This window comes from Variovorax terrae (assembly GCF_022809125.1).
Taxonomy (GTDB): domain Bacteria; phylum Pseudomonadota; class Gammaproteobacteria; order Burkholderiales; family Burkholderiaceae_C; genus Variovorax_A; species Variovorax_A terrae.
Window position 1 is genome coordinate 133,685 of the sequence record NZ_JALGBI010000002.1, and the last position, 56,207, is coordinate 189,891.

The 56,207-nt window shown below is 69.3% G+C and carries 49 protein-coding genes; 21 read left to right on the forward strand and 28 right to left on the reverse strand.

The features are described 5' to 3' along the window. The first annotated feature begins 137 nt into the window (after positions 1 to 137). From MMF98_RS16005 to MMF98_RS16020, 4 genes are all read left to right on the forward strand, one after another. Positions 138 to 3,344: a CARDB domain-containing protein gene (locus MMF98_RS16005; RefSeq protein WP_243307640.1), complete on the forward strand. Its 3,207-nt coding sequence runs from the start codon at positions 138 to 140 to the stop codon at positions 3,342 to 3,344. Continuing rightward, the gene (locus tag MMF98_RS16010) at positions 3,341 to 6,601 is read left to right on the forward strand and encodes a hypothetical protein (RefSeq protein WP_243307642.1); all 3,261 of its coding nucleotides are present in this window, start codon (positions 3,341 to 3,343) and stop codon (positions 6,599 to 6,601) included. The genes MMF98_RS16005 and MMF98_RS16010 overlap by 4 nt, the downstream gene beginning before the upstream one ends. Before the next feature lie 11 nt (positions 6,602 to 6,612). Continuing rightward, complete coding sequence (locus tag MMF98_RS16015; RefSeq protein ID WP_243307644.1) at positions 6,613 to 7,707, forward strand: OmpA family protein; 1,095 nt, start codon at positions 6,613 to 6,615, stop codon at positions 7,705 to 7,707. 118 nt (positions 7,708 to 7,825) lie between these two features. Next, positions 7,826 to 8,521 (forward strand): glutathione S-transferase family protein, encoded by a 696-nt coding sequence (locus tag MMF98_RS16020; RefSeq protein WP_243307645.1) that lies wholly within the window; start codon positions 7,826 to 7,828, stop codon positions 8,519 to 8,521. A gap of 12 nt (positions 8,522 to 8,533) precedes the next feature. Here the strand turns inward: MMF98_RS16020 and MMF98_RS16025 are convergent, their stop codons facing one another. The 6 genes from MMF98_RS16025 to MMF98_RS16050 are packed head-to-tail and all read right to left on the reverse strand — an operon-like array spanning position 8,534 to position 15,504. Beyond that, positions 8,534 to 8,929: a RidA family protein gene (locus tag MMF98_RS16025; RefSeq protein ID WP_243307647.1), complete on the reverse strand. Its 396-nt coding sequence runs from the start codon at positions 8,927 to 8,929 to the stop codon at positions 8,534 to 8,536. Between the two features lie 23 nt (positions 8,930 to 8,952). Further along, complete coding sequence (locus MMF98_RS16030) at positions 8,953 to 10,563, reverse strand: AMP-binding protein (protein WP_243307649.1); 1,611 nt, start codon at positions 10,561 to 10,563, stop codon at positions 8,953 to 8,955. Between the two features lie 4 nt (positions 10,564 to 10,567). Continuing rightward, positions 10,568 to 11,761 (reverse strand): acyl-CoA dehydrogenase family protein, encoded by a 1,194-nt coding sequence (locus tag MMF98_RS16035; RefSeq protein WP_243307651.1) that lies wholly within the window; start codon positions 11,759 to 11,761, stop codon positions 10,568 to 10,570. A 4-nt stretch (positions 11,762 to 11,765) separates the two neighbouring features. Then, positions 11,766 to 12,620: an enoyl-CoA hydratase family protein gene (locus tag MMF98_RS16040; protein WP_243307653.1), complete on the reverse strand. Its 855-nt coding sequence runs from the start codon at positions 12,618 to 12,620 to the stop codon at positions 11,766 to 11,768. Continuing rightward, positions 12,617 to 13,105, reverse strand: a complete 489-nt coding sequence (locus MMF98_RS16045; protein WP_243307654.1) for a MarR family winged helix-turn-helix transcriptional regulator — start codon at positions 13,103 to 13,105, stop codon at positions 12,617 to 12,619. The genes MMF98_RS16040 and MMF98_RS16045 overlap by 4 nt, the downstream gene beginning before the upstream one ends. A 2-nt stretch (positions 13,106 to 13,107) precedes the next feature. Then, on the reverse strand, positions 13,108 to 15,504 hold the full coding sequence (locus MMF98_RS16050; RefSeq protein ID WP_243307656.1) for a bifunctional salicylyl-CoA 5-hydroxylase/oxidoreductase: 2,397 nt from the start codon (positions 15,502 to 15,504) through the stop codon (positions 13,108 to 13,110). Positions 15,505 to 15,607: 103 nt separating this feature from the next. On the opposite strand from MMF98_RS16050, the gene MMF98_RS16055 reads away from it, so the two are divergent. Beyond that, positions 15,608 to 16,867, forward strand: coding sequence for a class I SAM-dependent methyltransferase (locus MMF98_RS16055; protein WP_243307658.1), 1,260 nt, complete (start codon positions 15,608 to 15,610; stop codon positions 16,865 to 16,867). A 5-nt stretch (positions 16,868 to 16,872) separates the two neighbouring features. Beyond that, positions 16,873 to 17,199 (forward strand): DUF1840 domain-containing protein, encoded by a 327-nt coding sequence (locus tag MMF98_RS16060; protein ID WP_243307660.1) that lies wholly within the window; start codon positions 16,873 to 16,875, stop codon positions 17,197 to 17,199. Between the two features lie 8 nt (positions 17,200 to 17,207). Here MMF98_RS16060 and MMF98_RS16065 read toward each other — a convergent pair whose 3' ends face one another. Beyond that, the gene (locus MMF98_RS16065; protein WP_243308642.1) at positions 17,208 to 18,164 is read right to left on the reverse strand and encodes a Bug family tripartite tricarboxylate transporter substrate binding protein; all 957 of its coding nucleotides are present in this window, start codon (positions 18,162 to 18,164) and stop codon (positions 17,208 to 17,210) included. A gap of 237 nt (positions 18,165 to 18,401) precedes the next feature. On the opposite strand from MMF98_RS16065, the gene MMF98_RS16070 reads away from it, so the two are divergent. Then, entirely contained in the window at positions 18,402 to 19,169 is a 768-nt protein-coding gene (locus MMF98_RS16070) for a cupin domain-containing protein (RefSeq protein ID WP_243307661.1), read from the forward strand. 11 nt (positions 19,170 to 19,180) lie between these two features. Here the strand turns inward: MMF98_RS16070 and MMF98_RS16075 are convergent, their stop codons facing one another. From MMF98_RS16075 to MMF98_RS16105, 7 genes are all read right to left on the reverse strand, one after another. Further along, positions 19,181 to 19,633, reverse strand: a complete 453-nt coding sequence (locus tag MMF98_RS16075; protein ID WP_243307662.1) for a MarR family winged helix-turn-helix transcriptional regulator — start codon at positions 19,631 to 19,633, stop codon at positions 19,181 to 19,183. A gap of 53 nt (positions 19,634 to 19,686) precedes the next feature. Continuing rightward, positions 19,687 to 20,715, reverse strand: a complete 1,029-nt coding sequence (gene dctP / locus MMF98_RS16080) for a TRAP transporter substrate-binding protein DctP (protein WP_243307663.1) — start codon at positions 20,713 to 20,715, stop codon at positions 19,687 to 19,689. 21 nt (positions 20,716 to 20,736) lie between these two features. Beyond that, positions 20,737 to 22,035, reverse strand: coding sequence for a TRAP transporter large permease (locus tag MMF98_RS16085; protein WP_243307664.1), 1,299 nt, complete (start codon positions 22,033 to 22,035; stop codon positions 20,737 to 20,739). Further along, positions 22,032 to 22,535 (reverse strand): TRAP transporter small permease, encoded by a 504-nt coding sequence (locus MMF98_RS16090; RefSeq protein WP_243307665.1) that lies wholly within the window; start codon positions 22,533 to 22,535, stop codon positions 22,032 to 22,034. The genes MMF98_RS16085 and MMF98_RS16090 overlap by 4 nt, the downstream gene beginning before the upstream one ends. After that, positions 22,532 to 23,524 (reverse strand): alpha-ketoacid dehydrogenase subunit beta, encoded by a 993-nt coding sequence (locus tag MMF98_RS16095; protein WP_243307666.1) that lies wholly within the window; start codon positions 23,522 to 23,524, stop codon positions 22,532 to 22,534. Before MMF98_RS16095 ends, MMF98_RS16090 begins: the two co-directional genes overlap by 4 nt. After that, complete coding sequence (locus MMF98_RS16100; RefSeq protein ID WP_243308643.1) at positions 23,515 to 24,507, reverse strand: thiamine pyrophosphate-dependent dehydrogenase E1 component subunit alpha; 993 nt, start codon at positions 24,505 to 24,507, stop codon at positions 23,515 to 23,517. The genes MMF98_RS16095 and MMF98_RS16100 overlap by 10 nt, the downstream gene beginning before the upstream one ends. Before the next feature lie 177 nt (positions 24,508 to 24,684). After that, entirely contained in the window at positions 24,685 to 25,659 is a 975-nt protein-coding gene (locus MMF98_RS16105; protein ID WP_243307667.1) for a tripartite tricarboxylate transporter substrate-binding protein, read from the reverse strand. 251 nt (positions 25,660 to 25,910) lie between these two features. Here MMF98_RS16105 and MMF98_RS16110 point away from each other — a divergent pair, with 251 nt between their 5' ends. Beyond that, on the forward strand, positions 25,911 to 26,474 hold the full coding sequence (locus MMF98_RS16110) for a rhodanese-like domain-containing protein (protein WP_243307668.1): 564 nt from the start codon (positions 25,911 to 25,913) through the stop codon (positions 26,472 to 26,474). A gap of 50 nt (positions 26,475 to 26,524) precedes the next feature. On the opposite strand, the gene MMF98_RS16115 is transcribed toward MMF98_RS16110, so the two are convergent. From MMF98_RS16115 to MMF98_RS16145, 7 genes are all read right to left on the reverse strand, one after another. Then, entirely contained in the window at positions 26,525 to 27,781 is a 1,257-nt protein-coding gene (locus tag MMF98_RS16115) for a phenylacetate--CoA ligase family protein (RefSeq protein ID WP_243307670.1), read from the reverse strand. Between the two features lie 171 nt (positions 27,782 to 27,952). Then, positions 27,953 to 28,768 carry an ABC transporter ATP-binding protein gene (locus tag MMF98_RS16120; protein ID WP_243307672.1) on the reverse strand — a complete coding sequence of 272 codons (816 nt, stop codon included), beginning with the start codon at positions 28,766 to 28,768 and terminating at the stop codon, positions 27,953 to 27,955. Positions 28,769 to 28,894: 126 nt separating this feature from the next. Next, positions 28,895 to 30,217: an ABC transporter substrate-binding protein gene (locus MMF98_RS16125; RefSeq protein ID WP_243307673.1), complete on the reverse strand. Its 1,323-nt coding sequence runs from the start codon at positions 30,215 to 30,217 to the stop codon at positions 28,895 to 28,897. A gap of 209 nt (positions 30,218 to 30,426) precedes the next feature. After that, complete coding sequence (locus MMF98_RS16130; RefSeq protein WP_243307674.1) at positions 30,427 to 31,491, reverse strand: branched-chain amino acid ABC transporter permease; 1,065 nt, start codon at positions 31,489 to 31,491, stop codon at positions 30,427 to 30,429. 128 nt (positions 31,492 to 31,619) lie between these two features. Beyond that, a complete protein-coding gene (locus MMF98_RS16135) occupies positions 31,620 to 32,549 on the reverse strand; it encodes a branched-chain amino acid ABC transporter permease (protein WP_243307675.1) in 930 nt (309 codons plus the stop codon). Positions 32,550 to 32,681: 132 nt separating this feature from the next. After that, positions 32,682 to 33,464 (reverse strand): ABC transporter ATP-binding protein, encoded by a 783-nt coding sequence (locus MMF98_RS16140; RefSeq protein ID WP_243307676.1) that lies wholly within the window; start codon positions 33,462 to 33,464, stop codon positions 32,682 to 32,684. Further along, complete coding sequence (locus MMF98_RS16145) at positions 33,461 to 35,407, reverse strand: AMP-dependent synthetase/ligase (RefSeq protein WP_243307677.1); 1,947 nt, start codon at positions 35,405 to 35,407, stop codon at positions 33,461 to 33,463. Before MMF98_RS16145 ends, MMF98_RS16140 begins: the two co-directional genes overlap by 4 nt. A gap of 381 nt (positions 35,408 to 35,788) precedes the next feature. Here MMF98_RS16145 and MMF98_RS16150 point away from each other — a divergent pair, with 381 nt between their 5' ends. The 13 genes from MMF98_RS16150 to MMF98_RS16210 all read left to right on the forward strand — a co-directional run bounded on the left by MMF98_RS16150 (position 35,789) and on the right by MMF98_RS16210 (position 49,752). Further along, positions 35,789 to 36,511, forward strand: a complete 723-nt coding sequence (locus MMF98_RS16150; protein WP_243307678.1) for a Crp/Fnr family transcriptional regulator — start codon at positions 35,789 to 35,791, stop codon at positions 36,509 to 36,511. Between the two features lie 265 nt (positions 36,512 to 36,776). Next, the gene (locus MMF98_RS16155; RefSeq protein WP_243307679.1) at positions 36,777 to 36,875 is read left to right on the forward strand and encodes a potassium-transporting ATPase subunit F; all 99 of its coding nucleotides are present in this window, start codon (positions 36,777 to 36,779) and stop codon (positions 36,873 to 36,875) included. A 1-nt stretch (position 36,876) separates the two neighbouring features. Beyond that, a complete protein-coding gene (kdpA, locus tag MMF98_RS16160) occupies positions 36,877 to 38,676 on the forward strand; it encodes a potassium-transporting ATPase subunit KdpA (protein WP_243307680.1) in 1,800 nt (599 codons plus the stop codon). A 16-nt stretch (positions 38,677 to 38,692) separates the two neighbouring features. Beyond that, entirely contained in the window at positions 38,693 to 40,783 is a 2,091-nt protein-coding gene (kdpB, locus tag MMF98_RS16165; protein WP_243307682.1) for a potassium-transporting ATPase subunit KdpB, read from the forward strand. Between the two features lie 10 nt (positions 40,784 to 40,793). Beyond that, positions 40,794 to 41,366: a potassium-transporting ATPase subunit KdpC gene (gene kdpC, locus MMF98_RS16170; RefSeq protein ID WP_243307683.1), complete on the forward strand. Its 573-nt coding sequence runs from the start codon at positions 40,794 to 40,796 to the stop codon at positions 41,364 to 41,366. A 9-nt stretch (positions 41,367 to 41,375) separates the two neighbouring features. Continuing rightward, entirely contained in the window at positions 41,376 to 41,708 is a 333-nt protein-coding gene (locus tag MMF98_RS16175) for a hypothetical protein (protein ID WP_243307685.1), read from the forward strand. 170 nt (positions 41,709 to 41,878) lie between these two features. Beyond that, positions 41,879 to 42,727 carry a TorF family putative porin gene (locus MMF98_RS16180; protein ID WP_243307688.1) on the forward strand — a complete coding sequence of 283 codons (849 nt, stop codon included), beginning with the start codon at positions 41,879 to 41,881 and terminating at the stop codon, positions 42,725 to 42,727. 60 nt (positions 42,728 to 42,787) lie between these two features. Continuing rightward, positions 42,788 to 45,484 carry a DUF4118 domain-containing protein gene (locus MMF98_RS16185; RefSeq protein WP_243307690.1) on the forward strand — a complete coding sequence of 899 codons (2,697 nt, stop codon included), beginning with the start codon at positions 42,788 to 42,790 and terminating at the stop codon, positions 45,482 to 45,484. Positions 45,485 to 45,487: 3 nt separating this feature from the next. Further along, positions 45,488 to 46,192, forward strand: coding sequence for a two-component system response regulator KdpE (gene kdpE, locus MMF98_RS16190; RefSeq protein WP_243307691.1), 705 nt, complete (start codon positions 45,488 to 45,490; stop codon positions 46,190 to 46,192). An 89-nt stretch (positions 46,193 to 46,281) separates the two neighbouring features. Continuing rightward, on the forward strand, positions 46,282 to 47,052 hold the full coding sequence (locus tag MMF98_RS16195; RefSeq protein ID WP_243307694.1) for a pseudouridine synthase: 771 nt from the start codon (positions 46,282 to 46,284) through the stop codon (positions 47,050 to 47,052). 116 nt (positions 47,053 to 47,168) lie between these two features. Continuing rightward, positions 47,169 to 47,828 carry a response regulator gene (locus tag MMF98_RS16200; protein WP_243307696.1) on the forward strand — a complete coding sequence of 220 codons (660 nt, stop codon included), beginning with the start codon at positions 47,169 to 47,171 and terminating at the stop codon, positions 47,826 to 47,828. After that, positions 47,825 to 49,210, forward strand: coding sequence for a sensor histidine kinase (locus tag MMF98_RS16205; protein WP_243307698.1), 1,386 nt, complete (start codon positions 47,825 to 47,827; stop codon positions 49,208 to 49,210). The genes MMF98_RS16200 and MMF98_RS16205 overlap by 4 nt, the downstream gene beginning before the upstream one ends. Positions 49,211 to 49,398: 188 nt before the next feature. Beyond that, complete coding sequence (locus MMF98_RS16210) at positions 49,399 to 49,752, forward strand: hypothetical protein (protein WP_243307700.1); 354 nt, start codon at positions 49,399 to 49,401, stop codon at positions 49,750 to 49,752. A 32-nt stretch (positions 49,753 to 49,784) separates the two neighbouring features. Here the strand turns inward: MMF98_RS16210 and MMF98_RS16215 are convergent, their stop codons facing one another. The 7 genes from MMF98_RS16215 to MMF98_RS16245 form a co-directional block, all read right to left on the reverse strand. Then, positions 49,785 to 50,699 carry an SDR family NAD(P)-dependent oxidoreductase gene (locus tag MMF98_RS16215; RefSeq protein ID WP_243307701.1) on the reverse strand — a complete coding sequence of 305 codons (915 nt, stop codon included), beginning with the start codon at positions 50,697 to 50,699 and terminating at the stop codon, positions 49,785 to 49,787. 195 nt (positions 50,700 to 50,894) lie between these two features. After that, a complete protein-coding gene (locus MMF98_RS16220) occupies positions 50,895 to 51,902 on the reverse strand; it encodes a 2-hydroxyacid dehydrogenase (protein ID WP_243307702.1) in 1,008 nt (335 codons plus the stop codon). Beyond that, positions 51,899 to 52,891 carry a sugar kinase gene (locus tag MMF98_RS16225; protein WP_279343709.1) on the reverse strand — a complete coding sequence of 331 codons (993 nt, stop codon included), beginning with the start codon at positions 52,889 to 52,891 and terminating at the stop codon, positions 51,899 to 51,901. Before MMF98_RS16225 ends, MMF98_RS16220 begins: the two co-directional genes overlap by 4 nt. Next, positions 52,891 to 53,655 carry an amino acid ABC transporter ATP-binding protein gene (locus MMF98_RS16230; protein ID WP_279343710.1) on the reverse strand — a complete coding sequence of 255 codons (765 nt, stop codon included), beginning with the start codon at positions 53,653 to 53,655 and terminating at the stop codon, positions 52,891 to 52,893. Before MMF98_RS16230 ends, MMF98_RS16225 begins: the two co-directional genes overlap by 1 nt. Before the next feature lie 167 nt (positions 53,656 to 53,822). Continuing rightward, complete coding sequence (locus MMF98_RS16235; protein ID WP_243307703.1) at positions 53,823 to 54,620, reverse strand: transporter substrate-binding domain-containing protein; 798 nt, start codon at positions 54,618 to 54,620, stop codon at positions 53,823 to 53,825. A gap of 44 nt (positions 54,621 to 54,664) precedes the next feature. After that, complete coding sequence (locus MMF98_RS16240) at positions 54,665 to 55,318, reverse strand: amino acid ABC transporter permease (RefSeq protein ID WP_243307704.1); 654 nt, start codon at positions 55,316 to 55,318, stop codon at positions 54,665 to 54,667. 30 nt (positions 55,319 to 55,348) lie between these two features. After that, positions 55,349 to 56,020 carry an amino acid ABC transporter permease gene (locus MMF98_RS16245; protein ID WP_243307705.1) on the reverse strand — a complete coding sequence of 224 codons (672 nt, stop codon included), beginning with the start codon at positions 56,018 to 56,020 and terminating at the stop codon, positions 55,349 to 55,351. Between the last annotated feature and the right edge of the window lie 187 nt (positions 56,021 to 56,207).

The following is a 56,207-nucleotide window of genomic DNA, read 5'->3' on the forward strand; positions in this document are numbered from 1 at the left end:
CCTCGGGCGCGACGCTGACCCTGGTGGTGAACGCGACGGTGACGGCGACGACGGGCAACGTGACGAACACGGCGGCGGGCACCAGCACGACGCCCGACAGCAACCCGAACAACAACACGGCGACGGTGGTCACGGGGGTGAGCGCCAGCGCCGACCTGGTGGTGAGCAAGGTGGCGTCCAGCGCCAACGGCACGGCAGGCGCGACGATCAGCTACACGGTGACGCTGGTGAACCTGGGCCCGAGCGCGGCGCAGAACGTGACCCTGACCGACGTGATGAGCGCGGGCCTGAGCCTGATCAGCGCCAGCAGCACGGGCGGCAACGGCACGGCGACGGTGGGCGGAGCCAGCGCGGCGGCCACGGCCACGACACTGGCCTCGGGCGCGACGCTGACCCTGGTGGTGAACGCGACGGTGACGGCGACGACGGGCAACGTGACGAACACGGCGGCGGGCACCAGCACGACGCCCGACAGCAACCCGAACAACAACACGGCGACGGTGGTCACCAGTGTCGTAGCCGCAGACATGTCCACGACCTTCTCGGGTTTCCCCGCGAGCGCACCGGTGGGCAGCGTGGTGGGCGGAACGGTGAGCTTCGTGAACGTGAGCGCGAACACGGCGGTGAATCCGACGGTGACCCTGCAGCTGACGCCTGGGCTGGGTGCGGGCAAGGTGACGGTGACCAGCGTGGTGCTGGGCGTGGGGACATACAACAATGCGACGGGGGTGGTGACGTTTGCTAACCCTGTACCGTCCAGCCTGGTGGCTGGGGGCACGATCAGCGCTTCGGTGAGCTACCTGCAAACCAGCACGGTGGTGACGGGCACGGGTACCAGCAAAGCGACCAACGACACCAATCCGGCGAACAACACGGCGACCTTCAGCGTGTCGAGCACGGCAGTGGCCGACATACAGGTGACCTTGAGCGTGCCGTCCGCCGCGACGGCGGGTAGCACGGTGACGGGCACCGTGACCTTTGCAAACAACGGACCGAGCGCGGCGAGCAATGTGGGTGGCACGGTGAGCGTGGCCGGAGGCACGGTAACGGCGCTGACCAGTGGTACGGTCAATAACGGGGTCGGCTCCAGTGTGGTCACCAGCAGCTTGGGTGCGGGCAGCAGCGTGAGCTACACCTTCACCTACGTGGTGCCGGCCAGCGGTGTGGTGACGAGCACGGCGGTGGTGACCAGCACCACGCCCGACAGCAACCTGGCGAACAACACCGCCAGCGGAATCACGGCGATCAGCAGCCTGGCGGATGTGAGCGTGACGCTGGTGGTCCCCGCCACATCGGCACCGGGCAGCACGGTCACAGCCACTGTTACCGTTCTCAACCTCGGACCGAGCGCCGCAGCGAATGTCACGGCCACCCTCACATTGCCGGGCGGCTCTCAAACCACTGTATTGACGTTGTCGAGCCTGCCCGCAGGCAGCTCCACCGTGACGGTGGTTGCTTACAGCATCCCCGCGTCGCAGACGGCCAGCTCTTCCCTGACCTGGAAGGCCAACGTCGACACGACGACGCCGGAATCGACGAAGGCCAACAACACGGCCACGGCATCGCTCACGGTGGCCACGGTCAACAATGCTTCCCTGTCGGGCCGCGTCTGGCTCGATGCCAACAGCGACAAGCTGTACACGCCCAAGGTCGATCTCGACTTGGCGGGCTGGCATGTCGAGCTGCTGCTCAACGGGGCGGTTGTCGGAAATGCAATCACGGGTGCCGACGGCTCGTACACGATCATCAACCAGGTCCCCGGCAGCGGCTATGCCGTGCGCTTCAAGAATCCGGCGGGCCAGGTCATCGTGTCCACGCCGTTCAACCAGACGACGACCCTGGCTTCGGGCAACTCTTCCACGGGAACGACCACATCGGTGATCGGCTCTTCGACGGTGGTGATTGGTGGCTCGATCAGCAACGTCACGCTGTACGCCGGGGACAACGTCAAGGAACAAAACCTGCCGATCGATCCGAGCGGCATCGTCTATGACGCCGTGTCGCGCAAACCGGTGGCCGGGGCCGTCGTGACGCTGATCGGCCCCGATGGGAACCCCGTGCCGGGCAACCAGCTGCTGCAGGGCGCTTCATCGATGACGACCGATGCGTCGGGTATCTACCAGTTCGATCTGCTGCCGTCAGCGCCCAACGGAAGCTACAAGCTCGGCATCACGCCGCCGGACGGCTACAGCGCCACGCCTGCCGCCCAAGGGGGGGTTGCCCAGCCGGGAGGCACTTACACGCCGCCCACCAATGTCGCGCTGGTGTCGATCCAGCCGAATGCCACAGCGCCTGCGGCCAATGTCACCGGGGGCGGTGCGGTCGGTGCGGTGGGAACGCAGTATTTCCTGATGTTCAACCTGACAGTTCAGGGGGGTAGCCCGTCGGCGGGCGTGATCCACAACCATATTCCGCTCGATCCACTGGCTTCCGGGGCCATCCTGGTGAACAAGACCGGCAACAAGACCGTGGCCGAAGTGGGCGACTCGGTGCAGTACACCATCCGCATGCGCAACACCACGAGCCGGCCCATCGCGGGTGTGACGCTGGAAGACCTGCTGCCCGCAGGCTTCCGCTACATCCTGGAAACGGCCCGCCTGAACAACGCCGTCCTGGCGAATCCGGCCGGAGGCGTGGGACGCGCATTGACCTTCACCATTGGCACGATCCCGGCCAACACGGTCTATGAGCTGACCTACTTCGTCCGCTTGGGCGTGGGTTCGCAGCAAGGCGATGGCATCAACCGCGCCACCGCCGCCTTCCCCGGGGCCAATGCCGCACCCGTCCGCTCGAACACGGCGCTGTTCAAGGTCACTGTCCAGGGCGGTGTGTTCAGCAACGAGGGCTGCATCGTCGGCAAGGTCTACATGGATTGCGACGGCAACTTCGTCCAGGGCAACGACGGCGGCTCGCGCGAGCTGGGCATCCCCGGCGTGCGCCTGGTCATGCTGGACGGCACCTACATCGTGACGGACAACGAAGGCAAGTACAGCCTGTGCGGCGTGAAGCCGCAGACGCATGTGATCAAGGTCGATCGCACGACCCTGCCTAAGGGCGCGCGCCTGGTGCCCTCCAGCAACCGCAACGCCGGCGTTGGCGACAGCATCTTCGTGGACATGAAGGGTGGCGAAATGCACCGGGCCGACTTCATCGAGGGTTCCTGCAGCCCCGAAGTGATGGACCAGGTGAAGGCGCGGCGCGCCCAAGGCGGCCCCTCGCTGCCCGAACATGAAAAAGGCATGCCCCTGAAACTTGACAATCGCTCTTCGCCAGGGTTGCAGATCCTGCCCGCGGCACGCCAGATGGGCAGCACCCCTGTGGACACGGGAGTGATCCGACCATGAAGCCGATCAAACCCGGAACCCCAGGTGCTTCGCTGCCACACCTGACCCCGGTGGCCCTGGCCATGGCGCTCATGCAGGGGATGGCCATGGCCCAGCCCGCGCAGAACACGACCAGTGCCGATGTTCCCGATGCCACCAGCCTGTTCGAGACGGGCGGGCAGCAGGGAATCGGCCCACGCCCCTTTACCTCGTTCTTCGAGCGGCTGTCGACTCCGGTGGACAAGATCCTCATCAAGGTGGCCGGCAACAACCTGTCCGCCGACGGCGTGACGGGCACCGACGTCAACCTGCAACTGCTCGATGGCAAAGGCATGCCCCTTGCAGTCGATGTGGATGTGACGATCGAAGTGGATGGCGGAGCCCGCATCCTGCTGCCTGGCCGGAAGACCTCGGAGTCGGGGGCGGATCGCGGCGACATCGACCGCATCCAGCCCGGTATCCAGTACACCGTCAAGAACGGCGCGCTGGCGTTCAAGCTGATCGCGCCCTACAAGCCTGACCCCGTGACCCTGAAGGTGTCGGTCAAGGGCGTGGTGGAAAAAGTGATCGTGCGCTACGTGCCCGATCTGCGCGAGATGCTGGCAGTCGGCCTGGTCGAGGGCCGCCTGCGGTCGGACAAGTTCGACCCGCGCGTCATCGTACCCGTGCGCGAGAACGATGGCTTCGACAACGAACTGCGCGGCTTCACCAAGGACTTCAACGGCGGCCGCACCAACCTCGGCGCGCGCGCGGCCATGTACCTCAAGGGCAAGGTCAAGGGTGACTACCTGCTCACGCTGGCCTATGACTCCGACAAGGACACCCGCAAGATCCTGTTCCAGGACGTCGATCCGAACGCGTTCTACCCGGTGTATGGCGACTCCAGCGTGCGCGGGGTGGACGCGCAGAGTTCGGGCAAGCTGTACGTGCGCATCGACAACAAGCTCAGCTACCTGCTGTACGGCGACTTCACCACGATCGACGCCAATCCGGCGCGCTCGCTGAGCCAGTACAGCCGTTCACTGTCGGGCCTGCGCGCCCACTACGAAGAAGGCCGCATCACCGGCAACGCCTTCCTGGCGCAGCAGACGTCGCGCCAGGTGATCGACGAATTCCCCGCTCGCGGCGTGTCCGGGCCGTACTCCGTGTCCAATCCCAATGGGGTCACGGGCTCGGAGAAGGTCGAGATCGTCGTGCGCGACCGCAACCAGACCTCGCTGATTCTCAAGACCACGGCACTGACCCGCAACGCCGACTACGAGTTCGAGCCGTTCAGCGGGCAGATCCTGTTCAAGTCACCGGTGCCGAGCTACGACGACCAGCTCAACCCGGTGTCCATCCGCGTCACCTATGAAGTGGACCAGGGCGGCGAGAAGTTCCTCGTCTACGGCGGCGATGCGCGCCTGAAGCTGTCGGATGTGCTCTCGGTGGGCGTGTCGATGGCCAAGGACCGGAATCCTGCCGCGCCCTACGAGATCACGGGCGCCAACCTCCATCTGAAGCTGAGCCAGCATACCGAGGTCATCGCCGAGGTGGCGCACACCAACAGCGTGGTCAACACCAATGCGAGCGGCTACAACGCCAACACCAGCAGCAACTTCATCAACCGCAGCGGCGAGATGACGGGCAGTGCCGCGCGGGTGGAGGTTCGCCACTCGGACGAGGACATGCGCCTGCGCGGCTATGCGGTGCGCGCCACCGATGGCTTCAACAACACGGCGGGCGGCATCACCGGCGGCCGCAGCGAATATGGCGCCTCGGGTGCTTACAAGGTCAACCGCCGACTCACGCTCAACGGCGAGTACATCCACTCCGAGGATGACATCGCCGATACCCGCCGGGACGCCTCCTCGGTCGGGGCCGACCTCAAGCTCAGCGATCGCCTCACCGTCGGCGGCGGCGTGCGGCGCGTCTCGCAGAATGCCGCGAGCCTGACCTCGCTCACTGGCAACACGTGCTCCAGCGGCACGGGGGGCGGTAGCTCGGGCTACAACAACGGTTACGGCATCAATCAGCAGGGCAACCAGCAGATCGATCCGGCCACCGGCCAGCCCGTGGTCTGCTCGCCGACGACGCTCTCGGCCACCACCACGGCCCCGGTCGGGCTGGACCGCACCTCGCTCTATGGGCGCGCCACGTACCGCCTGACCGACACCGTGATGCTGTCGGGAGAGCTGCAGCGCGAGTTTGGCACCGACAGCACCACCTTGTACCGCCTGGGCGCCGACTGGCAGGTGGCCGAGAAGACGCGGCTGTATTCACGCCTCGAGCATTCCCGAAGCTGGGGCGGCGCCTACGGGCTGGGGGTCGGCGCGGCCTCCGACTCGTTCGCCATGGGCATCGACACGCAGTACATGCAGGACGGCTCGCTGTTCAGCGAGTACCGCCTGCTCGACGGCGACAGCGGCAAGACCGTGCAGGCGGCCCTGGGCCTGCGCAATGGCTGGCGACTGGCCGAGGGCCTGCGCATGCTCACCAGCGTCGAGCGCGTCACCGGCCCCACCGGCAACGCCTCCGCGGCCGGTGTCGGGCTCGAATACACGGCCAGCGAGCTGTGGAAGGGCTCGGGCCGGATGGAGTGGCGCCAGGACGCGAACAACACCAACTGGCTGCTCACGCTGGGCCTGGCCCGCAAGCTGGACAGCGACTGGACCATGCTGGCGCGCGACTATGCCAACCTGGTGCAGCCGCGCACGGCCGCGGGCAGCAACAAGCGCCAGAACCGGTTCCAGGTCGGCTTTGCCTACCGGCCGGTGGACAACAACAAGTTCGATGCGCTGGGCCTGTACGAGCGCAAGGTCGACAACGATCTGTCGGCCGGCACCGACAGCCGCACCGACATCATCAGCCTGCGCACCAACTACCACCCCAGCCGGCCCTGGTGGCTGTCGGGGCGCTATGCCTACAAGCAGGTCAACGAGCTGCTGCTCGGCACGGTCAACGACAGCTACCGGGCGCAGCTGTTCGGTGCTCGGGTCACCTACGACATCACCAACCGCTGGTCGATCGGGGCCCTGTTCAGCGTGCTGCAGGGGCAGGGCGGCGCGCGCCAGTACGCCTACGGCCTGGAGGCGGGCTATGTCCTGATGGACAACCTGCTCGTCACCGTGGGCTACAACTGGCGCGGCTTCAGCGACAAGGACCTGACCGCCAGCGACTACACCAACCGCGGCTGGGTTCTGGGCGTACGCTACAAGTTCGACGAAGACCTGTTCCGCAAGAACGATCCCACCGTGAACAAGACCCTGAATCCCACCGCGGCACCTGCCCAACCCTGACGAGGCCTGCCATGAACAAGCTGTTTTCAATGACTCTGGTGGCGGCGCTGCTCCTGTCCGGGTGTTCCTTTCCCGCCGCCCGCACGGAAGCCCCCGGGCCTTCGGCCGCGGCCACCGGCCTGTACCCGCCGCCGGCCCGCATCACCGATTCGCGCATCCTGGCCGACCGGCAGACGCTGGATCAGGTGCAGCAGCGCCTGCGCAAGCTCAACGAGGCCGGTGTGCCGCAGAACAACTACCCGCTGGCCAAGGCCCAGTGCTGGCTCGATACGGCCAAGACCCAGTACCACGAGAACGACCGCACGGGGTACATCGAGGAATCGCTGACCGAGTCGGTCAAGATCATCCAGGCCCTGGAGGCCGACAAGAACGCCCGGGCCGGCTACGACACGCCGCTGGTGGCGCGCAGCACGAAGCTGCGCGACGATCTGTGGGCCCAGCTCGCGGGCTACAAGGACAAGGAGTCCACGCTGGCCTGCACCGCGCGCACCGTCGCCTGCGCCGAAGTGCGCCTGGTTCGGGCCGGCCATGCCGAGCAGCAGACGGGCTGGCGCCAGGCCACGGTCCATGTGCAGATGGTGGAAGACGCCCTGCGGCGCGCCAGCGCCGAGGCGGCCAGCTGCCCGCAGCCCGCGTCCGCGGCCCCGGCGGTGCGTGCCGCGCCGGCTGCCGCCGCGGCTGTGGCCGCCGCAGCCCAGCCGGCAGGCGGCGTCACGAAGGAAACCTTCATCATTCTGGCCGACACCCTGTTCCGCTTCGACAAGTCGGGGCGTGACGAGATGCTGCCCGGCGGGCTGCAGCGCCTGGCCCTGATCGCGGATCGGCTCAAGGCCTACAAGTCCATCGAGTCGATCGCCATCGTGGGCCACAGCGACCGGCTGGGCAGCGACGAGTACAACGACAAGCTGTCCCAGACCCGCGCCGACACGGTCAAGGCCCAGCTCGAATCCCTGGGCATCAAGGCAGCCAGCGTGAAGGCCAAGGGCGTGGGCAAGCGCGAGCCGGTCACCAAGGACTGCAGCGAGAAGTCGTCGCGCGAAGAGCAGATCCAGTGCCTGCAGCCGGATCGCCGCGTCACGATCGAAGTCTCCGGCGTGGTTCGCTAGGCGGCGCGCTTCGAGGCCAAGGCCCGCCGCCCGCCACGATGTTCTGGCGGGGGCGGCCGGTCCGGCGGGCTGCAGCCCGCGATGCGCCATTCGGGCGCCGGTGGTATGGTCTGTGGCCATGGATGCACTCACCTCCCTTCCGGCGCGCTTCACCCTCTACTCGGGGCCGCTCAGCATGTTCGGCGCCAAGGCGCAGATCGCCGCGCTGGAGAAGGGCCTCGAGTTCAACCTCGTCATGGTGCCGTTCGACTGGGCGCAGGGCTACACGCCCAAGCATCCCGAGGTGCTGCGCATCAACCCCAAGCGCCAGGTACCGGTGCTGGTGCATGGCGATCTCGAAATTTTCGATTCGACGCAGATCTTCGAATACCTGGAAGACCTGCAACCTCATCCCTCGTTGTGGCCGCGCGATCCGCAGGCCCGCGCCCGTGCGCGGTTGCTAGAGCATCGTTCGGACGAGGTGTATTTCCCGCACGTGGTGCGCCTGATGGGTTTGCAGCAGAACCTGCAGGACGAAGCGGCCTTGGCCGCCATTGCCGCGGCCACGCGCTATTACGCCGAGATGGACCTACTGCTTGCGCGCTCGGTTTACCTGGCCGGCGCCGACTACGGTTTTGCCGACATCGCGTTCTACATGGCCGCGCTGTTCGGCGAGCGCCAAAGCGCGCCTGTGACGCCGGCCACACCCCATCTGCTGGCCTGGCGCGAACGCCTGACGCAGCGGCCCGCAGTACGTGCCGTGGCGGGCGCCATGGCAGCCTGGCTCGCGAGCGTGGGGCGCCCGGTGCCGGCCTTTCTGCGCGGGACGTTCTGACGCGGCTTGCGCTCAGTCCGGCAGCACCGCCGTCACCTCGATCTCGACCTTGGCGCGCTCTTCCATCAGCGCAGAGACCTCCACGCAGGTCATGGCCGGGAAATGGCGACCCATCACCTCGCGGTAGGCGGCGCCCAGCTCCGGCAGGCGGCTGTTGTACTCCACCCGGTCGGTGACGTACCAGGTCATGCGCACCATGTGCTCGGGGCCGGCGCCGGCCTCGCGCAGCACGGCCGCCACGTTGCGCAGCGTCTGCGCGGTCTGGGCGATGAAGTCGTCGGACTCGAATTGCTGCTGCGCATTCCAGCCGATCTGGCCGCCCACAAAAACCAGGGTGCCGCGCGCGGCGATGCCATTGGCGTAGCCCTTGGGCGCGGCCCAGCCGGGTGGCTGCAAAAGTGTTCTCATCAATCTCTCTCCCAGGATGGGGGTCAAAGCTGGCGCAGCCGGAAACGCTGCAGCTTGCCGGTCTCGGTGCGCGGCAGGCTGGCCACGAACTCGATCTCGCGCGGGTACTTGAAGGGGGCGATGGACGCTTTCACGTGGTCCTGCAGTGCCTTGACCAGGGCGGCGTCGCCGGTATGGCCCGGCTTGAGCACGCAGAACGCCTTGACGATCATGCCGCGCTCCTCGTCGGGCTTGCCGATCACGCCGCACTCGGCCACGGCCGGGTGCTTGAGGAGGGCGTCCTCCACCTCGGGGCCGCCCACGTTGTAGCCGGCCGTGATGATCATGTCGTCGGCGCGCGCCTGGTAGAAGAAATAGCCGTCGGCATCCTGCAGGAAGGCGTCGCCGGGGTAGTTCCAGCCGTCCTTCACGTAGTTTGCCTGGCGCGGGTCGTCCAGGTACTTGCAGCCGGTCGGCCCGACCACCGCGAGCTTGCCGATCGTGCCGCGCGGCACTTCGCGGCCCTCGTCGTCCACCACCTTCGCAGTGTAGCCGGGCACCACCTTGCCGATGGCGCCGCGCCGCACCTCGCTGCCGGCGGAGGAGATGAAGATGTGGAACATCTCGGTGGCGCCGATGCCGTCCAGCATCTCGAGGCCGGTGGCCTCCTTCCAGAGCTGGCGTGTGGCGTCGGGCAGGCCTTCGCCGGCGCTCACGCAGGTGCGCAGCGTTGGCGTGCCTGCCTGTTTGGCGAACGGCGCCATCTGCCGGTAGAAGGTCGGTGCGGTGTAGACCGTGGTGGCCCCCACCTCGTTGATCAGCCGCACCATGGCCTCGGGCGTGTAGGGAATGTCGGGGAAGTAGACCGAGGCGCCGGCCCACATCGGAAACACCAGCAGCCCGCCCAGCCCGAAGGTGAAGGCCAGCGGCGGCGAGCCCATCACGATGTCCTCGGGCGTGGCGCGCAGCACGTGGCGCGGCCAGGCCTCGCAGGCGGCCAGCACGTCGCGGTGGGTGTGAACGGCTGCTTTGGGCTTGCCGGTGGTGCCCGAGGTGAAGGCCATCATCGCGATGTCGTCGGCCGCCGTGGGGCAGGCGGTGAAGCCGCCTTCCTTTTGCGCCGCCCGCATCGCCAGCGAGCCCGGCTCGTTCATCAGGTTGAAGGGCACGATGGTCTGCAGCACCGGGCTCTGGCGCTGCGCCAGTTGCAGCTCTTCGAGCAGCTTGCCGTCGCACAGCGCCACCGTGGGCCGGGCCTTGTCGATGATGTCGGTCAGCTCGCGCGCGCGCAGCAGCGGCATGGTGGCCACGGCCACCAGCCCGGCCTTCACCACCGCCAGCCAGGCCAGCGCCATGCCGATGGAGTTGCCGCCGCGCAGCAGCACGCGGTTGCCGGGCACCAGGCCCAGGTCTTCCACCAACACGCGGGCGATGCGGTCCACGCGCTCGCGCGCATCGGCGTAGCTCAGCGTGATCTTCGGCGAGCGCAGCATCGGCCGCTCGGCCCAGCCCTTGTGCGCGGCCTGGTCCAGCAGTTGCTCCACTGCGTTAATGTGCGGCGGGAGTTGCAGCTCCGGTAGGTCGTAGCGCAGCTGCGGCCACTGCTCGCGCGGCGGCAGGCGGTCGTGGACGAAGCGATCGGGCTGAGCGGACATGGAACTACCCCTGCAAAACAGACTTGCCGATGATGAGCTGTTGGACTTCGGTCGCACCCTCGTAGATGCGCAGCGAGCGGATGTCGCGGTACAGGCTCTCGACCTTGGTGCCGACCTTCACGCCCAGGCCGCCGTGCATCTGCAGCGCCATGTCGATCACGCGCTGGGCGTTCTCGGTGGCGGTCATCTTGGCCATGGCGGCTTCGGCCGTCACGCGCACGCCGCCGTGCTTCTCGCCCTCGTCGCGCAGCCAGGCCGCGCGGTAGGTCAGCAGAGCGGCGGCGTCCACCAGCGCGGCCATTTCGCCGAGCTTGGCCTGGGTGAGCTGGAAGTCAGCGAGCGTCTGGCCGAACATGCGGCGCTGCCTGGCGTGCGCCACCGCTTCGGCCAGCGCGCGCCGCGCGAAGCCGAGCGCCGCGCCGGCTACCGAGGCGCGGAAGATGTCCAGCGTCTGCATCGCGAGCTTGAAGCCGCCGTTGAGCGCGCCGAGCTGCGCGGCGGCGGGCACGCGGCATTGGTTGAACTGGAGCGTGGCCAGCGGGTGCGGCGCCATCACGGCAATGTGCTCCGAGCTGTCCAGGCCCGGCGTGTCGGCGTCGACGATGAAGGCCGTGATGCCGCGCGTGCCGGCCGCCGGCTCGGTCTTGGCGAACACGCAGTAGAAATCGGCGATGCCGCCGTTGCTGATCCAGGTTTTGCTGCCGTTCAGAAGAAATGTGCCAGAGGTCCGCGCGGAGTGGTCGTTTTCAGCTATTGTTTTCATAGCGCCCGCATCGGAGCCGGCGTCCGGCTCGCTCAGCGCGAAGGCCGCGATCTTGTGGCCCTCGGCCACCGCCGGCAGGTAGGCCTGCTGCTGGGCCGGCGTGCCGGCCAGCGTGATGGCGCCGCTGCCCAGGCCCTGCATGGCGAAGGCGAAGTCGGCCAGCGGCGAGTGGTAGGCCAGCGTCTCGCGTAGGATCACCAGGGCGCGCGAGTCCAGCCGCTGCAGCGCGCCGCCGTGCGCGGCCGGCACGCAGTAGCGCAGCCAGCCGGCGTCGCCCAGGCGGCGCACCCATTCGCGGCAGGCCGCGCGGTCGTCACGTTCATCCACGTCCTGCGTGGGCGCCCAGGCCACGAGCTGCTGCGCCAGCGCGCGGTGGGCCGGCTCGAAGAAGGGCAGCGCCAGATGCGCCGTGGAGGGTGGGGCGGGTGGGTGCATCGCTTCAGTCTCCGCCGAACACCGGCTTGCGTTTGGCCGCAAAGGCCTCGAAGGCGCGGGTGAAGTCCTGCGTCTGCATGCAGATGGCCTGGGCCTGGGCCTCGGCCTCGATGGCCTGGTCGATGGTCATGGCCCATTCCTGGGCCAGCATGGTCTTGGTCATGCCGTGGGCGAAGGTCGGGCCCTCGGCCAGCTCGCGCGCCATGGCCTGGGCCTTGCCGAGCAGCTCGGCGCCTTCGTGCAGTGCGTTGAAGAAGCCCCAGGCCAGGCCTTCCTGCGCCGTCATGGCGCGGCCGGTGAACAGCAGCTCCGAGGCGCGGCCCTGGCCGATCACGCGCGGCAGCAGGGCGCAGGCGCCCATGTCGGCACCGGCCAAGCCGACGCGGGTGAACAGGAAGGCGGTCTTGGTGGCGGCCGTGCCGTAGCGCAGGTCGCAGGCCAATGCCATCATCGCGCCCGCGCCGGCGCAGATACCGTCGATCGCGCCGATGACGGGCTGCGGGCAGCCGCGCATGGCTTTCACGAGGTCGCCCGTCATGCGGGTGAACTCCAGCAGCTCGGGCATGCTCATCTTCGTGAGCGGGCCGATGATCTCGTGCACGTCGCCGCCCGAGCAGAAGTTGCCGCCCGCGCCGGTGACGACCACGGCCTTGACGTCGGTGGCGTGGCGCAGCGCGTTGAACAGGTCGCGCAGCTCGGCGTAGGAGTCGAAGGTCAGCGGGTTCTTGCGCTCGGGCCGGTTCAGCGTGATGGTGCCGACGCCGGCCTCGAACTGCCAGGCGAAATGCCGCGCGGCATAGCCGGCCTGGGCGTCGAACTGGGCGCGCATCGGGTTGCCTGCGCCAATGTAGTGTTTCATGCGGTCTCCGTGGAAGGGTCTTGGGGAGGGCGCTGGGCGTGGTCTTTCACCTTGCCCAGCAGTTTGTGCAGGCTGGCGATGTCCTTGCTGCCCAGGGCGGCGAAGGCGTCGACGATCCAGCTCTCATGCTGCTGGGCCATCTCGTTGAACAGCTGGCGGCCCTGGGGGGTGAGGCGCACGCGGTAGGCGCGGCGGTCGCCGGCCACCTCGACGCGCTCGACCTGGCCCTCGGCCACCAATTGGTCGGTGATGCCGGTGATGTTGCCGCCGGTGACCATCATGCGGCGCGACAGCTCGTTCATCTTCAGGCCCTCGGGCGCGCGCTCGAGCTGGGCCATCAGGTCGAAGCGCGGCAGCGTGGTGTCGAACTGCTCGCGCAGGCCGGCGCGCACCTGCTTCTCGATCAGCTGCGTGCAGGTCAGCAGGCGCAGCCACAGGCGCAGGGCCTCGGGGTGTTCGCTGTGGGCGCGGGCTTCCAGGTCCATGGTCAGTGCTCCTCGTCGGTTGCTATTGTTTTCATAGCATCCAATGACCGCTGCACCTGGACATCGGCCTGTTTTTGCTTGGAAATCTCGCGGTAGAGCTGGTCGCGCCCGCTCAGGTACTGGCGCGGCCAGTCGACGGCGCGGCTGCCCAGCCGGGCGGCTTCGTGCAGCGTCCAGGCCGGGTCGGCCAGGTGCGGCCGCGCGATGGCGCAGAGGTCGGCGCGGCCGGCCGCGATGATGCTGTTGGCGTGGTCGGCCTCGCTGATGGCGCCCACGGCGATGGTGCGGATGCCCACCTCGTTGCGGATGCGGTCGGAGAACGGCGTCTGGTACATGCGGCCATAGACCGGCTTGGCCGCGCGCGTGGTCTGGCCCGAGGAGACGTCGATGAAGTCGCAGCCCGCTGCCTGGAACAGCCGCGCCACCTGGACCGCGTCGTCGGCCGTGTGGCCGCCCGGCGCCCAGTCGTGGGCCGAGATGCGCACGCTCATGGGCCGGTCCTCGGGCCAGGTTGCGCGCATCGCTGCGAACACCTCCAGCGGAAAGCGGCAGCGGTTTTCGAGGCTGCCGCCGTAGTCGTCGGTGCGCAGGTTGGTCAGCGGCGTGATGAAGGCCGACAGCAGGTAGCCGTGGGCGCAGTGCAGCTCCAGCCAGTCGAAGCCGGCGCCGGCGGCGCGGCGTGTGGCATCGACGAAGGCCTGCTTCATCTGGTCCATGTCCGCGCGTGTCATGGCCTGAGGCGTCTGGTTCTGTTCGCCATAGGGCAGGGCGCTGGCGGACAGCAGGGGCCAATTCGGCGCTTCATCAGGGCGCCCGCTGGGCGCGGGCAGTGGCTCGTCCGTGCCTTCCCAGCCGAGCTGGGTCGAGCCCTTGGGGCCGCTGTGGCCGAGCTGCAGGCCGATCCTGGCGCTGCTCTGGCCATGCACGAAATCGACGATGCGCCGGAAGGCCGTGGCCTGCGCGTCGTTCCACAGGCCGGGGCAGCCCGGGGTGATGCGGCCCTCGGGGGTCGGGCTGGTCATCTCCACGAACACCAGGGCCGCGCCGCCGAGCGCGCGGGCGCCCAGGTGCACGAGATGGAAGTCCTGCGGCACGCCGTCCACCGCGCTGTAGGTGGCCATGGGCGAGACGACGATGCGGTTCTTGAGTTCGAGCCCGCGCACCTTGAGCGGCGTCAGCATCGGCGGCACGGGATGGCCCCCGCGCGGCGCGGCGCGGCCCGCCAGCCAGGCCTCGTAGCCTTCGAGCCACTTCGCATCGCGCAGGCGCAGGTTCTCGTGGCTGATGCGCTGGCTGCGCGTGAGCAGCGAGTAGGCGAACTGCTCGATCTCCATGCCGCTGTAGCGCGTGACGTTCTCGAACCACTCGGTGGAGTTGCGCGCGGCGTTCTGGATCTTGAGCACTTCCACGCTGCGGCGGGCCTCGTAGCCGGCCAGCACCGCGTCCATGCCGCCGGCGCCGGCGCCGCCGAACTCGTTCGCGAGGTCGATTGCATCCTCCAGCGCCAGCTTGGTTCCCGAGCCGATGGAGAAATGCGCGGTGTGGGCCGCGTCGCCCATCAGCACGAAGGGCACGTCCCGGCCCTGGATGCGCTCGCGGTGGACCCAGGTCTTGCACACCACGCGCGGGAAGCGGATCCAGATGGCCGAGCCGCGCAGGTGCGTGGCGTTGCTGATGAGCTTGTGCCCGTCCAGGTAGTTCGCGAACAGGCGTTCGCAAAAGGCGATGGCCTCCTCCTGCGGCATCGTGTCGAGCCCGTGGGCCTGCCAGACGGCCTCCGGGGTTTCCACGATGAAGGTGGAGGTGTCGTCATCGAACTTGTAGGCATGGGCCTGGAACCAGCCGTGCTCGGTCTGCTCGAAGGCAAAGGTGAAGGCGTCAAAGGTCTTGCGCGTGCCGAGCCAGACGAAGCGGCACTGACGCAGGTCCACATCGGGCTGGTAGGTGGCGGCGTAGCGGTTGCGGATGCGGCTGTTCAGGCCGTCGCTCGCGATCACGAGGTCGGCCTCGTACTGCGCGGCCAGCGCCTGGTCGTCCGTCACGTCGGTTTCGAACACCAGCTCCACCCCGAGCGCCAGGCAGCGCTCCTGCAGGATGTTGAGCAGCTTCTTGCGCCCGATGCCGCAGAAGCCGTGGCCGCCCGAGCGCACGCTGCGGCCCTTGAAGAACACCTCGATGTCGTCCCAGTGGTTGAAGGCATCGCCGATCAGCCGGGCCGTGGGGGCGTCGGCGGCCTGCAGGTTGCCCAGCGTCTGGTCGCTCAGCACCACACCCCAGCCAAAGGTGTCGAAGGGCCGGTTGCGCTCCACCACGACGACACGATGGGCCGGGTCCTGCTGCTTCATCAGCAGCGCGAAGTACAGGCCGGCCGGGCCGCCGCCCACGCAAAGGATATTCATGGTGAAATAGTTTAGACCTAAACAAATTATTGTCAATCGTCGCAATCACGGGGAATTCCTGGGGCCGGTTGACGGCCAGGGCGACAGCCACAAGAATTTACCCATGCAAAACCTCATTCCCAAAGTCGAATTGCAATTGGCTGCGCTGCCCGTGCCGGTGTCGCTGAAGCTGCCCGGGGGGCGGCGCCTCGGGTCCGGGGATACGGCCGTCACCCTGTCGTTTTCCGAATGGACCAGCCTGGCGCGGCTGGCGGCCGGGCAGATCGGCGCCGTGGGCGAAGACTATGTCGAGGGCCGGCTGGAGATCGAGGGCAGCATGCGCGACCTGATGGCCGCCGCCGCCGGCCTGCTGCCGGGCAACCCGGTGAACAGCGACACCCACTGGTGGGCCCACATGATGCACCGCGCCAAGTCGCTGGCGGCGCACACGCGCGAGCGGGACGCCGCGCAGATCCAGTTCCACTACGACGTCTCGGACGACTTCTACGCGCTCTGGCTGGACCCGCGCCAGGTGTATTCCTGCGCCTACTACCGAGAGGCCGGCATGACGCTGGCGCAGGCGCAGGAAGCCAAGCTCGACCATGTCTGCCGCAAGCTGCTGCTGCAGCCCGGCGAGCGCTTCCTGGACATCGGCGCCGGTTGGGGCGGCCTGCTGCTGTGGGCGGCCGAGCACTACGGGGTGGACGCGACCGGTATCACGCTGTCGAAGAACCAGCATGCCCATGTGAGCCGCCTGATCGAGGAGAAGGGCCTGGCAGGGCGCGTGCGCATGGAACTGCGCGACTACCGCGAACTCGACGAGTCCCAGCCCTACGACAAGGTGTCCTCGGTCGGCATGTTCGAGCATGTGGGGCGCGCCAACATGGCCGCCTACTTCGGCAAGATCGGCCGACTGCTCCGGCCCGGCGGGCTGGTGATGAACCACGGCATCACCGCCGGCGGGCCGGACAACAACCAGCTCGGCGGCGGCATGGGCGACTTCATCGAGAAATACATCTTTCCCGGCGGCGAACTGCTGCACGTGAGCCACGTGCTGAAGGACATGGCGCTGGCCGGCATCGAGATGGTGGACACCGAGAACCTGCGGCCGCACTATGCGCGCACGCTGTGGGCCTGGTCGGACGCGCTGGAGGCGCAACTGGCCGAAGCGCACGAGGTGCTGCTGCGCACGGCCGGCGAGCGCGCCGAGAAAATCCTGCGTGCCTACCGCCTGTACCTGTCGGGCTGCGCCATGAGCTTCGAGCGCGGATGGATCTCGCTGCACCAGATCCTCGCGACGAAACCCGATGGCCGGGTCGACAGCGGCACGCTGCGGGGTGCACAATCACTTTACCCGTTCAACAGAACTTACATGTACAGGTGACGGCGATGTTGTACAAATTCAAATCCAAGGTGGCAGGCGACCTCATCATGCTCGAAGCCAACGGGCGGCGCGTGCTGGACATCATCGGCAAGGACGGCGGGCCCCAGGGCATCATCCTGCCCGAGCAGATGGGCCCCGCGATCGCGGCGCTGGAGGCCGCCATCGCCAAGGAAGAGGCGGCCAAGAAGCATCCGCCCCCGCCCGACCCGAACGCCGCGGCCGAGGGCCATGCGCCCACCGACAGCATCTCGCTGCGCCAGCGCGCCATGCCGTTCATCGACATGCTGCGCGTGTGCCAGGCCGAGGGCCGGGAAGTCGTCTGGGGGGTGTAGGGCAGGCCTTAATCCACCCGGGCCCCGGAGGCCTTGACCACCTGGGCCCATTTCCGGTGCTCGCTGTCGATCAGCCGGGCAAACTCCTGCGGCGTGTTGCCGCTGGGAATGGCGCCCTGGGCCAGCAGCTTTTCCTTCATGGCCGGCGTGCCCAGCGACCTGGCCACCTCGTGCTGGATGCGGCTCACGATCTCGGGCGGGGTGCCGGCCGGCGCCAGCAGGCCGAACCAGGAACTGGCCTCGAAACCCTTGAGCGCCGGGCCGCCGGCTTCCTCCACCGTGGGCACGTCGGGCAGCGCCGCCGAGCGCTGCGCGCTGGTCACGGCCAGCGCCTTGAGCCGGCCGGACTTGATCTGCTGCATCGACGAGGGCAGGTTGTCGAACATCACGTCCATGTTGCCCGCCACCATGTCGAGCAGCGCCGGGCCGGAGCCGCGGTAGGGAAAGTGCACGAGGTAGGTGCCGGTCATGGTCTTGAACAGCTCGCCGGCCAGGTGGATCGAGGTGCCATTGCCGCTGGAGGCCATGTTGAGCTTGCCGGGGTGGGCCTTGGCGTACTGGATGAAATCAGCCACGTTGTGGATGCCCATGGCCTTGGCCTTGTCGGCATTCATCTCCATCACGTTGGGCACGGCGGCCACCAGCGTGACGGGCACGAAGTCCTTGATCGGGTCGTAGGGCAGCTTGTCGTACAGCGCACGGTTGATGCCGTGCGTGCCCACCGTGCCCATGAGCAGGGTGTAGCCGTCGCCGGGCGACTTGGCCACCACCTCGGTGCCGATGTTGCCGCCCGCGCCGGCGCGGTTGTCCACGATGAATTGCTGGCCGAAGGCCTTGGACAGTTCGGGCGCCATGGCGCGCGCCAGGATGTCGGTGGTGCCGCCGGCCGCGAACGGCACCACGATGCGCACCGGCTTGGTGGGCCAGGCGGCCTGGGCCCAGGCCTGGGGCGCTGCAAAGTTCATGGCTGCCGTTGCGCACACGGCAAGGGCCAGGCGGCGTTTTTTCCTGAAATCCAGCGTCACGGGGATGTCTCCTTGCCAAAGGCGGGCTGGCGGGCGCGCAGCGGCGCCCGCCATGTCCTCCGTTGTAATGCAATCCGGCTACCGGCGTGGGCGGGATAACCCCAGGCCTCCGATTAGTAACGTTCGTTACTATATGGGCCGAAACGCCCCGCGCGCGGGCGCCACCGAGGTGCTGCCATGGATGCTCTCTATACCCTCTCGCCGGATGGCCGGACCCATGTGTTCGACATGAACCGCCAGCCCTGGCAGGCCACGGCCAATGCGGGCCTGTGGCTCAAGCCGGTGCGCCACGACGACGCGCTCGGCCACTTCCTCGGCCTGGTGCGCTTCGACGCCTTCGTGCGCAGCGGCCTGCACCAGCACCAGGGCGTGGCCACCAGCTTCGTGATCGAGGGCGGCCTCACCGATCACCACGGCGCCATCGGCCTGCACGAGGCCGGCATCAACGTGAAAGGATCGACCCACGACGCCATTGCCTACCGGCCCACGGTGCTGGTGTCCCGGCTCGAAGGGCCGGTCACCTACCCGCCGTCCAGCGACATCAGCGGCGTGCACGCGGGTTCGCGCCATGAGGCCTTCCGCAACCCCGACCCCGACGTGCCGCCGGAGATCAACGTGCCGGTGGACGAGATGCCGATCCAGGAGACCGGTATCTTCGGCGTGCGTCGGCAGAGGGTGTTCGACTACGCGGGCACCGGCACCGACCGGCGCATGGTTCAGCTCACGCTGCGTCCGGAATGCGCGCTGGCCTTCGAGACGCCTCACCTGACCGAGTTCTGGGTGCGCGGCGGCCTGCTGCAGGTGAACGGCCAGGCCGCGCATGCCAACTGCTTCGTGGTCTGCGAGCCTGGCGCCCGGGTGGAGATGGCCTCGCCCTTCGGCGCGCTGCTGCTGGGCTGGGCCGAGGGCCGCGAGCGCGGCGCGGGCAACCTCTTCGGTTTCTAGCGAGAGAGCGCTCAGGCCGGGTCGGACTGCTGCACGGCGGCGATCAGCTTGTCCAGCGTCACGTTCATGCGCTCGAGCTCGGCGGCGCTGACGCCGGCGAACAGCTCGGCCTCGCGCACCTTGGCCTGGGTGCCGATCCGCGCGAACAGGCGCTTGCCCTGCGGGCTCAGGTAGAGGCGGCTGCGCCGCTGGTCGGCGGGGTCGTCCTGCCGCTGCAGCCGCTCGTGGCGGTGCAGTCCGGCCAGCGTGCGGCTTACCGACATCTTGTCCAGCCCGGTGATGTCGGCCACCTCGGTGGCCGACACGCCCGGGTGCGAGGCCAGCACCACCATCACCCGCCATTCGTTGAGCGACAGATGGTGCTGCTTGCTCACGCCCGCGTGGAACGGCCGCGCGGTCAGGTTGACCACGCGCACCAGCTTGAAGAACAGCGAGGAATCGACAGGAAGTTGCTCGGTGGGCATGGCTCGACTGTAAGCGGGCCTTGGCGCCCGCGCGCCGAAAACCTCGCGGTCTCTCAGGCCTTGCGGCTGGCAGCCACGATCTGCTCGATCTTGCCGATGAAGGCCGGCTGGATCTGCGCCTTCCAGCGCGCGTAGGTGCGGCGGGTCGCCGTCTGCCAGGCTTCGATCTCGGGCGGCGTCGGCACGTGCACGTTCACGCCCAGCGCGCTCACGGCCTGCACGTCGTCGGCGAACAGCTTGCGCACGATGGCGATCTGCTGCTTTGCCGCGTCCTGCGCGGCCTCGCGCACGATTTTCTGGTCGGCCGGCGTCCAGCCGGCCCACACCGGGGCAGCGATCGCGTACAGCAGGATGTCGTTGCTGTAGTTCCACTTGGTCACGTACTTCTGGCCCAGGGTGTTGACCTTGGCCGCGAGGAACACCTCCAGCGGGTTCTCCTGCGCGTCCACCGCGCCCGAGGCCAGGGCCGGCTGGGCGTCGGCCCAGCTCATGAAGGTGGGGTTGCCGCCCATGCTGCTCATGATCTCGCCGTACATCGGGCTGCCGACCACCCGCACCTTGATGCCCTTGAGGTCGTCGGGTTTGATGATCGGGTGCTTGCTGTTGCTGATCTGGCGGTAGCCGGTCTCGCCCACGGCCAGTGGCTCGGCGCCGGCCTTGCGCACCATGCTGAAGTACTCGGCCATCAGCGGCGCGTTGTTGATCACCGCGTCATAGGCCTTGTGGTCGGGCAGCAGGAAGGGCAGCGTGAACGCCGAGAGTTCGCGCACCGTGCCGCTCCAGTTGATGGGCGCGCCGCACAGCACGTCGATGATGCCCTGGCGCATGGCCGAGAACTCGCGGTCCTGCTGGCCCTGCACCAGCGAGGCGCCCGGGTACTGCTTGATGTTGATGCGGCCGCTGGTGCGCTCGCGCACCAGGTTGGCGAAGATCTCGCCGCCCTTGCCCCAGGCGAAGGCCGGCGGCACGACGGTGCTCATCTTGTACTCCGCCTTGTAGGCATTCTGCGCGAATGCGTAGCGCGGCAGCGCGACGGAGGCCACGGACGCGGTGGCCAGCTGGATCAGGGAACGCCTTTTCATCTTGAGTCTCCTTCGCAAAAATCAGTAGCCCAGGTGGCGCGGCAACCACAGCGCGAGCTCGGGGTAGAAGAACACGGCCATGATCATCACGAGGAAGCTCACGATGAACCACAGCACCCAGGGGATGGTGCTTTCCATGCCGACACCGGCCATGCGGCAGCTCACCATCAGGTTGATCGCCATGGGCGGCGTGAACTGCGCCTTGGCCACCACCAGGGTGAGCAGCACGCCGAACCACACCAGGTCCCACTGGAAGGCCAGGGCCACCGGGTACAGCAGCGGCACGAAGATCATGAAGATCGACACCCCGTCGATGAACATGCTCACCACCAGCAGGGCCAGCAGCACCAGCGCCAGCGTGCCCCGGCTGCCCAGGCCCGCGGCCTTGACCCACTGCGCGATCGGATCGGCCACGCCCAGGGTGTTGATGGCATAGCTGAAGATGCCGGCGGCGCCCAGGATCAGCATGATCACGGCCGAGATTTCCGCCGCCTCGCGGAAGATCGGGTAGAGGTCGCGCCAGCCGATGCTGCGATGCACCACCAGGCCCACGAACAGGCCGTAGGCCACGGCCGCCACCGCGGCCTCGGTCGGGGTGAACCAGCCCAGCCGCATGCCGCCCAGGATCAGGAAGGGCGCGGCCAGGCCCCAGGACGCGTCGCGCAGCGAGGCCCAGAACGGCGGGCGCGCCAGGGTGGCCTCGGCGGCGCCGAAGCCATGGCGGCGCGACAGCCAGATGGCCGGCGCGATCAGCGCGATGCCGGCCATCACGCCCGGGATCATGCCGGCGGCGAACAGCGCCGGCACCGAGGCGCCCGGCACCAGCACGCTGTAGACGATGAAGGCGATGCTCGGCGGAATCAGGATGTCGGTGGCCGCGGCCGCGCCCACCACCGTGGCCGAGAACGGGGCCGGGTAGCCGGCGCGCGACATCGCGGCAATCATCACGCCGCCCACCGCCGCGGCATTGGCCGGGCCCGAGCCGCTGATGCCGCCCAGCACCATCGCCACCAGGATCGCCACCGTGGGCAGCATGCCCGGGCCGCGGCCGACGCAGGCGATTGCGAAGGTCACCATGCGCTGGGCCACGCCCGAGCGGTCGAAGATCGAGCCCACCAGCACGAACATCGGCAGCGCCAGTAGCGGGTACTTGCCGATCGACGAGTACATGTTCTGCGGCCCCGCGAGCAGGCCGAACCACTGGGCATCGGCGTTGGCCCAGGCAATCGACACCAGGCCGCTCAGTGCCAGACCCATGGCGATGGGCACGCCCATGAGCATCAGCACCAGGAACGACAGCAGCAGGAAGGCGGCGATCATGCGTCGCCTCCAGCGTCGGCCGCGCGAAGCGTGCGCACGAAGGCGCCGAAGGCGCGCGCCGAGATCGCCAGGCACAGCGGCGGAATCACCGCGCCGTACCACCACAGCGGCACGCCCAGGCCCATCGAGGTTTCGCTGAACTGGTACTGGTCCCAGACCCAGCGCGCGAACAGCGCCGCCAGCAGCAGGAACACCGCGCTCGAGGCCAGCGCGGCGAACAGCTTCAGGCCGCGCCGCGGCACCTCGGTGCCCTCGGCCGTGCGCCGGTTGAACAGGAACTCGATGCGGATGTGGCTGTCGCGCCCGGCGACGGCACTGGCGCCGGCCAGCGCCATCAGCACCATCAGGAACACCGAGATCTCCTCGGTCCAGGCGAAGGAGTCGTCGGTGAAGTAGCGCGTGATCACGTTGAGCAGGGTGATCACCACCAGCAGCGCCAGGCTGGCGACGGCGATGCATTCCTCGATCTGCACGCCGAGCCGTGGTTTGTGGCGCGTCATGCCAGCATCTCCCGGGCCGTTGCCACGATCTGGTCGGCCGATACCCGCGACTGCGCCTCCAGCACCGGCGCGTAGCCCACCGGGATGCGCGGCGCGCCCAGGCGCCGGACCCGGCAGCCGGTGGCTTCGGCCGCGCTGGCCGCGATCTCGGCGCCGAAGCCCGCGGCCTGCACCGCCTCGTGCACCACCAGCAGCCGGCCGCTGCGCGCGCAGGCGCCAAGCACCGTCTCGCGGTCCCAGGGCCAGAGCGTGCGCAGGTCGATCAGCCCGGCGTGGATGCCCTGGCGCGCGAGCTGCGCGCAGGCCTCCTCGCAGACCAGGGCCTGCCGGCTCCAGCTCACCAGCGTGAGGTCGCCGCCTTCGCGCCGCACCGCGGCCCGGCCCAGCGGCACGGCCAGCGATTCATCGACCTCGCCCGGCTGGCCCCACAGCGTCTTGTGTTCCATGTAGACCACGGGGTCGCCGCACTGCAGCGCGGCGCGCAGCAGCGAATGGTTGTCCTGCGCGGTGGACGGGCAGACCACCGTGAGGCCCGGCAGGTGGGCGAACCAGGCCTCCAGCGACTGCGAATGCTGCGCCGCCGACGAGTCCCAGATGCCGATGGGCAGGCGGGCCACCAGCGGCACGCGGCCCTGGCCGCCGAACATGAAGCGGTTCTTGGCGGCCTGGTTCACCAGCTCGTCCAGGCCGCACAGCGCGAAATCGACCACCCGCATCTCCACCACCGGGCGCAGGCCGGCCAGCGCCATGCCAACGCCGGCGCCCATGATGGCGGCCTCGCTGATCGGGGTGTCGATCACGCGCTGCGCGCCGAAGCGCTGCTGCAGCCCCTGGTACTGGCCGAAGATGCCGCCGCGGCCGACATCCTCGCCGAGCACCACCACGTGGGTGTCGGCCTCCATCTCGCGCTGCACCGCGAGCGCGGCGGCTTGCGCATAGCTCAGCGTGCGCAGCGCGGTGTCGCCAGCCGGGGAAGGTTTCAATGCCATTGGCCGGCTCCGGTGGTCTGGACATCGGTGAAGGCCTGGTCCGCCGTAGGCCAGGGCGCCGCCTCGGCCGCGGCCAGCGCCGCCGCGACTTCCTGTTCGGCTTGCGCGTCGATGGCATTCCACACCCGCTCATCGGGCTCCAGCGCCAGGCAGCGCCGGCGCGCGCGGGCGATCGGGTCGGTCTGCAGCGCGGCCTGCAGTTCGGCCGGATCGCGGTAGCCGGCCAGGTCCACCGACACATGGCCCTTGACGCGGTAGGTCAGGGCCTGCAGCAGGCGGGGCCCGGCCCCGCCGCGGACCTCGGCCACCAGCCGGCCGGCGGCCTCATGCACCGCCTGCACGTCGTTGCCGTCCACCTGCAGGGTGGGCAGGCCCAGGCTGTGCGCACGCGCCGAGGCGCCCGGGCCCGATGTCATCGGGCCGCTGGCCGTGGTGGCGCTCCAGCGGTTGTCCTCGCAGACGAACAGCACGGGCAGCCGGTAGGCGCCGGCCCAGTTGAGTGCTTCGAGGAACGGGCCCCGGTTGATCGCGCCGTCGCCGAAGAAGCAGACGGTGATGGCATCGCGCCCCTGCAGCTTCTGCGCGTGGGCGGCGCCCACCGCGATCGGCAGTCCCGCGGCCACCACGCCGTTGGCGCCCAGCATGCCGACCGAAAAGTCGGCGATGTGCATCGAGCCGCCTTTGCCGCCGTTGAAGCCCGTGGCGCGGCCGAACAGCTCGCCCATCATGCGGCCGAGGTCGGCGCCCTTGGCCAGCGTGTGGCCGTGGCCACGGTGGGTGGAGGTGAGATAGTCTTCGCGCCGCAGGTGCGCGCAGGCCCCGGCGGGGACGGCCTCCTGGCCGGTGGACAGGTGCAGCGGCCCGCGCACCCGCGCCGTGCCGTCGGCCGCCTTGCCATAGGCGCTGACGCCGCCCTGGCTGGCCGCCTCGGCCGCGTTCTCGAAGGCCCGGATGCGCACCATCATGCGGTACAGCCCGGTCATCACCTGGAGTTCAGTCGCCACGTCCACGCAAGCCCCATGCACCCGCGAGGGCGGATGCCGCGGCCAAATGGTAACGAACGTTACCAACTGGGGCTTGGGGGTTAACCCGGGTCGCGCCCAAAGAAAAAGCCGCCAGGCCCGAAGGCCGTGGCGGCTGTGCGCAAGCGCGGGTGGGGCTCAGTCGGCGTAGACGCCGGCTGCCTTGATGATCGGGCTCCACTTGGCGATCTCGGCGGCCACGAATTTCTTGTGTTCAGCCGGCTCGGTGCGCTTGTCGTTCACGACCACGGCGCCCAGACCCTCTTCCTTCTTGATGAATTCGGGGTCCTTCAGTGCGGCCTTGAGCGCGTCGTTGAGCTTCTTGAGCACCTCGGGCGGCGTGCCCTTGGGGGCGTACAGGCCGTGCCAGATCGTGACCTGGAAGTTCTTCACACCGGTCTCGTCCAGCGTGGGCAGGTCCTTCAGCGCCGGGGTGGTCAGGCGCTTGGACGTCGTTACCGCGAAGGCCTTGACCTTCTTGGCTTCGATCTGGCTGGTGGTGTTGGTGGTCTGGTCGCACATCAGGTCGATCTGGCCGCCGATCAGGTCGGTCATGGCCGGCGCCGTGCCCTTGTAGGGGACCGTGGTCATTTCGGTCTGGATCGCGCTCTGGTAGAGCAGGCCGCACAGGTGCGAGGCCGAGCCCACGCCCGCGTTGCCCAGGTTGATCTTGCCCTTGTTCTGGGCGATCCAGGCGGTGAGCTCCTTGTAGTTGCTGGCGGGCAGGCCGGGCTTGCCGATCAGCGTCATGGGCACGTCATTGATCATGCCCAGGTACTCGAAGTCGCTCTCGACCTTGAACGGCAGGTTGCGCACCAGGCCGGGCATGGTGGACATGGCGATGTGGTTGACCAGCAGCGTGTAGCCGTCGGGCGAGGCCTTGGCCACCTTGTTGGCGCCGATCGAGCTGCCGGCGCCAGCGGAGTTGTCGATCACGACGTTGGCGCCCAGGGGCTTGCGCATGGCTTCGGCCAGGTCGCGTGCCACACGGTCGGTCGGGCCGCCGGCAGCAAAGGGCACCACGATGGTGATGGGCCTGTCCTTGGCGGGAAAGTCGGCAGCTTGGGCGCCGAAGGCGGCGGCCACCAGTGCGAGGGTCAGCAGTTTCTTCATAAGTACTCCTTGCTCCTTGGATGAGTGGTCGGATCGTAGCCGCCAATTTGTGGCCTTCGCCCCCCGGGAACTACTTAGGAATACCCGGGAAATCCCTTGATATTCAACAAGTTACAGCCCAGTGCGGCGTGATACGCCGAAGCTGCGGGCGCGCGCCTTATACGGCCTGCTTATTTGCACATGGCTTATATGTATTGGACGCTGCGCGGCGCGCTGCCTAGAGTGGCGGACTCGATCCCCTGGAGCCCGTGATGAAGCGCATTCTTGTTGTTGCCTGGCTGGCTGGTGCCAGCGCCCTGTGCCTGGCGCAGGCTGGCACGCCGCTGTCGTCGGTGGTTTCGGCCGAGGCCGCCGCCCAGGCGCTGGCGCGCGGCGCGGTGATGGTGGATGTCCGCCCGCAGGCCGACTACCAGGCCGGCCACGTGCCCGGCGCCATTTCGGTGCCGGCCGAGGCCGCGCAGGCCGGCGAGCGCGCGCAGCTGCAGCAGCTGGTGTCCAGCCAGGGCATCGACCTGTCGCGCGAAGTGGTGATCGTGGGCCATGCCGGCGACGCACAGGCGCAGCGCCTGCAGGCCTTGCTGGCCGGCTACGCCACCGGGCGCGTGGCCTGGCTGGTGGGCGGCCTTCACGAGTGGACGCTGACGGGGCGCCCCGTCAGCACCGTGGCGGCCCGCCTGCCGCCGCTGCCGCAATACCTGGTGCCGCTGCAGCCCGGCGCGCAAGGCGCCCTGCGCATGGCGGGCGCCTCGGTGCGCGATGTGGCGCCTGCCACCACCCTGGCCCAAGCCCATGCGGGCGAAGGTCCAGGTCTGTAGGCCATTGTTTGCTATCGATTTGATAGCGACTTGACGCCGGCGCGAGGCCGCTACTCGTAGCTGCGCGCGTCCTCGATCACCTTGCCGTCGTTCGGCAGGCTGCCCGGGGCCACCGGTTCCACGTCGGCGCGCAGCTTGGTCACGTCGCGGATCGCCTCGCCGATCTTCTGCGCCAGGCCCTGCGGCAGGCTGGCGGCTTCCACCTTGAGCGTCATGCGGTCGTTGGCCATCTCGCCGCTGACCACCAGCCGCGCCTTCAGCACCTCGGGAAAGCGCCGCACGACGTCGGCCACCTGGCCCGGGTGCACGAACATGCCGCGGATCTTGGTGGTCTGGTCGGCGCGGCCCATCCAGCCCTTGATGCGGGTGTTGGTGCGGCCGCTGGGGCAGGTGCCCGGCAGCACGGCCGACAGGTCGCCGGTGCCGAAGCGGATCAGCGGGTAGTCGGGGTTCAGCGTGGTCACCACCAGCTCGCCCACCTCGCCCTCGGGCACCGGGTCGCCGGTGCCGGGGCGCACGATCTCCACGATCACGCCTTCGTCGAGCACCAGGCCTTCGCGGGCCGTGGTTTCGTAGGCGATCAGGCCGAGGTCGGCCGTGGCGTAGCACTGGTAGCCCGCGATGCCGCGCGCGGCCAGCCAGTCGCGCAGCGAAGGCGGAAAGGCCTCGCCCGAGACCAGCGCCTTGCTCACGCTGGGCAGGGCCACGCCCATCTCGGCCGCCTTGTCCACGATGATCTTGAGAAAGCTAGGCGTGCCGGCGTAGCCTGCGGGCCGCAGCTCGGCCATGGCCTGCACCTGCTGCTCGGTCTGGCCGGTGCCGCCGGCGAACACGGTGCAGCCCAGCGCGTGGGCACCGGTCTCCATCATCGAGCCCGCGGGCACGAAGTGGTAGCTGAAGCAGTTGTGCACCAGCTCGCCGGGCCGGAAGCCCGCGGCGAACATGGCGCGCGCCACGCGCCAGTAGTCACTGGCCGTGCCCTCGGGCTCGTAGATGGTGCCGGGGCTGGCGAACACGCGCGGCATCCGCGGCCCGGGCGCGATGGCCGCAAAGCCGCCGAACACGCTGCCGCCGCCAACGGCGCGCGCGGCCTTCTGGCGCTCCAGCAACTCGTGCTTGCGCGTGACCGGCAGCTGCGCCAGCGCGGCGCGCGAGCCGATCGACGGGGCTGGCACGCCGCGCAGCAGTTCGGCGAAGGCCGCTGAGCGGGCCTGGGCATGGGCGATCTGCGCCGGCAGCGCCGCCATCAGCGCGGCCTCGCGCTCGGCCGGAGCGCGGGTTTCAAGGGTGTCGTAGTGGTCGGTCATGACCGATGCCTTTGTTGGTGGGGCAAGAAAGGGGCCGCGCCCATTCCCGCGCGTGGCGCGCGAAGCGAAGCCCGTTCGGGGGGCACCGCGGAACCGGCTTGGCCGGGCCGCAGGTGTCGCCCCCTGGAGGGGGGAGGCGGCCCACACGCCGTGGGGGCGCCACGGGGGGGCTCATGCGAGCCAGCGCTTGCGGCGCTTGTAGCTCTTCACGTCCTTGAACGACTTGCGTTCACCGCCTCCCACGCCGAGGTAGAACTCCTTCACGTCCTCGTTGCTGGCCAGATCGGCGGCGGCGCCGTCCATCACGATGCGGCCGCTTTCCATGATGTAGCCGTAGTGGGCGTAGCGCAGCGCCATGTGGGTGTTCTGTTCGGCCAGCAGGAACGTCACTTTTTCCTTCTGGTTGAGGTCCTGCACGATGTTGAAGACCTCCTCGACGATCTGCGGCGCCAGGCCCATCGAGGGCTCGTCCAGCAGCACCATGCTCGGGTTGGCCATCAGCGCGCGGCCGATCGCGCACATCTGCTGCTCGCCGCCCGAGGTGTAGGCGGCCTGCGAGCCGCGCCGCGTCTTCAGGCGCGGGAAGTAGGTGTAGACCTTCTCGAGGTTGGCTGCGATCTCGGCTTTGCTCTTGCGCGTGTAGGCGCCGGTCAGCAGGTTTTCCTCGATCGTGAGGTGGGCGAAGCAGTGGCGGCCCTCCATCACCTGCACCACGCCGCGGTGCACCAGGTCGGCCGGCGAGAGGTTCTCGATGCGCTCGCCGCGCAGCTCGATCGAGCCCTTGGTGACCGCGCCGCGCTCGCCCTGCAGCAGGTTGGAGATGGCGCGCAGCGTGGTCGTCTTGCCCGCGCCGTTGCCACCCAGGATGGCCACGATGGCGCCCTGGGGCACCTGCAGCGACACGCCCTTGAGCACCAGGATCACGTGGTTGTAGATGACTTCGATGCCGTTGACGTTGAGAAGGATGTTGCTAGGTGCTTCACTCATGATGCGGTCGGGCGGAACAGAGGTGGGGTGCACCCCCCAGGCCAGAGACACCGCGGAACCGGCTTTGCCGGGCCGCTGGTGTCGCCCCCTTGAGGGGGAGGCGCCGCAGGCGCCTCGGGGGTGGGCTCAGGACTGGCAGTCCTGCGGGGTGCGGCGCGTGATCTTCTTTTCGCCGGCGTACTTGTCGGCCGCGGCCCGCACCATGGGCTTCAGGATCTGATCATCGGCCTGCAGCCAGTCCGACGAGAACACCCACTTGCTGCCGTCCCAGGTGTGCACGCGGGCCCAGGTCGAGCCCATGTGGTCCTGGCACGAGGTGCTGACCGGGCGCATCACGCCGGCGAAGCCCAGCGCATCGAGCTTCTTCTGGTCGAGCGCGAGGTTCTCGAAGCCCCAGCGCACCTGCTCGCCGGTCATGACCTTGCCCTTGCCGAAGCGCTCCTGCGCGCGCTTGACGGCCTCGACCGACAGCATCTGGATGATCAGGCCGCGGTTGTAGAGCACGGTGCCCACTTCCTCGCGCGGGCCGGTGCCCTGGCCCTTGTCGTGCACTTCCTTGAGGATGTCCTGCACCACCTTGGGCTGGCCGGCGCCGTACTGGATGGTCAGCGCGTTGTAGCCCTTGGCGTTGGCGCCCACGTCCTTCACGTCGGGCTCGGCGCCCGACCACCACACGCCGTACATCTTCTCGCGCGGGTAGCCGGTGGCCACGGCCTCCTTGAGCGCGGTCGAGTTCATCACGCCCCAGCCCCACAGCAGCACGTAGTCGGGGCGCTGCTGGCGCACCTGCAGCCAGGCCGACTTCTGCTCCACGCCGGGCGCGGTCACGGGAATCAGCGACAGCTCGAAGCCGTGCATCTTGGCGCGCTCCTGCAGCAGCGGGATCGGCTCCTTGCCGAACGGGCTGTCGTGGTAGACCAGCGCGATCTTCTTGCCCTTGAGCTTGTCCATGCCGCCTTCCTTGGCGCCGATGTGCTGGATCAGCATGTCGGCGGCGGTCCAGTAGGAGCCCAGCAGCGGGAAGTTCCACTTGAACACGCCGCCGTCCTGCGAGGCCGCCAGGCCATAGCCCAGCGTGATCAGCGGAATCTTGTCGGCCGGGGCCTTGTCGGTCAGCGCGAAGGTGATGCCGGTGGCCTGCGGGTCGAACACCGTGGCGCCCTTGCCCTTCAGGCGTTCATAGCACTCCACGCCCTTGTCGGTGGCGTAGCCGGTCTCGCATTCCTCATAGGTGATCTTCACGCCGTTGATGCCGCCGCGCGCGTTGATGAGCTTGATGTAATCCTGCTTGGCGTTGGCCCAGGGCGTGCCGTTGGGCGCGTAGGGGCCGGTGCGGTAGACCAGCAGCGGAAAGAACTGCTCCTTGGCCTGGGCCAGCGCCGGCGGCGCGGACGCCACGGCGGCGGCCAGGGCGAATGCCGCGGCGGCGAGTTGCATAGCAAGTTTCATGGTTGTCTCCTTGGTTGAAATGGACTGACACGAAAAAAGGAACAGGGGTCGGATGGCAAGTACCTGAGGCCAGAAACACCGCGGACCCGGCCCCGCCGGTCCGCAGGTGCTCCGCCAGGGATGCCATGGAACCGGCTTCGCCGGGCCATAGGCATCGCCCCCTGCAAGGGGGGAGGCGCAGCGCAGCGGAGCCTGGGGGTGTGCCATGGCTAATGCGGGAACGGCCACAAACGCAGCTTCTGCTTGGCCGTGCTCCAGAGCTTGGCCAGGCCGTGGGGCTCGACCACGAGGAAGAACACGATCAGCGCGCCGAAGATCATGAAGGTCAGGTGCGAAGCCAGCGCGGTGGACAGCGGGATGCCGAACCAGTACGGCACCTGGTCCAGCAGCAGCGGCAGGATCACGATGAAGGCGGCGCCGAAGAAGGCGCCCATGATGGAGCCCAGGCCGCCGATGATCACCATGAACAGCAGCTGGAACGAGCGGTCGATGTTGAAGGCCGCGGGCTCCCAGGCGCCCAGGTGGATGAAGCCCCAGAGCGCGCCCGCCACGCCGACGATGAAGGAGCTGACCGCGAAGGCCGTGAGCTTGGCGTAGATCGGGCGGATGCCGATCACGGCGGCGGCCACGTCCATGTCGCGCATGGCCATCCATTCGCGGCCGATGGCGCTGCGCACCAGGTTCTTGGCCAGCAGCGCGAAGACGCAGACGAAGCACAGGCAGAACAGGTACTTCTGCACCGGCGATTCGATCGGGATGCCGAACACCTGCAACCCGGCCACGCTGACCGAGCCGGAGGTCGAGTTGTTGGTGAACCAGGGAATGCGCAGGAACGCCCAGTCGGCGAAGAACTGGGCCGCCAGTGTGGCCATGGCCAGGTACAGGCCCTTGATGCGCAGCGAAGGTAGGCCGAACAGCACGCCCACCGCGGTGGCGCACAGGCCGCCGAGCAGCAGCGCGGCAATCAGCGGCATGCCATCGATGCGCGCCATGAAGTTGTAGGAAGCGTAGGCGCCCACCGCCATGAAGGCGCCGGTGCCCAGCGAGATCTGGCCGCAGTAGCCGACCAGGATGTTGAGGCCCAGCGCCGCCAGCGACAGGATCAGGAACGGGATCAGGATGGCGCGGCACAGGTACTCGGACGCCAGCATCGGCACGGCGACGAACGCCACCAGCAGCAGGGCCGCCATGAAGAAGCGGTCCTGGCGGATCGGGAAGATCTGCTGGTCGGCGCGGTAGCTGGTCTTGAACTGGCCGTTTTCGCGGTAAATCATGCACACCCCCAGTCTTCGCGCACTTCGTGTCGCTTCGCCAACCCCCTTGCAGGGGGCGATGCCAGTGGCCCGGCGAAGCCGGTTCCACGGCATCCCGCGCTCAATCCGTTGTAGTCGATAGGCATGGCTTAAACCCTGTCAATTATTTTTTCGCCGAACAGGCCCTGGGGCCTGACGACCAGGAAGCCCAGCGCCAGCACATAGGCGAACCAGATCTCGATGCCGCCGCCCAGCATCGGGCCGATGTAGATCTCGGAGAGCTTCTCGCCCACGCCGATGATCAGCCCGCCGATGATGGCGCCGGGCACCGAGGTCAGGCCGCCCAGGATCACCACCGGCAGCGCCTTCAGCGCCACCAGCGAGAGCGAGAACTGCACGCCGAGCTTGGAGCCCCAGATGATGCCGGCGACCAGCGCCGCGAAGCCCGCCACCGACCACACGATGACCCAGATGCGGTTGAGCGGAATGCCGATCGACTGCGCGGCCTGGTGGTCGTCGGCCACGGCGCGCAGCGCCCGGCCCGTCACGGTCTTCTGGAAGAACAGGGCCAGCAGCACGACCAGGGCCGCCGCCAGCAGCGCGGCGATCAGGTCTTCTTTGTTGATCAGCAGCCCGCCCTGGAAGGTGTCCTGCAGGATCATGACCGGCTCCTTGGGCATGCCCACGTCGATCTTGTAGATGTCGTTGCCGAACAGCGTCTGGCCCAGGCCGTCGAGGAAGTAGCTGATGCCCAGCGTGGCCATCAGCAGCGTGATGCCCTCCTGGTTCACCAGCTTGGACAGGCACAGCCGCTCGATCAGCCAGGCCACGATGACCATGACCACCATCGCTGCGGCGAAGGCCAGCACGTTGGCCAGCACCTGGCTCTCGAAGCCGAGCCAGCGCGGGAACCACTCCGAGAAGCGCGCCATCGCCAGCGCCGCGAACAGCACCATCGCGCCCTGCGCGAAGTTGAACACGCCCGAGGCCTTGTAGATCAGCACGAAGCCCAGCGCGATCAGCGAATACAGCATGCCGGCCATCAGGCCGCCGAACAATGTCTCAAGAAAGAATCCCATGGTCAGTGCCCCTCCCCGAAGCGTCTGCGGCGCTGCGCCCCAGGGGGCGCCGCCAGCGGCCCGGCGAAGCCAGCTCCTCGGCGGCCACCGGGCTGGATTCGTGCAATACAGGTGTTTGTGGTTCGTTTCATGTCAATGTCCTGTGCCTAGATAAGCGCGGATCACATCCGGGTTGCTGCGCACTTCGTCGGGCGTGCCGTCGCCGATCTTCTTGCCGTAGTCGAGCACCACCACGCGGTCGGAGATGTCCATCACCACGCCCATGTCGTGCTCGATCAGCACGACCGTGGTGCCGAACTCGTCGTTCACGTCGAGCACGAAGCGGCACATGTCCTGCTTCTCTTCCACGTTCATGCCGGCCATCGGCTCGTCCAGCAGCAGCACCTGCGGCTCCATCGCCAGCGCGCGGCCCAGGTCCACGCGCTTTTGCAGGCCGTAGGGCAACTGGCCCACCGGGGTCTTGCGGTAGGCCTGGATTTCGAGGAAGTCGATGATGCGTTCGACGAACTCGCGCTGGCGAATTTCCTCCTGCTCCGCCGGGCCGATGCGCAGCGCCTGCAGCAGCAGGTTGCTTTTGATCTTGAGGTTGCGCCCGGTCATGATGTTGTCGAGCACGCTCATGCCCTTGAACAGCGCCAGGTTCTGGAAGGTGCGCGCCACGCCCATCTCGGCCACCTGGCGCGAGTTCATGTGGCGGAAGGTCTGGCCGCGAAAGCTGATGCTGCCCTGCTGCGGCTGGTAGACGCCGTTGATGCAGTTGAGCATCGAGCTCTTGCCCGCGCCGTTGGGGCCGATGATGGCGCGTATCTCGTGCTCGCGCACGTTGAACGAGATGTCGGTCAGCGCCTTCACGCCGCCGAAGCCCAGGGAGATGTTCTGCACGTCGAGGATGACGTCGCCGATCTTCTTGCTCATGCTGCCGCTTTCACCGGGGCGAAGGTTTTCGTGTCGACGATCTTCAGGGTCGCGTTCACGCTGCCGCTGCGCCCGTCCTCGAACTTGACCTGGGTTTCGATGTACTGCTCGGTGCGGCCGCCATACAGCGCGTCGATCAGCACGCCGTACTTGTCGGCGATGTAGCCGCGGCGGACCTTGTTGGTGCGCGTGAGCTCGCCGTCGTCGGCGTCCAGCTCCTTGTGCAGCACCAGGAAGCGGCTCACCTGCGAGCCCGCCAGCAGCGCGTCGGCCGCGAGGTCGGCGTTGATCTTCTCCACGCATTCGCGCATCAGCTCGTAGACCTCGGGCTTTTGCGCCAGGTCGGTGTAGCCGGCGTAGGGCAGGTTGCGTCGCTCGGCCCAGTTGCCCACGGCATCGAAGTCGATGTTGAGCATCACGCACACCTGCTCGCGGCCGTCGCCGTAGGCCACGGCCTCCTTGATGTGGGGGAAGAACTTGAGCTTGTTCTCCACATACTTGGGCGCGAACATCGCGCCGTCGTTGGCGCCGCCCTTGATGCGGCCCACGTCCTTGACGCGGTCGATGATCTTGAGGTGGCCGCTGGCATCGAGGAAGCCTGCGTCGCTGGTGTGGTACCAGCCGTCGGCCGTCAGCACCTCGGCGGTGGCGGCCGGGTTCTTGTAGTACTCCTTGAGCAACCCGGCCGAACGGACCAGGATCTCGCCGCTCTCGGCCACCTTGATCTCGACGCCGTTGATCGGGATGCCCACCGTGTCGGCGCGCACCTGGTTGTCGGGCTGCAGGCACACGAACACCGCCGTCTCGGTGGAGCCGTAGAGCTGCTTGAGGTTGATGCCGATGGAGCGGTAGAACGCGAACAGGTCGGGCCCGATGGCCTCGCCCGCGGTGTAGGCCACGCGCACCCGGCTCAGGCCCAGGGTGTTGCGCAGCGGGCCGTACACGCACAGGTTGCCCAGGGCGTACAGCAGCGTGTCGGCCCAGCCGGTCGCGCGGCCGTCCATGCGCGCCGGGCCGACGCGGCGGGCCACGTCCATGAAGGCATGGAACATGCGGCGCTTGAGGGCGCCCGCGTCTTCCATGCGGATCATCACGCTGGTGAGCAGGCCTTCGAACACGCGCGGCGGCGCGAAGTAGTAGGTCGGGCCCACTTCCTTGAGGTCGATCGTCACCGTGCTGCTGCTCTCGGGGCAGTTCACCACGTAGCCGCAGCACAGCCACTGGGCATAGCTGAAGATGTTCTGGCCGACCCAGGCCGGCGGCAGGTAGGCCAGCACTTCCTCGGCGCTGGTGAGCCGGTCGAAGTCGGCGCCGGCCTGGGCGCGGTCGAGCAGGGTGCCGTGGGTGTGCACCACGCCCTTGGGGTTGCCGGTGGTGCCCGAGGTGAAGAACATCGCGGCCACGTCGCCCGGCTGGGTGCGCTCCACGGCGGCCTGGAAGAAGCCGGGGTCGGCGGCGGCCAGCGCCTGGCCTTCTGCCAGCAGCGTGTCCAGCGCGGCGAGGCCGGGCTCGCTGTAGTTGCGCAGGCCGCGCGGGTCGTCATAGTAGAGGCAGGCGAGTTGCGGGCACTGCTCGCGGATCTCCAGCATCTTGTCGACCTGCTCCTGGTCTTCCACCACGGCGAAGCGCACCTCGGCGTTGTTGATCGGGAACACGCATTCGGCCGCCACGGCGTCCTGGTACAGCGGCACGGGAATGGCGCCCAGCGACTGCGCGGCCAGCAAGGTGGCGTAGAGCCGGGGGCGGTTGGCGCCGATCACCACCAGGTGCTCGCCGCGCCGCAGGCCGGCCTGGTGCAGGCCGCAGGCCATCTGCTCCACCAGCACCGCCATGGCGGACCAGCTATGGGCCTGCCAGATGCCGTATTCCTTCTCGCGCATGGCCGGCGCCTGCGGGCGTTCGGCCGCATGTTTCAGCAACAGTCGGGGGAAGGTGGTCTGCATCCCGGTTCCTTTGGTCGTAGAGCCTGTCCGGCGGGCGTTCGAGGGGTGCCCGCCCGGCGCTGGGGCCACTGATTGAGAGGAATCGTAGAGAAGACTTTGACGTCTTTTTGTCTTTACGACGACAATCCAAGGGAATGTCCTACTGGGGTGTCCCCGCATACGGCCGGCGCGGATCAGGGGATGAACCGGCCGCCGCGCCCGACCCGGGGGCGCGCCACGAAGCGCGGCGCATTCCCGCCGGGCTCGCTGAAACTGACTTCGAAGCGGCCTCGGAACGGGGCGCGATCCCAGGCCTCCAACTGGCGCCGGCTTGGCTTTTCAATGACAATTCAGGAGCGCCCCTCCCCGGATCGTCCCGGGGCTGCGGGCGCCGTCCGCACCATGTCCACCGACCTTCCCCTGCATCAGCGACGCCGCGAGCCCGTGGCCGCGGAGCTGGCCGGCATTCCCTGGCTCGGGCGGCTGCAGCCCGCCGAGCGCGAGCGCGCGGTGGCCGCCATCGTGGTGGGCGACGCGCTGCCGGGCGACTACGTGTGCCGCATCGGCCGGCCCGTGACCTACTGGTTCGGCGTGGTCGAGGGGCTGCTCAAGATGAGCAGCGACAACGCCGAAGGCGTGAGCATGACCTTCACCGGCCTGCCGCCCGGCGGCTGGTTCGGCGAGGGCACGGCAGTCAAGCGCGAGCCCTATCGCTACAACATCCAGGCGCTGCGCAAGAGCGTGGTCGCGGGCCTGCCGATCGACACCTTCCACTGGCTGCTCGACCACTCCATCGGCTTCAACCGCTTCGTGATGAACCAGCTCAACGAGCGGCTGGGCCAGTTCATCGCGGCGCGCGAGATCGACCGCCTGAACAACCCCGACGTGCGGGTCGCGCGCAGCCTCGCCGCCCTGTTCAACCCGGTGCTGTACCCGGGCGTGGGCGAGATCCTGCGCATCACGCAGCAGGAGATGGCCTACCTGGTGGGCTTGTCGCGCCAGCGCGTCAACGAAGCCCTGGCGCTGCTGGAGGCCCAGGGCTCGATCCGCGTGGAATACGGCGGCCTGCGCATCCTCGACCTGCAGGCACTGAGATCCAGCGTTTTTCAGAATAAAAAGGGCTGAAGGTCCGCGTCCCGTGGTTGTTTGTTGCTATTGATTCGGTAGCATTTGACGGCCCGGAGCGCAGCCGTCTTTACGCCTTTTTTATGGCGCCCGCCGAAGTTTCGTCCCCGTTTTTACGCCCCTTTTTCTAAGCTTTCTCCATCGTTTGCACGTTGGAGAAAGTCATGGACATTCCGTTCGTTGCCGGCTGCGCCCTGCTGTGGGGCGCGATGGTGTTGCTGGTCTGGGGCTTCCGGAAACTCGAGAAGCCCGAGGGGAGCCGCTCATGAGCGCGCTCGATGTCCTGTACGGGTTGGGCGCCCTGAGCGCCGTGCTGCTGCTGGCCTACCTGGTCTATGCGCTGATCTGCGCCGAGGAGTTCTGAGATGAGCTCGTCCGCCTGGGGCCTGCTGGCCCTGTACCTCGCCGTCCTGCTGGCGGCCTCGTGGCCGCTGGGCCGCTGGCTGGCCGCCCTGTGCGCGGGCCGCCTGCCGGGCTGGATGCTGCGGCTCGAAGCGCCGCTGTACCGGCTGGGCGGCATCTCGGCCGACCGGTCCATGAACTGGGTGCAGTACGCGCTGGCGCTGCTGGCCTTCAACGGCCTTGGCTTGCTGGCGGTCTACGCGCTGCAGCGCTGGCAGGCCGGGCTGCCGCTGAACCCGGCCGGCATGGCCGCCATCACGCCCGACTCGGCCTTCAACACCGCGGTGAGCTTCGTCACCAACACCAACTGGCAGGGCTATGCCGGCGAGTCCACCATGAGCTACCTGACGCAGATGCTCGCGCTCGCGGTGCAGAACTTCCTCTCGGCGGCCACCGGCATCGCGGTGGTGTTCGCGCTGATCCGCGGCTTCGTGGCGCGCTCCAGCGGCGTGATCGGCAACTTCTGGGTGGACGTGACGCGCATCACCACCTGGCTGCTGGTGCCGCTGTCCCTCGTGTTCGCCGTGTTCCTGGTGGGGCAGGGCGTGATCCAGAACTTCAGCGCCTACCAGGACGTGGGCACGCTGGAGACCCAGACCTACCAGCAGCCGAAGAACGGTGCCGATGGCCAGCCGTTGAAGGACGACAAGGGCAACCCGGTGCTGGAGACCATGAAGACCGGCACCCAGACGCTGGCCATGGGCCCGGTGGCGTCGCAGGAGGCCATCAAGATGCTGGGCACCAACGGCGGCGGCTTCTTCAACGCCAACTCGGCGCATCCCTACGAGAACCCCACGGCGCTGAGCAACTTTTTCCAGATGCTGGCCATCTTCCTGATCCCGGCCGCGCTGTGCTTTGCCTTCGGGCGCGAGGTCGGCGACCGGCGCCAGGGCTGGGCGGTGCTGGCCGCGATGACCGTGATGTTCGCCGTCGCCGTGATCGCCATCACGCCCGCCGAGCAGGCCGGCAACCCGCTGCTGCCGCCGCTGGGCGTGGACCAGGCGGCCAGTGCGCTGCAGGCCGGCGGCAACATGGAGGGCAAGGAGCTGCGCTTCGGCATCACCGCCTCCAGCCTGTTCGCGGTCATCACCACGGCCGCCTCCTGCGGCGCGGTCAACGGCATGCACGATTCGTTCACGCCGCTGGGCGGCATGGTGCCGCTGGTGATGATGCAGCTCGGCGAAGTGGTGTTCGGCGGCGTCGGCACGGGGCTCTACAGCATGCTGATCTTCGCGCTGCTTGCCGTGTTCATCGCGGGGCTGATGATCGGCCGCACGCCCGAGTACCTGGGCAAGAAGATCGAGGCCTACGAGATGAAGATGACCTCCGTCGCCATCCTCGTGACGCCGATCCTGGTGCTGGCCGGAGCCGCCGTGGCCGTGCTGGCCGCCGCGGGCAAGGCCGGCATCGCCAACCCGGGCGCCCACGGCTTCTCGGAAATCCTGTACGCCTTCACCTCGGCCGCCAACAACAACGGCAGCGCCTTCGCCGGCCTGTCGGCCAACACGCCGTTCTACAACACCCTGCTGGGCCTGGCGATGTGGTTCGGCCGCTTCGGCGTGATCGTGCCGGTGCTGGCCATCGCCGGCGCGCTGGCGCGCAAGAAGAGGCTGGCCGTCACGGCCGGCACCCTGCCCACGCACGGGCCGCTGTTCGTCGTGCTGCTGATCGGCACGGTGCTGCTGGTCGGGCTGCTGAACTACGTGCCGGCGCTCGCGCTCGGGCCCGTGGTGGAGCACTTCATGCTGTGGGCCGGCCGCTGATTCCCCGGGAGAAATCATGAATACGACAAAAAATCTTTCGCTGTTCGACCCGGTGCTGCTGCGGCCCGCCGTGGCGCAGGCCTTCGCCAAGCTCAGCCCGCGCGTGCAGTGGCGCAACCCGGTGATGTTCGTGGTCTACGTCGGCAGCATCCTGACCACGCTGCTGGGCGTGCAGGCGCTGCAGGGCCGGGGCGAGGCCAGCGCCGGCTTCATCTTTGCCGTGGCCCTCTGGCTGTGGTTCACCGTGCTGTTCGCCAACTTTGCCGAGGCGCTGGCCGAGGGCCGCAGCAAGGCGCAGGCGGCCTCGCTGCGCGGGCTCAAAAAAGCTGCCTGGGCCAAGAAACTCAAGGAGGCCCGAAGCGGCGCCTTCCACGGCACCACCTGGCTGCCGGAGCAGGCCGAGAACCTGCGCCGCGGCGACGTGGTGCTGGTGGAGACCGGCGACATGGTGCCGCTGGATGGCGAGGTGATCGAAGGCGTGGCCTCGGTCGACGAGAGCGCCATCACCGGCGAGTCGGCGCCCGTGATCCGCGAATCGGGCGGCGACTTCTCGGCCGTGACCGGCGGCACGCGCGTGCTGTCGGACTGGCTGGTGGTGCGCGTCGGCGTCAATCCGGGCGAGAGCTTCATCGACCGCATGATCAGCATGGTCGAGGGCGCCCGGCGCCAGAAGACGCCCAACGAGATCGCGCTGACCATCCTGCTGGTGGCGCTGACCATCGTGTTCCTGGTGGTCACGGTGACGCTGCTGCCGTACTCGGTGTTCAGCGTGGAGGTGACGCAGGCCGGCCAGGCCGTGACCGTCACGGCGCTGATCGCGCTGCTGGTATGCCTGATCCCCACCACCATCGGCGCGCTGCTGTCGGCCATCGGCGTGGCGGGCATGAGCCGCATGATGCAGGCCAACGTGATCGCCACCTCGGGCCGCGCGGTCGAGGCTGCCGGCGACGTCGACGTGCTGCTGCTGGACAAGACCGGCACCATCACCCACGGCAACCGCCAGGCCTCGGCCTTCGTGCCGGCCGCCGGCCTGACCGAGCTGCCGGTGGCGCGCGCCGCGCTGCTGGCCTCGCTGTCCGACGAGACGCCCGAGGGCCGCAGCATCGTGGCGCTGGCGCGGCGCCTGGGCGTGGCCGAAGGCGCGCCGGCCCAGGCCGCCTTCATCCCGTTCTCGGCGCAGACGCGCATGAGCGGCGTCGATCTGGCGCAGGCCGGGTGCAGCGGCACCCGCCGCATCCGCAAGGGCGCGGTGGATGCGATCCGCCGCCACGTGGAGGCGCTGGGCGCCAGCATGCCGGGCGACGTGGTGCGCGCCGCCGACGAAGTGGCGCGGCGCGGCAGCACGCCGCTGGTGGTGTGCGAGGACGCGCAGGTGCTGGGCGTGGTGGAGCTCAAGGACATCGTCAAGTCCGGCATCAAGGAGCGCTTCGGCGAGCTGCGCCGCATGGGCATCAAGACCGTGATGATCACGGGCGACAACAAGCTCACCGCCGCGGCCATCGCGGCCGAGGCCGGGGTCGATGACTTCCTGGCCGAGGCCACGCCCGAGGCCAAGCTCAAGCTGATCCGCGGCTACCAGGCCGAGGGCCGGCTGGTGGCCATGACCGGCGACGGCACCAACGACGCGCCGGCGCTGGCGCAGGCCGACGTGGCCGTGGCCATGAACAGCGGCACCCAGGCCGCCAAGGAGGCGGGCAACATGGTCGATCTCGACTCCAACCCGACCAAGCTGCTGGAGGTGGTGGAGACCGGCAAGGCCCTGCTGATGACGCGCGGCTCGCTCACCACCTTCTCGATCGCCAACGACGTGGCCAAGTACTTCGCCATCCTGCCCGCGATCTTCGTCACCACCTATCCGCAGCTGGCCGAGCTCAACGTGATGCGGCTGGCCAGCCCGTCGTCGGCCATCCTGTCGGCGGTGATCTTCAACGCCATCATCATCGTGTTCCTGATCCCGCTGGCGCTCAAGGGCGTGCGCTACCGCGCCGTCGGCGCCGCCGCGCTGCTGCGGCGCAACCTGCTGATCTACGGCCTGGGCGGCCTGGTCGTGCCGTTCGTCGGCATCAAGCTGATCGACCTGCTGCTCGCGGCCCTGCATCTTGTCTGAGGCAACCATCATGAAAAACATTCTTCGCCCCGCGCTGGTCTTCTTCCTGGTGCTCACGCTGCTCACCGGCATCGCCTATCCGCTGATGGTCACGGGCGTGGCGCGCGTGCTGTTTCCGCAGCAGGCCGCCGGCAGCCTGGTGCTGCAGGGCGGCAAGCCCGTGGGCTCGGCGCTGATCGGCCAGAACTTTGCCGACCCCGGGCACTTCTGGGGCCGGCCCTCGGCCACCAGCCCGATGGCCTACAACGCAGCGGCCTCGGGCGGCTCCAACCTGGGGCCGCTGAACCCGGCGCTGGCCGACGCCGTCAAGGGCCGCGTCGAGGCGCTGCGCGCCGCCGATCCCGGCAACACCGCGCCGGTGCCGGTGGACCTGGTCACGGCCTCGGCCAGCGGCCTGGACCCCGACATCAGCCCCGCGGCCGCGCGCTACCAGGTGGCGCGCGTGGCGCGGGCCCGGGGCCTGCAGCCCGAACAGGTGGCGCGGCTGGTGGACCAGCACATCGAGGCGCCGCTGTGGGGCCTGCTGGGCGAGCCGCGCGTCAACGTGCTGCGCCTGAACCTGGCGCTGAACGATCTGCATTGAGGGGCTGCCATGGCCTATGCCGCTTATTTGGAGTTTGCGGGCCTGCCGGCGCGCCGGCCTCTGCGGGTGCTGCCCATGGCGTTCGCGGTGCTGGCCGTGACCGTCGCCAGCCCCGACGCGCTGCCCGTGCGCCGCGCCCTGGTGAGCTGCCCCGACACGGGCATCGTGCGCTGCGTGCCGCAGCCGCTCGAGCGCCGGGTGCGGCTGGAGATCCGCCTGCCGCTGGCACTGTCGGGTGAGGTCATGCACCGCATCCTCGACTGCGTGCCCAGCGGCGAGATCGGCCGCATCACGCCGTGGTCGCAGCACCTGTCGAGCCTGGGCCTGCCCGATGGACTCTGACCTGGTCCGCGTCCTATGCGCGCTGGCCGCCTTCCTGGTTCCGCTCGGGCTGGCCTGGGCCCTCGTGTGCCTGGATGGGCGCACCCACCGGTGCCGCGCCCGGCGCCGGCCCTGAGCGGCTCGCCCTGTCTCTTTCCTTTTTTCCACGCAACTCGATACGAGGAGATCGAATGATCGCGAATGCCTGTTTCTTCTTCAAATGCAGGCGGCTCCTGGCCGCCAGCCTGCTGTGCGCCGCCGTGAGCGCGCAGGCCCAGACGGCGAACCCGGGCGAGCCGGCCCCGGTGCACAGCCTGACCGGCAACCTGAGCCTGGTGTCGGACTACCGCTTCCGCGGCCTCTCGCAGAGCTGGCGCCAGCCGGCCGTGCAGGGCGGCATCGACTACACGCATGCCAGCGGCCTGTACCTTGGCAACTGGAACTCGAGCGTCTCGTCCAACAGCTACAACAACGGCGCGGGCCTGGAGGTCGACCTGTACGGCGGCTACCGCTTCCCGCTAACCCAGGACCTGACGGCCGACGCCGGCGTGCTGTTCTACCTCTACCCCGGCGCCCACCTGAACAGCGCCCCGGCCCAGCCCGGCGGCCAGAAGTACGACAACACCGAGATCTACTTCGGCCTGGCGCGCGGCGCCTTCAACGCCAGGCTGTCCTATGCCGTGACGGACTACTTCGGCCTGAACAGCGCCACAGCGGGCTATGCCTACTGGACCCCGCTGCCCGCGCGCGGCAGCTCCCGGGGCACCACCTACCTCGACCTCAACTACAGCCTCGAGCTGGGCCGCCAGTTCGCGCTCGGCCTGCACCTGGGCCACACGGCCGTGCGCCGCTACGGCGAGCTGTCCTACACCGACTACAAGCTCGCGCTGACGAAGGAGGCGGCGGGCTTCCTGCTGGGGCTGGCGCTGGTGGGCGCCCGGGCCGATGCCCGCTACTACCAGGCCGGCGACTCGGCCTGGCTCCATCCGAAGCCGACCGGCCGCAGCAGCCTCGTGCTGTCGGCCACCCGCAGCTTCTGATCCGGGCCGGGAGTGCTACGCTCGACAGGCGGCGGCCATCGCCGCGCCAGGCATCACCCCATGGGCAGTTCCAGCGACGCGCGACCCGACCCCGACCAGCTGCTCGAGCAGCTGCGGGAAGAGGACGAGCGCGCGCGCCGCGGCAAGCTGCGCATCTACTTCGGCGCCAGCGCCGGCGTGGGCAAGACCTACGCCATGCTGAGCGCGGCCCAGCGCGAGCGCAAGGCCGGGCGCGACGTGCTGGTGGGCGTGGTGGAAACCCACGGCCGCAGCGAGACCGCCGAGCTGCTGGCGGGGCTGGAGCAGCTGCCGCTGCGCGAGCTGCCCTACCGCGGCCGCACGCTGCGCGAGTTCGACCTCGACGCCGCGCTGGCGCGCCGGCCCGCCGTGCTGCTGGTGGACGAGCTGGCGCACTCCAACGTGGAGGGCTCGCGCCATCCCAAGCGCTGGCAGGACGTGCAGGAGCTGCTGGAGGCCGGCATCGACGTCTGGTCGGCCATCAACGTGCAGCACCTTGAAAGCCTGAACGGCACGGTCGGCGCCATCACCGGCGTGCGGGTGCACGAGACCGTGCCCGACACCGTGCTGGACCAGGCCGACGAGATCATCCTGGTCGACGTCACGCCCGACGAACTCATGAACCGGCTGCAGGCCGGCAAGGTCTACCTGCCGCACCAGGCCGAGCGCGCGGCGCGCAACTTCTTTCGCAAGGGCAACCTGATCGCCCTGCGCGAGATCGCGCTGCGCCGCACCGCCGAGCATGTGGAAGACGACGTGCGCAGCTACCGCGTGGAGCAGTCGATCGCGCCGGTATGGAACACCGAAGGCGCGATCCTCGCCTGCATCGGCCCGAACGAGGGCGCGGAGCAGACCGTGCGCACCGCCGCGCGGCTGGCCGGGCAGCTCAACGTGCGCTGGCACGCGGCCTTTGTCGAGACGCCGCCGCTGCAGCGGCGCGCCGCGGCGCAGCGCGACCGCATCCTGGCGGTGCTCAAGCTGGCCGAGGAGCTGGGCGCCGCCACCGCGGTGCTGACCGGCGCCGACGCGGCGCAGGCGCTGGTCGAGCAGGCGCAGCGGCTGAACTGCGCCACGCTGGTGGTGGGGCGGCCGCAGGCCGCGGGCGGCTGGCGCAACTGGCGCGGCGGCCGCACCATGACGCGCCGGCTGGCCCTGCTGGCGCCCACGCTGGACATCGTGGAAGTGGGCCAGGCCGACAGCGCGCGGCGGCTGGCGCGCGCCGTGCACCTCGTGCACGACGAGGAAGACGCTGCCGCCTGGCACGGCCACTGGCCGCGCTACGCCTGGGCCGTCGCCTCGAGCGTGGCCATCACCCTGCTGGCCACGCCGCTGGCCCAGTTCTTCGACCTGGCCAACATCGTGATGCTGTTCCTGCTGGGCGTGGTGCTGGTGGCCATGCGGTTCGGGCGCGGCCCGGCGGCGCTGGCGGCGTTCCTCAACGTCGCGGCCTTCGATTTCTTCTTCGTCGCGCCGCGCATGTCGTTCGCCGTGAGCGACGTGCAGTACCTGGTGACGTTCGCCGTCATGCTCGGCGTGGGGCTGCTCACCGGCCAGCTCACCGCGGGGCTGCGCTTCCAGGCCCGCATCGCGGCCAGCCGCGAGCGGCGCGCGCAGTCGCTGTTCGAGCTTACGCGCGACCTGTCGGCCGCGCTGCTGGGCTCGCAGGTGGCCGAGCTCGGCGAGGCCGCCGTGCGCCGCAACTTCGGCGGCCAGGCGCTGGTGCTGGGCACCGATGCGGCCGACCTGCTGGTGCTGCCGCCGCAGGCGCCGCCCGATTTCGACGCGGGCGTGGCCGACTGGGCCTTCCGCAACGCGCAGCCGGCCGGGTTGGCCACCTCCACGCTGCCGGCCCATGCCTGGCACTACCTGCCGCTGCGCGCGCCGATGCGGGTGCGCGGCGTGCTCGCGCTCAAGCCCGCGCAGCCGCGCTGGCTGCTGATCCCCGAGCAGGTGCAGCAGCTCGACACGCTGGCGCGCCAGATCGCGATCGCGCTGGAGCGCGTGCACTACGTCGAAATCGCCCAGCAGGCCCTGGTGCAGATGGAGTCGGAGCGGCTGCGCAACGCGCTGCTGGCGGCGATCTCGCACGACGTGCGCACGCCGCTGACGGCGCTGATCGGGCTGGCCGAGTCGCTGCAGCGCACGCCGCTGGCGCCGGCCCAGGCGCAGAACGCGCAGGCCATCGCCAGCGAGGCGCGCCAGCTCAGCGCGCTGGTCAACAACCTGCTGGACATGGCGCGGCTGCAAAGTGGCTCGGTGCGCCTGCGCAGCGAGTGGCAGTCGGTCGAGGAGGTGGTGGGCGCCGCCATCCGCGCGGCGCAGCACGCGCTGGGCGGGCGGGCCGTGAACACCGACTTGCCGGCCGATCTGCCGCTGGTGGAGTTCGACGCGGTGCTGATCGAGCGCGTGCTGGTCAACCTGCTGGAGAACGCCGCCAAGTACGGCGCGCCGCCGATCGAGATCCGCGCCCGCGCCACGCCCGACGCGCTGGTGCTCGCGGTGCGCGACCACGGCCCCGGCCTGCCGGCCGGGCTCAAGGGGCGCGAGCAGACGCTGTTCGACAAGTTCACGCGCGGCGAGGCCGAATCGGCCACCCCCGGCGTGGGGCTGGGGCTGGCCATCTGCAAGGCGGTGGTGGACGCGCACCACGGCCGCATCGACGCGGCCAATGCCGAGGGCGGTGGTGCAGAATTCACGCTCACCCTGCCGCGCCGGCCGCCGCCGGATTCGAACGAGTAAAGCATGTCCAGCCCCGTCGCCATCGTGATCGAAGACGAGCCGCAGATCCGCCGCTTCGTGCGCGCCGCGCTGGAGGCCGAGGGCTGGCAGGTGCACGAGGCCGACAGCGCGCGCCGCGGCCTGAGCGAGGCTGGCACGCGCAAGCCCGACCTGCTGGTGCTCGATCTCGGCCTGCCCGACGGCGACGGCTTGGAGGTGATCCGCGACGTGCGCGGCTGGTCGGCCGTGCCCATCATCGTGCTGTCGGCGCGCGTGGACGAGGCCGACAAGGTGGCCGCGCTCGACGCCGGCGCCGACGACTACCTGACCAAGCCGTTCGGCGTGGGCGAGCTGCTGGCGCGGGTGCGCGCCAACCTGCGGCGCCCGCGCGCGGCTGCCGGCGGGGCCCAGGCCGAGGAGGCCGATCCGCTGTTCCGCTTCGGCGACGTGGAGGTGGACCGCCCCGCCCGCGTGGTGCGCCGCGCCGGCGTGGACGTGCACCTCACGCCGATCGAGTACCGGCTGCTGTCGGTGCTGGTGGCCAACGCCGGCCGCGTGCTGACGCACCGCCAGCTGCTGCGCGAGGTCTGGGGGCCGTCGCATGCCGAGCAGAGCCACTACCTGCGCATCTACATGGGCCACCTGCGGCAGAAGCTCGAAGCCGACCCGGCCCAGCCGCGCCATCTGCTGACCGAAACCGCGGTCGGCTACCGGCTGCTGGCCCCGTGAGCCGGCTGGAAGCCGTTTTTTGAGGGAAAATGGGCGGATGTCCGCATCCCCCGGTCGTGGGGTGCTACGAAATAGATAGCAAGCCAGTCATGCCCGAATCCGCCGCCGCTCCCACCCGCCTGAACAAACGCATGGCCGAACTCGGCCTGTGCTCGCGCCGCGAGGCCGACGACTGGATCGCCCAGGGCTGGGTCCGCGTCAACGGCCGGGCCGCCGAGATGGGCGTGAAGGTCACGCCGGCCGACCGCATCGAGGTCGACCCGAAGGCCCAGGGCCAGCAGGCGGCGCAGGTCACCGTGCTGCTCAACAAGCCCATGGGCTACGTGAGCGGCCAGGCCGAGGACGGCCACGAGCCGGCCATCGTGTTGATCAACCCGCGCACCCACTGGCGCGACGACACCAGCCGCCAGCGCTTCTCGCCGCCGCAGCTGCGCGGCCTGGCGCCGGCCGGCCGGCTCGACATCGACTCCATCGGCCTGCTGGTGCTGACGCAGGACGGCCGCGTGGCGCGCCAGCTGATCGGCGAGGACTCGACGATGGAGAAGGAGTACCTGGTGCGGGTGAGCTTCGGCGCCGTCACGGCCAACGTGCAGGCGGCCTTTCCGCGCGAGCAGCTGGCGCGGCTGCGCCACGGCCTGAGCCTGGACGGCCAGCCGCTGCAGCCGGCGCAGGTGGACTGGCAGAACCCCGAGCAACTGCGCTTCGTGCTGACCGAGGGCAAGAAGCGCCAGATCCGGCGCATGTGCGAACTGGTGGGGCTCAAGGTGGTGGGCTTGAAGCGCATCCGCATCGGCCGCGTGGTGCTGGGCCAGCTGCCGGTGGGGCAGTGGCGCTACCTCGGGGCGAACGAGCGGTTCTGAGATCGTCAACAGGTTCTGACCGCCGGGCCGCGCCCGCTCATGCAGAACTAATTCGGCGGGGCTAGACTCCTACCGGCGGGCCGCCTCCACGGGGCGCCGCCTGCCAAAGGACCTTCATGCGCGTGCTGCTGGTGGAAGACGACGACATGATCAGGCGCAGCCTCGGCGCGGCGCTGGAGGCGGCGGGCTGGTCGGTCGATGGCGTGCGCGACGGCGAGCTGGCGCAAAGTGCCCTGGCCGATGGCGACTACGCCTGCATGCTGCTCGACCTCGGCCTGCCCGGGCGCGACGGCACCGAGGTGCTGCGCCGCGCGCGCGAGCGCGGCGACGCGACGCCGGTGCTGGTGCTGACCGCGCGCGACGGCCTGGACGAGCGCATCCGCACGCTCGACCTCGGCGCGGATGACTACCTGCTCAAGCCCTTCCAGTTCTCCGAGCTGCTGGCGCGCATGCGCGCGGTGGTCCGGCGGCGCTCGGGCAGCGCGCACTCGCTGATCGGCACCGCGGCGCTGCAGCTGGACCTGACCACGCGCGAGGTGCTGGTGAACGGCGTGCGCGAGGCCCTGACCGCGCGCGAGTTCGCGCTGCTGCACGCGCTGCTGGAGCGGCCGGGCGCGATCCTGTCGCGCGAGCAGCTCGAAAGCCGCATCTACGGCTGGGGCGAGGAGGTCACCAGCAACGCCGTCGACGTGCTGATCCACGGCATGCGCCGCAAGCTGGGCGCCGAGGCCATCCGCAACGTGCGCGGCCTGGGCTGGCGGGTGGTGCCGGCGTGAACGCGATCGCCCCAGCCGCCAGCCGCGCCGCGCCCTGGTACCGGCCGCACTCGCTGCGCGCGCAGCTGCTGCTGTGGCTGGCGCTGCTGCTGATCGCGGCCGCGGCGCTGACGGTCTGGTTCTCCTACGGCGCCTACGGCCGCGTGGTGAACAACTTCATGGACGAGCAGATGCGCCTGGTGGCCGAGTCGCATGCCGGCGGCTACCGGATGCAGGCGCTGCCGTCGGTGGCCGGCGCGGGCGCGGTGGCGCAGGGCGCCTTCGTCGTGCAGGCCTGGAGCGCCGACGGCCAGGCCCTGCTGGCCACCTCCTGGGCGCCGCTGAACCTGCCGCTGCAGCCGGCCGCGGGCTTCAGCCGCGTGCGCACCGGCCCGTCGGAGGCCGAAGTCTGGCGCGTCTACACCGCCGAGCCCGATGCAGAGAGCGGCCAGCCGCGCATCCAGGTGGTGCAGAGCGATGCGTTCCGCCGCTACCGCGTGCTGCGGCGCACCCTGCTCGAAGGGCTGCCGATCGCGCTGCTGCTGCCGGTGGTGCTGCTGGCGCTGTGGCTCATCGTGGCGGCGGCCGTGCGCCCGCTGCGGGCGGTGGCGCGCGACGTGGCGGCGCAGGACGAGCGCAGCCTGGCCGAGATCTCGCTGTCGCGCGTGCCCGACGAGATCGCGCCGCTGGTGGGCGCCTTCAACAGCCTGCTGGCCCGCCTGCGCGACGCGTTCGCGCTGCAGCGCCAGTTCGTGCAGGACGCCGCGCACGAGCTGCGCACGCCCATGGCGGCGATCAGCCTGCAGGTCGAGACCCTGCGCGGCCACGTGCCGCCCGGCGAGGCGGCCGAGCGCTTTGCCCAGCTCGAGGCTGGCGTGACGCGCGCGCAGCACCTGCTGGAGCAGCTGCTGGACCTGTCGCGCCAGAGCGCGCCGGACCGCGCCGCGGCGGAGTCGGTCGACGTCGAAACCCTGCTGCGCGAGAGCATCAGCCAGCTCATGGTGCTGGCCGACCGGCGCCGCATCGACGTGGGCTACGAGGGCCGCTGCCCGGCGCGGGTCGAGGCGCCGGCGGCCGAGCTGCGCAGCGTGTTCGACAACCTGATCGACAACGCGCTGCGCTATGCCCCCGAGGGCGGCGTGGTCGACGTGCGGCTGCACGAGGTCGAGGGCCGGCCGGTGGTCGACGTGGTGGACAACGGCCCGGGCATCGCGCCGCAGTGGATCAGCCGGGTGTTCGACCGCTTCTTCCGCGTGCCCGGCAGCGCGGCTGGCGGCAGCGGGCTCGGCCTGGCCATCGCGCAGGCCGCCGCGCAGCGGCATGGCGCGCGCATCGAGCTGCGCAACCGCGACGGCGCGGCCGGCGGTGGGCTCGTGGCGCGCGTGCACCTGCCGGTGCATTGAGAGCCGGTGAACAGGTTCTGAACGCTCCCCGGGCTGGCGTTTTCCGGAGGCCGCCGCCTCCGCACTTGCTCACGCCCAGCTAATTTTTCGCTAATTCCCATCTCATGCGTGCGGCCTAGAGTCGTGACAGGTTCCGCGGCGGGCATGTCGTCCGTGGCGGGAGCCCGAAAACCAAATGGAGATCTCCCATGCGTGCATCCACCCACATTCTCGGTGCCGTCGCCGTGCTCGCCGCCCTGGGCGCGGGCGCCAGTTTTGCCCAGTCGGACTATCCGCATGCCAACGGCCAGGAGGCCACCGGCCAGTCGACGGCCATGCCGATGATGAATTCCACCGTGTCGCCGGCCGATGCCCAGGCAAGCGCCATGGCCGCCGGCCATGCGAACGGCCAGGAGGCCACCGGCCAGTCCACCGCGCCGAAGCCGATGCAGTCCACCATGAGCTCGGACCAGATGCATGACCAGGCCGTGCATGCCGGCCATGCGACCGGCCAGGAGGCGCCCGGCCAGTCCACCGCGCTGCCGATGAGCTCGCACAGCTAAAAGGCTGAGCGCGGCCCTCGCGCTCAGCCGCGTCAGGCCGTGCGCGGAGCGGCGGCCAGCGCCATCTCGTTGGCGCCCTGGGCGGCGCCGCTGCCCGGCACCTGCTCGCCGTGGCGGTCGGTGGCTTCGGCCAGGCGCGCCGCGAGCTGCTCGGGCGCGTCGGCGCCCGCGCCGATGTGCACGCCGTGCGTGAGCGTGACGTGCGCGGCCTCGAAGCTGCCCGCGCCGGCGCACAGCACCGTGCGCGTGGGCGCCTGCTCGGCTGCCAGCACCAGCATCGCGGGCACCACGGCCGCGGGGCCGAAGGCGTCGAGCATGCCGGCCGGGAACAGGTCCTGCGTCATGCGCGTGGCCGCCGTCGGCGCCAGGCAGTTGACGTGGATGCCGTGCTTCTGGCCTTCGAGCGAGAGCGTCTGCATCAGGCCCACCAGCGCCATCTTGGCGGCGCCGTAGTTGCTCTGGCCGAAGTTGCCGTACAGGCCGCTGGACGAGGTGGTGAACACCACGCGGCCGTATTTCTGCGCCACCATGTGCGGCCACACGGCCTGGGTGCAGTGCATGGCGCCCATCAGGTGCACCTCCAGCACCAGGCGGAAGTCGGCCGGGTCCATCTTGGCGAAGCTCTTGTCGCGCAGGATGCCGGCGTTGTTGACCAGCACGTCCACGCGGCCCCAGGCGTCGAGCGCCTGCTGCACCATGGCCTGCACCGCCGCCGCGTCGGTGACCGAGGCGCCGTTGGCGATGGCTTCGCCGCCCGCGGCGCGGATCTCGTCCACCACCGCCTGCGCGGCCGACACCGAGCCGCCGCTGCCGTCCACCGTGCCGCCCAGGTCGTTGACCAGCACGCGCGCGCCGCGGCGAGCCAGCGCCAGCGCATGCTCGCGCCCCAGGCCGCCGCCCGCGCCGGTGACGATGGCCACGCGGCCGGTGAAGTCGATCTTGCTCATGCTGCTCCTCGATCAGGTTGTGCCGTCGTGCAAAAAGCCGCCAGTTTACGGGCCGCGCCGCGTTGGCGCGATGCGCCTGTGCGACAGCGCGGTGCCGGCCGCACACTCAGGATGCTATTGAATTGATAGCTGAAAACGACCGCTGTACCTGGACATGCGGCCGATTTCGTTGAACATTCCGGGTGCGGGGGGGCTTCAGCCCGCCGCCGCGCCGCGGTACACCGCCGGCGGCGTCTGGCCAGCCAGCGCGGCCAGCAGGTTGGTGGTGGCGAGCTCGGCCATGGCCAGCCGCGTTTCGATGGTGGCCGAGCCGATGTGCGGCAGCGGCGTCACGCGCGGGTGCGTGCGCAGCGGCGAGTCCAGCGGCAGCGGTTCGGTGGCGAACACGTCCAGGCCGGCAGCGGCCAGATGGCCGCTGTCCAGCGCCGCGAGCAGCGCGTCCTCCTGCACGATGGCGCCGCGCGCGCCGTTGACGAAGACCGCGCCGGGCTTCATGCGCGCGAACTCGCGCGCGCCCAGCAGGCCGCGCGTGGCGTCGCTCAGCGGCAGGGTCACGGCCACGATGTCGGCCTGCGCCAGCACCTCGTCCAGCGGCGCGTGGCGTGCGTGCCCTTGCAGTTCGGGCGCCTGCGCGGCCAGGTCCAGCGGGCGGCGCGCGGTGTAGAGCACCGGCATGCCAAAGCCCAGCGCGGCGCGGCGCGCCAGCGCCTGGCCGATGCGGCCGAAGCCGAGGATGCCCAGCGTCTTGCCGTGCACGTCGCGGCCGAACAGGTCTTCGCCGATGTTCTTCGTCCAGCGGCCTTCGCGCACCAGCTGCGACAGCTCCACCAGGCGGCGGCTCGTGGCCATGATGAGCGCGAAGATCGTGTCGGCCGTGGTTTCGGTGAGCACGCCGGGCGTGTGGCACAGCAGGATGCCGCGCGCCGCGAGCGCGGCCAGCGCGTAGTTGTCCACGCCGACCGAGATGCTGGAGATCACGCGCAGCCGCGGCGCGCGCGCCAGCAGGGCGTCGTCGATCGGATAGCTGGAGCCGATCAGGCCGTCGGCCTCGGGCAGGGCCGCCTCGAAGGCGGCGCGCTGCGCTTCGCCGGCACGCGGGTTGGCCACCGTCACTTCATGCGCGGCCTGCAGCCGTGCCAGTTGCGCGAGCGGCAGCTCGCGGAACACCAGCACCTTCTGGCGCGTCGTCGTTGCATGGCTCACAGCCCGGCCTCCCGCAGTTCGGCGCGCGTGGGCAGGCCCTCGGTGTCGCCCAGCACCTGCACGGCGCGCGCGCCGATCCAGGTGCCGCGGCGCACGGCGGCTTCCACGTCCAGCCCTTCGAGCAGCGCGCTGACCACGCCGGCCGCGAAGCCGTCGCCCGCGCCCACGGTGTCCACCACGCGGGCCACGGGAACACCGGGCACCCGGCCGCGCACCGGCTGGCCGGCGTGCTGGCCTTCGTAGTAGGCGCCGTCGGCGCCGAGCTTGACGATCACGAGCTTCGCGCCCTGCGCGAGGTAGAAGCGCGCCACGCCCTCGGGCGTGCCGTCGCCGGTGAGCAGGCGGCCTTCCTCGAGGCCGGGCAGCACCCAGTCGGCCTGCGCCGCGAGCTGGTTGATGCCTTCGCGCATGGCCTCGGGCGAGGCCCACAGCGTGGGCCGCAGGTTGGTGTCGAACGAGATCGTGCGGCCGGCCGCGCGCATCAGCGCCAAGCTGCGCTGGCTGAGCGCCAGCGTGCTGCCGGACACGGCCGCGAACACGCCCGTGGCGTGCAGATGACGCGCTGCGGTGAGCCAGGGCGCGTCGATGTCGTCCGGCCCCATGTGGCTGGCGGCCGAGCCCTTGCGATGGTATTCCACCGGCGGGTCGCTGCCGTCGTCGACGCGGCCCTTGAACTGGAAGCCCGTGCGCTGGCTTGCATCGCATACCACGTGCGAGCAGTCGATGCCTTCGCGCCGCATCTCGGCCAGCAGGTAGCGCCCCATGGAGTCGGTGCCCAGGCGGCTGGCCCAGCCGACCTTCAGGCCCAGGCGCGCCAGGCCGATGGCCACGTTGGTTTCGGCGCCGGCGGTGCGCTTGTGAAAAGTGGCCGCGGCTTCCAGCGGGCCGGGCTGGCCGGCCACCAGTAGCATCATGGCCTCGCCGAAGGTGACGACGTCCAGTCCGCCCCCTTCGTGTCCGTCTGGCGGCGGCAGCGCTGCGCCGGCCATCAGGCCCCCGCCTGGTGCGAGCTCAGGATCTGGCCGAGGAAGCTGCGCGTCTTCTCGTGCTGGGGCTGGCTGAAGAATTGCGCCGGCGGCGCCTGCTCGAGGATGCGGCCATCGGCCATGAAGATCACGCGGTCGGCCACGCTGCGCGCGAAGCCCATCTCGTGCGTCACGCACAGCATGGTCATGCCGTCGTCGGCCAGGCCGATCATGGTGTCGAGCACTTCCTTGACCATCTCGGGATCGAGTGCCGAGGTGGGCTCGTCGAACAGCATGATCTTGGGCGTCATGCACAGCGCGCGGGCGATCGCCACGCGCTGCTGCTGGCCGCCCGAGAGCTGGCTCGGGTACTTGCGGGCCTGCTCGGGGATGCGCACGCGCGTGAGGTACTTCATCGCCACGGCCTCGGCCTCCTCGCGGCCCATGCCGCGCACGCGCATCGGCGCCAGCGTGCAGTTCTCGAGAATGGTCAGGTGCGGGAACAGGTTGAACTGCTGGAACACCATGCCGACTTCGGCGCGCACCGAGTCCACGTTGCGGCCGCCGGCGGTGAGCTCGATGCCGTCCACCACGATGCGGCCCTGCTGCACCGTCTCCAGCCGGTTGATGCAGCGGATCAGCGTGGACTTGCCCGAGCCCGAGGGGCCGCAGATCACGATGCGCTCGCCCTGGCGCACCGACAGGTCGATGTCGGTCAGCACCTGGAACTCGCCATACCACTTGCTCACCGCCTCGATGCGGATGATGGGTTCTGCGTCGGTCGTCATGATGGAGGTTCCCAAAAAATCAGTAGTGGAGCCGCGCCCGCGAAATCAGCGGCCCGCGCAACGCGGCCCCTTCGCGGCACACCGCGGGACCGGCTGGGCCGGGCCGCAGGTGGAGCCCCCTTCCAGGGGGGAGGCGAAGCGGCACGCAGTGTCGCGCAGCCTGGGGGTTATTGAAGTTTCGGCAGATCGGTCTCGAGCCACTTGCGGTAGAGCTTGTTGAGCTCGCCGTTGCTGGTGTTGTGGGCCACGAAGTCGTTCACGGCCTTGAGCAGCTCGGGCTGGTTCTGGCGCATCGCGATGCCCATGGCCTGCTGCAGCAGGTTGAACTTGACTTCGAAGGCGCCGGCCGGCGCGCGCTTGGCGATCTGCGCGGCCACGGTGACCGAGCAGCCGATGGCGTCCACCTGGCCCGACAGCAGCGCCTGCATGGCCGAGGCGTCGTCGTCGAAGCGGCGGATCTCGGTGCCTTCGGGCGCGCTCTTGGTCACGGCCACGTCCTGCGTGCTGGCGCGGGCCACGCCCACGCGCAGGCCCTTGAGGTCGGCGGCCGACTTGATGGCGGCCTTGGCCGAGCCGTACAGCACGATGGTGGCCGCGGCATAGGGCTGCGAGAACTGTACCTGCTTGGCGCGCTCGGGCGTGATGGCGAGCGAGGCCACCAGCAGGTCGACCTTGTTGGTCAGCAGGAAGGGGATGCGGTTGGGGCCGGTCACCGGGATCAGGTTGAGCTTGACCCCCAGGTCCTTGGCCAGCAGCCTGGCCACGTCGGCGTCGTAGCCATCGGGCTGGTTCTGTGCGTTGGTGGTGCCGTAGGGCGGGAAGTCCACCAGCATGCCGATGGTGATCTCGCCCTTCTTCTTGAGGTCGGCCACGGTCTGGGCCCGCACGGCGTGCGGCGCCAGCAGCGACAGGCCGAGGGCGCCGAGGGCGGCGTTGAAGGCGCGGCGGGAAGCGATGGGGGTCATGAAGGTCTCCTTGGGGTTGCTTGGGGGGAAGGAAAAAAAGGGGCTCAGCGTGCGTGCGCGGCGGCCTGGCGCCGCTCGATGCGCGCGGCCAGCAGCGACAGTGGCCAGCACAGCGCGAAGTACAGGGCCGCCACCGCGCTGAACACCAGCAGCGGCTGGAAGGTGGCGTTGTTGATGACCTGGCCGGCGCGCGTGATCTCGGTGAAGCCGATGATGGCGGCCAGCGAGGTGCCCTTGATGATCTGCACCCCGTAGCCCACGGTGGGCGGCACGGCGATCTTGAAGGCCTGCGGCAGGATCACGTCGCGCATGCGCGAGACGTAGGACAGGCTCAGCGCCTGCGCCGCCTCCCACTGGCCGCGCGGGATGGCCTGGATGCAGCCGCGCCAGATCTCGCCAAGGAAGGCGCCGCTGTTGAGGATGAGCGCGGCGCTGGCGGCCAGCCAGGGGTTGATCTGCAGCCCCAGGATCGGCGCGCCGAAGAAGATCAGGAACAGCTGCAGCAACAGCGGCGTGCCCTGGAAGACCTGGATGAAGCCGCCCGCCAGCGCGCGCGGCAGCGGCGACTCGGCGGTGCGCGCCAGCGCCACCAGCAGGCCGACGACGGCGCCGCCCGCGAAGGCGATGGCCGACAGCGCCAGGGTCCACTTGGCGGCTTCGAGGATGAACAGGAATTCGGAAAAGCCGAAGGTGCGCATGGGAGGGGGTGTCCGTTCAGGCGGAGGGGGTCAGCGGCGGTCGGGGTAGTCCAGCGTGTGCCGGTACACGAGCTTGAACAGCGCCGAGAACGCCATCGACAGGCCGAGGTAGATGGCCGCCACGACGATGTAGATCTCGAAGCTGCGGAAGGTCTGCGACTGCAGCGTGGCCGCGACCGAGGTCAGGTCGTCGGCCGAGATCACCGAGACCACGGCCGAGCTCAGCATCAGCAGGATGAACTGGCTGGTGAGCGCCGGGTAGATGGCCTTGAGCGCGGGCTTGAGGATCACGAAGCGGAAGATCTCCCAGCGCTTGAGGTTGAGCGCGAGGCCCGCCTCGATCTGGCCCTTGGGGATGGCCTCGATGCCGGCGCGGATGATCTCGGTGGCGTAGGCGCCGAGGTTGATCACCATCGCCACCAGCGCCGCGGTGTAGGCCGACCAGCGCAGGCCGATGGCCGGCAGCGCGAAGAAAAAGAAGAACAGCTGCACCAGGAACGGCGTGTTGCGGATGACCTCGATGTAGGCGTTCACGAGCCAGCGCACGGGCCGCGGCCCGGCGGTCTTGCCCCAGGCGCACAGGATGGCCACGCCCAGCCCGATCAGCATGGCCAGCGACGAGAGCTGGAGCGTGATCCAGGTGCCCTTGAGCAGCAGGGGCCAGGCCGCGAAGACGTCGCCGAATTGAAAGTCGTAGTTCACGTGAAGAGTCCTGTCTCAGGGGCTCGCGCAGGGCGGGCTGATGCCTTGATTCTCTGAAACCGATTTCTGAATTATAAGAAACCGGTTTCTGTCAAAAATTCGTAGTAACCCTGATGGGGTTTGGAGCGCCTGGGGCGCTCCGGGTTTCCTGGCCGGTGCCGGACGGCCGCCGGGCCGGCGGGCATGG

Bases quoted from the DNA above. Each gene is read 5' to 3' on its own strand.
- MMF98_RS16010 (WP_243307642.1), top strand. From the start codon at position 3,341: ATGAAGCCGATCAAACCCGGAACCCCAGGTGCTTCGCTGCCACACCTG.
- MMF98_RS16015 (WP_243307644.1), top strand. From the start codon at position 6,613: ATGAACAAGCTGTTTTCAATGACTCTGGTGGCGGCGCTGCTCCTGTCC.
- MMF98_RS16020 (WP_243307645.1), top strand. From the start codon at position 7,826: ATGGATGCACTCACCTCCCTTCCGGCGCGCTTCACCCTCTACTCGGGG.
- MMF98_RS16025 (WP_243307647.1), bottom strand. From the start codon at position 8,929: ATGAGAACACTTTTGCAGCCACCCGGCTGGGCCGCGCCCAAGGGCTAC.
- MMF98_RS16030 (WP_243307649.1), bottom strand. From the start codon at position 10,563: ATGTCCGCTCAGCCCGATCGCTTCGTCCACGACCGCCTGCCGCCGCGC.
- MMF98_RS16035 (WP_243307651.1), bottom strand. From the start codon at position 11,761: ATGCACCCACCCGCCCCACCCTCCACGGCGCATCTGGCGCTGCCCTTC.
- MMF98_RS16040 (WP_243307653.1), bottom strand. From the start codon at position 12,620: ATGAAACACTACATTGGCGCAGGCAACCCGATGCGCGCCCAGTTCGAC.
- MMF98_RS16045 (WP_243307654.1), bottom strand. From the start codon at position 13,105: ATGGACCTGGAAGCCCGCGCCCACAGCGAACACCCCGAGGCCCTGCGC.
- MMF98_RS16050 (WP_243307656.1), bottom strand. From the start codon at position 15,504: ATGAATATCCTTTGCGTGGGCGGCGGCCCGGCCGGCCTGTACTTCGCG.
- MMF98_RS16055 (WP_243307658.1), top strand. From the start codon at position 15,608: ATGCAAAACCTCATTCCCAAAGTCGAATTGCAATTGGCTGCGCTGCCC.
- MMF98_RS16060 (WP_243307660.1), top strand. From the start codon at position 16,873: ATGTTGTACAAATTCAAATCCAAGGTGGCAGGCGACCTCATCATGCTC.
- MMF98_RS16065 (WP_243308642.1), bottom strand. From the start codon at position 18,164: ATGAACTTTGCAGCGCCCCAGGCCTGGGCCCAGGCCGCCTGGCCCACC.
- MMF98_RS16070 (WP_243307661.1), top strand. From the start codon at position 18,402: ATGGATGCTCTCTATACCCTCTCGCCGGATGGCCGGACCCATGTGTTC.
- MMF98_RS16075 (WP_243307662.1), bottom strand. From the start codon at position 19,633: ATGCCCACCGAGCAACTTCCTGTCGATTCCTCGCTGTTCTTCAAGCTG.
- dctP (WP_243307663.1), bottom strand. From the start codon at position 20,715: ATGAAAAGGCGTTCCCTGATCCAGCTGGCCACCGCGTCCGTGGCCTCC.
- MMF98_RS16085 (WP_243307664.1), bottom strand. From the start codon at position 22,035: ATGATCGCCGCCTTCCTGCTGCTGTCGTTCCTGGTGCTGATGCTCATG.
- MMF98_RS16090 (WP_243307665.1), bottom strand. From the start codon at position 22,535: ATGACGCGCCACAAACCACGGCTCGGCGTGCAGATCGAGGAATGCATC.
- MMF98_RS16095 (WP_243307666.1), bottom strand. From the start codon at position 23,524: ATGGCATTGAAACCTTCCCCGGCTGGCGACACCGCGCTGCGCACGCTG.
- MMF98_RS16100 (WP_243308643.1), bottom strand. From the start codon at position 24,507: ATGACCGGGCTGTACCGCATGATGGTGCGCATCCGGGCCTTCGAGAAC.
- MMF98_RS16105 (WP_243307667.1), bottom strand. From the start codon at position 25,659: ATGAAGAAACTGCTGACCCTCGCACTGGTGGCCGCCGCCTTCGGCGCC.
- MMF98_RS16110 (WP_243307668.1), top strand. From the start codon at position 25,911: ATGAAGCGCATTCTTGTTGTTGCCTGGCTGGCTGGTGCCAGCGCCCTG.
- MMF98_RS16115 (WP_243307670.1), bottom strand. From the start codon at position 27,781: ATGACCGACCACTACGACACCCTTGAAACCCGCGCTCCGGCCGAGCGC.
- MMF98_RS16120 (WP_243307672.1), bottom strand. From the start codon at position 28,768: ATGAGTGAAGCACCTAGCAACATCCTTCTCAACGTCAACGGCATCGAA.
- MMF98_RS16125 (WP_243307673.1), bottom strand. From the start codon at position 30,217: ATGAAACTTGCTATGCAACTCGCCGCCGCGGCATTCGCCCTGGCCGCC.
- MMF98_RS16130 (WP_243307674.1), bottom strand. From the start codon at position 31,491: ATGATTTACCGCGAAAACGGCCAGTTCAAGACCAGCTACCGCGCCGAC.
- MMF98_RS16135 (WP_243307675.1), bottom strand. From the start codon at position 32,549: ATGGGATTCTTTCTTGAGACATTGTTCGGCGGCCTGATGGCCGGCATG.
- MMF98_RS16140 (WP_243307676.1), bottom strand. From the start codon at position 33,464: ATGAGCAAGAAGATCGGCGACGTCATCCTCGACGTGCAGAACATCTCC.
- MMF98_RS16145 (WP_243307677.1), bottom strand. From the start codon at position 35,407: ATGCAGACCACCTTCCCCCGACTGTTGCTGAAACATGCGGCCGAACGC.
- MMF98_RS16150 (WP_243307678.1), top strand. From the start codon at position 35,789: ATGTCCACCGACCTTCCCCTGCATCAGCGACGCCGCGAGCCCGTGGCC.
- MMF98_RS16155 (WP_243307679.1), top strand. From the start codon at position 36,777: ATGAGCGCGCTCGATGTCCTGTACGGGTTGGGCGCCCTGAGCGCCGTG.
- kdpA (WP_243307680.1), top strand. From the start codon at position 36,877: ATGAGCTCGTCCGCCTGGGGCCTGCTGGCCCTGTACCTCGCCGTCCTG.
- kdpB (WP_243307682.1), top strand. From the start codon at position 38,693: ATGAATACGACAAAAAATCTTTCGCTGTTCGACCCGGTGCTGCTGCGG.
- kdpC (WP_243307683.1), top strand. From the start codon at position 40,794: ATGAAAAACATTCTTCGCCCCGCGCTGGTCTTCTTCCTGGTGCTCACG.
- MMF98_RS16175 (WP_243307685.1), top strand. From the start codon at position 41,376: ATGGCCTATGCCGCTTATTTGGAGTTTGCGGGCCTGCCGGCGCGCCGG.
- MMF98_RS16180 (WP_243307688.1), top strand. From the start codon at position 41,879: ATGATCGCGAATGCCTGTTTCTTCTTCAAATGCAGGCGGCTCCTGGCC.
- MMF98_RS16185 (WP_243307690.1), top strand. From the start codon at position 42,788: ATGGGCAGTTCCAGCGACGCGCGACCCGACCCCGACCAGCTGCTCGAG.
- kdpE (WP_243307691.1), top strand. From the start codon at position 45,488: ATGTCCAGCCCCGTCGCCATCGTGATCGAAGACGAGCCGCAGATCCGC.
- MMF98_RS16195 (WP_243307694.1), top strand. From the start codon at position 46,282: ATGCCCGAATCCGCCGCCGCTCCCACCCGCCTGAACAAACGCATGGCC.
- MMF98_RS16200 (WP_243307696.1), top strand. From the start codon at position 47,169: ATGCGCGTGCTGCTGGTGGAAGACGACGACATGATCAGGCGCAGCCTC.
- MMF98_RS16210 (WP_243307700.1), top strand. From the start codon at position 49,399: ATGCGTGCATCCACCCACATTCTCGGTGCCGTCGCCGTGCTCGCCGCC.
- MMF98_RS16215 (WP_243307701.1), bottom strand. From the start codon at position 50,699: ATGAGCAAGATCGACTTCACCGGCCGCGTGGCCATCGTCACCGGCGCG.
- MMF98_RS16225 (WP_279343709.1), bottom strand. From the start codon at position 52,891: ATGGCCGGCGCAGCGCTGCCGCCGCCAGACGGACACGAAGGGGGCGGA.
- MMF98_RS16230 (WP_279343710.1), bottom strand. From the start codon at position 53,655: ATGACGACCGACGCAGAACCCATCATCCGCATCGAGGCGGTGAGCAAG.
- MMF98_RS16235 (WP_243307703.1), bottom strand. From the start codon at position 54,620: ATGACCCCCATCGCTTCCCGCCGCGCCTTCAACGCCGCCCTCGGCGCC.
- MMF98_RS16240 (WP_243307704.1), bottom strand. From the start codon at position 55,318: ATGCGCACCTTCGGCTTTTCCGAATTCCTGTTCATCCTCGAAGCCGCC.